Genomic DNA, 57671 nt, shown 5'->3' with positions numbered 1-57671 from the left:
TCTGTTCAGTACACTGCTGAAAATCTGTTAATTGGCGAAAAGTCTCAGTCACTTCACCAATTTTAAGGTCGGTTTTATTAACTCCGCTGAGCGTCAGCTTTATAAATCCGACGTTCAGCTCAGGTTTAACCAATCACCAATGTAGTTATGCTGTGAATAAGGATACGTGATTAGCATTTAATCAAACCGGTAATAGTGCTGTCACAGACTTATATCGACATTCCCATGATCTTAATAGAGATGATTAATCTCGAATCTAGCAGCAATTATTGAATGGCCGTCTGTCGCTCCTAAGCGCTATATCCGTCCAGCGATACTCGCAGAAAAACTAGCCATATTCCCTAGCGTATTTGGTGAAAATCTAAGCCGACGCTATCCGAAGTAAAAGTATAGCCCCAGAGATAATGAACACACAAAGCGGTGTTGCACATAACCAAGTAAGCCATTTCACGCGCAATGCAGCGCCAATTAGGGCCCCTACAACACAGATGGCAGTAATAGGCCAATAATACGCCGAGCAAGCAAGTATAAAGATTAGCCAGGATACTGGGTCACTAAGTGAGAGTTCAAACATTTATACTACTGGCATTAAATCAGGTTTTCTATATATATGCCTGATATTGTTTGATTTTTTAAGATCCCAGCAATTAACATACAGCAATATCCGTTACCCTCACTGCTGCAGGTTACAGCCAGACAGCTACAGGTCATTTTGTGATGCTGCCCGGTTGGTACAGTACGTCACAGCTTCATCTGCTTTCTCTGGTCTGGGTAGTATCTGGTAATCCGGCAATGTTGTGATACGGTAAACACTGTAGTCCTCCCAGAAAACAGGCTGTTCTTTCATCATGGCAAGCATTTTTTCCTCAAGGGAGCGTGCATACGGTAATGAAAGCTCTATTGTCTGGGGATCTACGGCTATTTTCTGGCGCGTTTTTTCCAGCGTTGTCGTCAGGCGGTATCTTTCCGTACTAAAAGGGTCCTGTTCCCCGACTCTCTTCCGAGTGTAGGTTACATCAAACACCATGCGGTCACCTTCGTTCTCCAGTACTATCCCCGTCTGTAGGTCTTCAATGCGAATAGGTTCTGCCTGACCTATATGAATTTCAGTTAAACCTTTGCAGACAACCACTGTTCCAGGCTTCTGGCTGGCGTAGAGTTCCTGCATTTCACCGAGTGTTGCTGCGTATGAGTGCCCTGTGTTCATGCCGACCAGAATAGTTATCAAAATACCCTTTGTTATCCTGGTAACGTTAAATATCCCTGCATAGCCCCAACTCATACCCCAATTCCTTTAGTGATAAACCCCGTTATAAGAGTCACTATTCCAGATGTATATACTGCGCGCAATTAATAAACGGAATCATGAGCACCCTCATTCCCCTGTAATTACACCGTTTGTAACTCGATGAGCCCAGTTGTAAAAGACCGAATACAGAAATTCGTGGGGATTTCGTATGTCGATGGCTTTTATCTTTGCAAATCAATAGAATAAAAAAAGACCGAATACGAATCCTATATTCGGTCTAGGGAAAGGCTCTTGTGAAAGAGCCGTGCGCTAAAAGTTGGCATTATGCACGACTTGTTCAGCCATGCACTGTAAGAGTAGCCCAGCCCCTCTGTTTTGCCAGCCAAATGCACGGTCATTGTTAATAACGGATAGAAATTAATGACATACAATGTGAGCAAATTGTAAACATTTATGACATTATTTAGCCAGCCGATTGATTAGTCCTCACACAACTGTTGAGCTCTTTGGCGGAAGGGCTCCACATTCATCTTTTGGCCCGGGTGATCACTGTCATCCAGCAGGATCGCCGCCAGTGGTTGAGCCCTTTGTTGGCCGGTTTTTACCTGCTCCTGAGCAATTTCATTAAGAGGATATTGCATTAGCGTGCTGTTATTGAGCACAAATAGCGCCCCACCCTTGCGGCATTGCAGCGTCACTTCTTCTTTGATAAACGCCCACTGTTTGCCGTACTCCAGTTTGCTGATATTCACCAGTTTATCTGCTGCCACTGCGCCCGTCGCGGTGATCAGCAGGGCAATACCCATAACTATAGATTTCATATCATGGCCTTAAATTGCAATATGATTCGATTTTCCCGCAAGCGGTGCAAAGCTGCAAGTGATGTAGCGGGTTATACCGGAGAATAAGTCCCCAATAAACTCACCAACCATAGCACCGAGGCCCCTAATATCAATTGCAACCAACAGCCTGTTACCAAGCCACTTTGTGCTAGTTTAGGTCTTGCGCGCATGGCGGGGACGATTGCATAACGGTTTGCCAATGCCACCAGGACCATTAATGCCACCAAGGCGATTTTTAATAACAGCAGGCCCTGATAGGCAGAATTCATCTCCCGCGGCCAATGGCCCAAGATAATCAGGCTATTGCTCGCTCCGGTAATGATGACCAAAATCACTGCACCATGGCCCCAACGGGAAAATCGTATCAATGCGGCCACAACATCCTTATGCCACTGCGGTTGGGGAAGGTAACGCAAACAGATCAAAAAGGGGACTAGGCTGCCAAACCAATAGCCTACGGCAAGCAAATGCACGGCATGGTTAATACGGTGCAAAATACCCAACGCACCGCTATGCATCACGGCATGCCCAACAAACGCCAGATTGAGCAGCAGCAATAGTGCGCATAGCATCAATGCCGGGCCACGTTTTGCTGCCTGTAGCAACAACGCCAATAGCGCCAAGAATGAAAACAGTAGCTGCCAGCACCAGGCTTTACCAAACGTAGTGCCTAATACTGCCCACCAAATAGTCGGGCGCCAAGTATCACCCCAACCGTCTCCCATCAAGCCTGCTTGCACTGCTAGCATCAATACTGCCGTAAAAGCGGAAACCCAGACAGCAATGCGCTGCAGTGGGTAGAAATGGCGGTTAACTAGGGGGGATGTGCGCTGTGGCGACAAAAACAGGGTGAACAGGCTGCAACCGAATATCAACATCACCGCTGCAAAGTGCAGAAAGCGACATAATACCAACAAAGTTGCCAGGGTCATTGATCAGTTTACTGTAAAGCTGTATTGGCCTTTGGTTTTATGACCATCAACAGAAACAATCTGCCAGTCAACGTGGTATTTCCCTGCCGTCAGTTCAGTTTCAAACGGTAGCTGTATCTGCTGGTTGTTATCTGGGGCCAGCACCAACTTGCCCGTTTTGACTAGCTGATTATCGGGGCCGCTTACTTTGACCTTACTAAAATTAAGCTCGATACCTTCAGAAAAGTTCAGCGTCAGCACTTTCGGTGCCGGGCTTACGGTGCTGCCGGTCGCCGGGACCACCGTTTTCAAATGCGCATGAGCCAACAGAGGTTGAGAAAACAATCCGAGAGACAGCACAGCAATCGTGCCAAGCAGGCGAATTTTAGTGAACATTCCACACCCTTTTATTATTAGTTGCAGCATGTCGCATGCTGCAACATAAGTTCATTTAGCTATTACTCGTCGGTGCAAAGGCAGCCATTTTCTGCAGGTCTTTATCGATAAAGAACAATGAATTGCCACTGTTCCCCACCAAAGCCAACTTATCCAGTATGGATTTAAACAGTTTCTCTTCTTCATGCTGTTCTGCAACATACCATTGCAGGAAATTGAAGGTGGAGTAGTCATGGCTGGTTATTGCCGCGTGAGCTAACTCATTAATTTTGCCAGTGATCAGTTGCTCATGTTGATAGGTTTTCTGGAAAACATCAGCCAGTGAATCAAATTCTACCGGTGGGGCCTCAATACTTCCCAGCAAGGGTAAAGCACCGGTGTCATTCACGTAATCGAACAGACGCTGCATATGTTGCATCTCTTCTTTTGCGTGCTTTTTCAGGAAACCGGCAGACCCTTCATAGCCATTGTTGCTACACCAGGCACTCATTTGTAGGTAAAGGTTTGCTGAGTAAAACTCCAGGTTGAGTTGCTCATTTAACTTGCTGACCATATCTTTGGTTAACATAATGATTCCTTTTGATATTATTGGGGTGATAAGGATAGTTATCATGTTGAATCGTAGATAATACAACATACCTGATTATGAAAATGATTGCTATTTACAACGACTACCCTAGGTCAAATCTGTGAAGTCGCTGGTAACAATGCAAACTCAGTTATGGCTGAGGGTAAAACTGCGCTTTGTGACTTGCCAAGTGCACTTGGGTAGATTACCTTCTGCCTGTTTTGATATTGCCAAATGAAGGAATACCATGAGTTACAATCTGGCTGAACTTTCCAAAGATGAGATGGATAAGGTCAACGTTGATCTGGCTGCATCCGGGGTCGCCTTCAAAGAGCGCTACAATATGCCGGTGATCCCAGAGATGATGGAGCGTGAGCAACCAGAACATCTGCGCGATTATTTCCGTCAACGTGTAGCGCACTATCGCGCCGAATCACATAAATTCTCTCGTCTGCCTTACGAACCCAAAGTGAAATAACCGCGCTAACCATAATGATGGCTTGCTGGCGGTTATTTGCCAGCAAAATGGTCAGTCGCCAGGATCACATGGTGCTGGATACCCGGTTCATTGGTGGAATGCCCTGCCCCTTCAACAATTTGCAGTTGCGCTTCCGGCCAAGCCTGCGCCAGATCCCAAGCGTTTTGTAACCGGCAGACCATATCGTAGCGCCCATGAATAATCACCGCAGGAATATGGCGGATCAGTGGGACATTTTTCAGTAACTGGTCATCACTGGTGAGAAATCCCTGATGGGTAAAGTAATGGTTTTCAATGCGGGCAAACGCCAAGGCAAACTCATCTTCACCAAAAGTAGCCGCCGTACTGCTGGGTAACAGTGTCACGGTTTCCCCCTCCCACAGGCTCCACAATTTGGCTGCTTCGAGCTGTATCTGGCGGTCCGATGAGGTCAAGCGCTGTCGGTAAGCCGCAATCACATTTTTACGCTCTTCTGCTGACAAGATGGACAATACCTGCGCCCATTTATCCGGGAAGATATGTGACGCACCATCCTGATAATACCAATTCAGTTCCTGTTGACGCAGGGTGAAAACACCGCGTAATACCATTTCACTGACCTGTTGCGGGTATGTTTGCGCATAAGCCAAGGCCAAGGTGGCACCCCAAGAGCCCCCCAACACCAGCCATTGGTCGATACCCACCATTTGGCGCAATCTTTCTATATCGTCCACCAGGTGCCAAGTGGTGTTATTTTCCAGGCTGGCATGGGGCTTAGAACGGCCACAACCGCGCTGATCAAATAGCAACACGTTATAGCGTTGTGGATCAAATAGTTGCCGATGGCTGGGTGAAATGCCGCCACCGGGCCCACCATGAAGAAACAGTGCCGGTTTACCCTGTGGATTACCACTCAATTCCCAATAGATTCGGTGCCCATCACCTGTATCTAACCAACCGCTGTCATACGCTGCTAATGGTGGATATAAACCGCGCAATTGTTCCATGCTATTTCCATCTTGTGATATGTCTGCTTTTATCAAAACCGAAGTGGCGCAAAATATAACCACCACTTTGTTTTGAACATTTTGATAAAGTATAACCAGTGGATTAACAACACGTTGTATTTTTTATTTTTTTATTGCTTGCTTCTACTGGTGGTAAGGGGGTTAATGGCATAGCAACCCACCCAATCATAAGGTATTAGAGAGGCCATCATGAGTAAGGGATTGGATAGCAAGAAAAATGCGAAGAAAAAACCGGTGAAAACACCTGCCGAAAAACGTGCTGATAAACGTGCCAAAAAAGGGAGCCCATCGGGTGATCAATTCCTGATTCACCAGTAATCCCCCATCGAGTATTAACGCTTTATTAAGCTGAAGAGAAAATGTAGCCGTCGCCATTAAACAGCAGCCATTATTACTGCGACATCAATGGCAACGGCTATCAGTATATCTATTCTGCTAACGAAATAATAAAGGCGTACTCCAACGCAATATCCTCGTAGGCTTTAAAGCGCCCAGACTTGCCGCCATGGCCAGCATCCATATCGGTGTACAGTAACAGTTGATGATCGTCGGTTTTTAATTCACGCAGTTTCGCCACCCATTTCGCCGGTTCCCAATACTGCACTTGGGAATCATGCAACCCGGTGGTGATCAACATAGCGGGATAATCCTGGGCTTTAACCTGGTCATAAGGGCTATATTGCAACATTGTGTCGTAATAGGCCTTATCGTTGGGGTTACCCCATTCATCGTATTCGCCGGTGGTTAATGGGATGGTGTCATCCAGCATGGTGGTCACCACATCCACAAACGGCACTTGGGCAACGACCCCGTTAAACAGTTGCGGTTCCTGGTTGACCACCGCCCCCATCAACAATCCCCCTGCACTGCCCCCCATGGCAAACACTTGCTTAGCATCGCCATATCCCCGTTCTACCAGGTTTTTGGTGACATCAATAAAATCGTTGAAGGTGTTTTTCTTGTTAAACAGTTTGCCATCTTCATACCAGCACTGGCCTAACTCCGCACCACCACGGATATGTGCCAACGCAAAGACAAAACCACGATCCAGCAAGCTTAAACGGCTGGCACTGAATGTCGGGTCGATACTGTAACCGTAAGAGCCGTAGCCATACACCAGCAACGGGTTTGCCCCATGGGTAAAACGATCAGCACGGTAAACCAATGATACCGGTACGGCTACCCCATCACGCACCGTCACCCACAGTCGCTCACTGCGGTAATCTTGCGCGGTGAAATTTTTCACTTCCTGCTGTTTTAACTGCTGCCGCTGACCACTATCCAAGTCCAACTGATAAATGGTGGTGGGTGTGGTCATAGAGGAATAACCATAACGTAGCAGCGCTGTTTCAGGATCGGGGTTGTACTCTAACCAGGTCATGTAAGCGGGATCGTCAAAGGTGATGGGTTTATCTTCACCACTGTGCCAATGGATTTGCCGCAACTGCGTTAACCCCGCCGTACGTTCCTCCACCACCAGCCAGTCGCGGAATAGACTGAACCCTTCAAGCATCACTTCAACACGCGGGGCAATCAGCGTTTGCCAGGCCTGTTCTGCAGTGACATCGCTCTGGTAAAGGCCAAAATTTTTGCCCTGTTTATTGGAGCGAATATAAAAATGGTGGTGGTAATGATCAACGGCATATTCATGATCTTTACGGCGAGCGACAAACATCTGCGGCGGCGCGTCGGCGCAATCGGCATCCAGCAACAAAACTTCTGAGGTGGTGGTGCTGTTGATGTAGATCAGGATATAACGTTCAGAGGTGGTTTTCCCTAGGCTGACGTCGAAGGTATCGTCCAACTCTTCATAGACCAGAACATCTTGCTGCGGATCCGTGCCGATAATATGGCGATAGACCTGATAAGAGCGCAGTGTTTGCCCATGGTTACGCACATAAAACACGCTGGTTGAATCATTGGCCCACTCAAAATTGCCTGCGGTATTCGCTAACACCTCTTCTGCCCAGCTAGCGTTACTCAGCAGTTTAAAGCGGATGTCGTATTGTCGCCGTGATAAAAAATCCTCCGCCACCGCCAGGCGTTGATTGTCCGGGCTGACTTCCAAGCCACCCAGGGTATAAAACTCGTGGCCTACCGCCCGCTGGTTGCCGTCTAACAAGGTCTCCCAGTGCTCGCTAGTGGCCTCTGGCTGACGCAGATAAACCGCATATTCATTGCCAGGCTCATAGCGGGTCTGGTAGCGGAAACCGCGTTTTACGTAGGGTACGGAGTGTTCCTGCTGCGGAATTCGCGCCACCATTTCTTGGTACAGCGTTTCACGCAGGGCTTGCTGCGGTTTTAGCTGTGCGGCGGTATAGGCGTTTTCAGCCTGCAGATAGTCCAAAACCTCAGCATCTTCCCGTTGGTCGTCACGTAACCAGTAATAATTATCCACGCGGGTGTCGCCATGGACCGTAATGGGGTAAGGCCGTTTTTGTGCTTTTGGTGGTGTTATCATGGTTTAATCATCCCGCATACTCTTCGCCAATCAAGCTACAGCGTTGTTGGCTGCTCTCATTCACCCTAGTCACATAGTTATCTATGCTCCTAGGGATTCATTCGATTGCCGCCTACCTGTAACTTGATTGTACTTGTGTATATAGCGCTTATCATGCCAACCCGGCGCCTATTTCAACAACCGCACTTTTATTTCAACAACCGTACTTTGCAGCTTTTACCTTTGATTTTCCCCTGCTGCAGTTGTTGTAACGCTTTGCGGGCACTGGCCTTGCGGATGGCCACATAAGCGTGCACCGGGAACAGGTCAATCTTGCCCACTTCTGCGGCAGTTAAACCGGCATCCCCAGTTAACGCGCCAAGAATATCACCCGGGCGGATCTTCGCTTTGCGCCCACCATCAATACACAAGGTGACCATTTCCGCTTCAAGGGCAGCGTCAGCGGCACCCTTTAACTCTGACACCTGGCCCCAGGTGACCGCCATGGACAAAAACTCCTCAAGGGCATGCACTCGCACCATTTCCTGCGGGGTACACAGGCTAATCGCCTGGCCACTTAAGCCTGCCCGGCCAGTACGGCCAATACGGTGAACATGCACCTCGGGGTCAAATGACAGTTCGTAGTTAACCACCAGTTCCAGTTCTTTTATATCCAGACCACGGGCAGCCACATCCGTCGCTACCAATACCCGGCAACTGCGGTTGGCAAAACGCACCAACACTTGGTCTCTGTCGCGCTGCTCCAAGTCACCATGCAGTGCCAATGCATTGATATTATAGGCATCAAGCGCCTCGTAGACGCTCTGGCAATCCCGTTTGGTATTGCAGAACACCACGCAAGAGGCGGGTTGATAGTGGCGGATTACCGCAACCAAGTGTGCCAGCCGTTGGTCACGGGTGGTTTCGTAAAAACGTTGCTCAATGCTGGTGAGTTCCTCGCTCTCGTCCACCACTACGTCGAATGGCGTGCGTTGCACCCGGGCACTGATTCGCTCAATGCCTAACGGGTAAGTGGCAGAAAACAGCAGTGTTTGCCGTGACGCTGGGGTGTAGCTGATCACTTGATCAATTTCGTCGGCAAACCCCATATCCAGCATGCGGTCCGCTTCATCCAACACCAGTACCTGCATGGCATCCAGTATCAGGGTTTTCTTGCGCAAATGCTCCTGCACCCGCCCCGGTGTACCCACCACAATATGCGGCGCATGAACCAACGAATCCAACTGAGGCCCCAGCGGTTGGCCGCCGCACAAGGTCAATATTTTGATGTTCTGTGCAAAACGGGCCAGGCGGCGTAACTCTTTACTGACCTGGTCGGCCAACTCACGCGTCGGGCATAAGATCAGCGCTTGCGTCGCCACCAGCGGAATATTGATTTTATCCAGCACCCCAATACCAAATGCAGCCGTTTTACCGCTGCCCGTTTTGGCTTGGGCGCGCACATCCTGCCCTTGCAGGATGGCGGGCAAGGCGGCGGCCTGTACCGGCGTCATTTCGGCATACCCCAGTTCATTTAGGTTGGCTAACTGTTCGGCGGGTAATGGCAAGGAAGAAAAGGAAGCTGTGCTCACGGCAATAACTCTTATAGTCAGTGAAAAAGTGGCGCTGTGATGGTCAGCAGCGGTTCGAGTATTAATGATAACAGATTTAAGGTCATTTCCAGATTGATACCCTGGGTTATCTCTCCGTGACAGTGCAAAATCGCCAGTTATGTGCTCAGACCAGGTTTGCAATCGTTTTCGTATATACTGACGGCGCTCCAACTCCCATTAATCCCAACAGAAAACCAGGTACCAAACTATGTTAACAATTGGAACTGCCCTGCGCCCTGCGGCCACCCGTGTAATGTTGCTCGGTTCTGGCGAGTTAGGCAAAGAGGTGGCCATTGAATGCCAACGTTTAGGATTGGAAGTAATCGCGGTTGATCGTTACCCCAACGCACCCGCAATGCATGTGGCACACCGCAGTCATGTTATTAATATGCTGGATGGAGAAGCATTGAAAGCGGTGATCGAGCAGGAGCGCCCCGATTATATCGTGCCTGAAATTGAAGCTATCGCCACCAATATGCTGGTTGAACTGGAACAGCTTGGCCATCGCGTGGTGCCCTGTGCCGAGGCCACTCGCCTCACCATGAACCGTGAAGGTATCCGTCGCCTGGCGGCCGAAACCCTTAACCTGCCAACCTCCAGCTACCGTTTTGCCAGTAATGAAGAGGAATTCCAGCAGGCGGTGTCGGAAATAGGTTACCCCTGCATCGTCAAACCCGTGATGAGCTCATCCGGCAAAGGGCAAACGCTGATTCGTGATCAACAACAATTGAGTGCAGCCTGGGAGTATGCGCAACAAGGCGGCCGCGCTGGTGGTGGGCGGGTGATTGTTGAAGGGCTGGTCACCTTTGATTTCGAAATCACCTTGTTGACCATTAATGCCATTGATGGCATCTACTTCTGCGCCCCCATTGGCCACCGTCAGGAAGAGGGGGACTACCGGGAATCTTGGCAACCTCAGCAAATGTCTCCACTGGCCTTGAGTCGTGCCCAAGCCATCGCCGAGAATATCGTGCGGGCCTTAGGTGGCTTTGGTCTGTTTGGCGTTGAGCTGTTTGTTTGTGGTGATGAGGTGATTTTTAGTGAGGTTTCCCCTCGCCCACATGATACCGGCATGGTCACGCTTATTTCGCAGGATCTTTCAGAGTTTGCACTGCACGTCCGTGCTTTCCTTGGCTTGCCGATTAACACCATCCGGCAGTTCGGGCCTTCAGCTTCGGCCGTAATTCTACCGGAGCTTAATAGCAATAATGTCCGTTTCACGGGTTTGAATCGCGCACTCAGCGGTTACAACCAGGTGCGATTATTCGGTAAGCCGGAAATCAGCGGCACACGTCGCCTGGGGGTGGCACTGGCCACGGCACCTGAGATTGAACAAGCAATAGCCCTAGCGAAACAGGCAGCGGCGGAAATCAAAGTATTACCGTAAGTGGTGATCACTATCCTCTGTGCTTTGGTTTGAATAATGCGGGGATATTTGGGGGCGGGATGCCGCCCCCAATGCCATTAAATCACGACCATTTAATCGTCGTCATGCTCCTCGCCAGTATCATCATCTTCTTCAAGATAGTCACTGACTGTTGGCTGATCCGGTTCATCATCAAACATATGGGTAACCCGGTCATCTTTATGGGCTTCGCGGATTTCTTGCGCCACGATGGCAATGGCTTCGCCACTGCTCATACCTTGCTCCATTAGGTCATGGATTCGTTCAGCCGCTTCTTGCTGCTGTTGGTGACTTAAAGATGGCATTCCTGCGAACATCTGCTGCTCCCCAGTAAAATATAGGTATGGATTATATACCCAAGTTGAGACAAGATGCAGTCCAACAGCCATTTGCCTGAATTTAGTTCTCAACCTTAACCCATAACACCGTTTCCACTAGCCAGATAAAGTGAATACCATGAGTGTCAGCACCCCTAATCTTAAATCGTTGCCCTATCACCGCGAAACGTTGCTAGCGCTGTTTGCACCATTAGCACAACAGCCATGGGCAATGTTGCTTCACTCCGGGTTTGCCGAACACTCACATAACCGTTTTGATATTTTGGTGGCCGACCCGCAGGTGACATTAACCACGCAGGGTGCAGTGACCCAGATCCAGCAGCCAAACGGCACTATTTGCTCACCAGAAGACCCGTTTAAACTGCTGCAACAGCAGCTCGATGCTCTGGGCATAACTGTCTCGGCGAATAGCGAGCTACCGTTTCAAGGTGGAGCCTTAGGGCTATTCGGTTACGATTTGGGGCGACGTATCGAAACACTGCCACAACGGGCACAGGCGGATATCACCTTGCCAGATATGGCGGTAGGTATTTATGACTGGGCCTTAATCGCCGATCATCATCAGCAAAAATTGACCCTGCTCAGCTATGGTGATGTGGAACAGCGTTGGCAGTGGCTCAGTCAGCAGCCCGGTTACGCTACCGAGCCGTTCTCCTTGACCGGGCATTGGCAAGCCAATATGACGCGTCAGCAATATGGTGAAAAGTTTCGCCGCATCCAGGCTTATCTGCTGAGTGGTGATTGTTATCAGATCAATCTAACGCAACGTTTTTCCGCCCCTTATCAAGGGGATGAGTGGCAAGCTTTCTGCCAGTTAAGTGCTAGCAACCGCGCGCCCTTCTCGGCTTTTCTGCGTTTGCCGCAAAATGCAGTGCTCAGCGTGTCACCGGAACGCTTTCTGTGGTTGGCCAACCAGCAAATCCAGACCCGCCCTATCAAAGGCACCCTGCCACGCCTGGCAGATGCCGCACAGGACGCGGAGCAGAGACAAATGTTGGCTAACTCCGCCAAAGATCGGGCAGAAAACCTGATGATCGTTGATCTGCTGCGTAATGATATCGGCCGCGTAGCTCAACCCGGTACGGTACGGGTCCCTGAACTGTTCGTGGTAGAACCCTTCCCAGCGGTGCACCATCTGGTCAGTACCATCACCGCCACCTTACCGGAGACCACTTCCGCCAGCGAGTTACTGCGCGCCTGCTTCCCAGGGGGGTCTATCACCGGTGCGCCAAAAGTGCGCGCCATGGAGATCATTGAAGAGCTGGAACCACAACGCCGCAATGCCTATTGTGGCAGTATTGGCTATATTAGTTTCTGTGGCACCATGGACAGTAATATTACCATTCGCACACTGTTCACTGAACATGGCCGCCTATTCTGCTCTGCGGGTGGCGGTATTGTTGCTGATAGCCAGGAGCAGGCGGAATATCAGGAAACCTTTGATAAAGTAGGCCGTATCTTGCCACTGCTGGGGGAGTTTACCGTTTCATGAGCTATCAAGATAATCCGCTGCCACTGGCTGATTTTATTCGCCGCTTTCAGTTACAACTGCCGGAGGAACCGGCGTCATCACGGTATCAACAGGTACGCCCCGCCGCCGTACTGATCCCGATTATTCGCCGGCCAGAACCCACGTTGTTGCTCACTCGTCGGGCTGATACTTTGCGTAAACATGCAGGCCAGGTCGCCTTCCCTGGGGGCAAAACCGATATTGACGACCATTCACCGATTATCACCGCATTACGTGAAGCGGAAGAAGAAGTGGCTATTCCCCCCCACAAAGTACAAATACTCGGTCAGTTGGCACCGCTCGATAGCAGTACCGGTTTTCAAGTCACCCCGGTTATCGGCCTGCTACCGCCGGATATCGAATTTCATGCCAATCAAGATGAAGTCGCCACAGTGTTTGAAATGCCACTCCAACAGGCGCTGATGCTGTCGCGTTACTATCCATTGGATATTCAGCGCGGAGGCCACCCGCACCGAGTTTATCTCTCTTGGTATCACAGCCAATTTATCTGGGGGCTTACCGCCGCCATTATTCGCCGTCTGGCCCAACAGGTCCGCATGTAAAAGCACTGCGATCAACTTATGCGATCAACTTAGCCGATCGTTTTTGACCAAAATAACCATAACAATAGGCCTCTATAGGAGTTTTAACATGATTAGCATTTTCGACATGTTCAAGATCGGCATCGGTCCATCCAGTTCTCACACCGTCGGGCCAATGAAAGCCGGCAAACAGTTTGTTGACGAGCTGGTTAAGCATGGCTTGATGGCCACGGTGACACGTATCGCCGTTGATATTTATGGCTCACTTTCGTTAACGGGCAAAGGTCACCATACCGATATTGCCATTCTGCTTGGCCTGGCGGGTAACCAACCGGACACTGTCGATATTGATAGCATCCCCGGTTTTGTCCAGGACGTTAAGCAGCGCCAACGCCTGATGCTGGCCAACGGTTTGCATGAAGTGGACTTCCCGCAGGACAGTGGCATGGTGTTCCGCAGTGACAACCTGCCACTGCATGAAAACGGTCTACAGTTCAACGCCTTTGCTGGCGATCAACTGATGTATAGCAAAATTTACTACTCCATTGGTGGTGGCTTTATTGTTGATGAAGAACACTTCGGCAAAACCGAAACTGATGAAGTTGCGGTGCCTTTCCCGTTCCATTCAGCCAGTGAGATGCTGGCCCACTGCCATGCCAGCGGCCTCTCGCTGTCCGGGATGGTGCTGCAGAACGAGTTGGCGCTACGCAGCAAGCAGGATATCGATACCTATTTCAAAACTATCTGGCAAACCATGCTCGCCTGTATTGATCGCGGGTTGAACACCGAAGGTCTGCTACCCGGCCCACTGCGCGTTCCTCGTCGCGCTTCGGCCTTGCGCCGCCTGCTGGTCTCTTCCGACAAGCTCTCTAATGACCCGATGAATGTGATCGACTGGGTCAATATGTTTGCCCTGGCGGTCAATGAAGAGAACGCCGCCGGTGGGCGGGTAGTCACCGCCCCCACCAATGGGGCCTGCGGCATAGTGCCGGCAGTGCTGGCGTATTACGATCACTTTATCGAGTCCGTCAGCCCAGATATCGCGCTGCGTTACTTTATGGCGTCAGGGGCCATCGGCACCTTGTATAAAATGAATGCCTCTATTTCGGGTGCCGAAGTGGGTTGTCAGGGTGAGGTGGGCGTCGCTTGCTCAATGGCGGCAGCCGGTTTGGCTGAACTGCTGGGGGGCAGCCCAGAGCAAGTTTGCATCGCTGCAGAAATTGGTATGGAACATAATCTGGGTTTGACCTGTGATCCCGTCGCCGGTCAGGTGCAAGTCCCGTGTATTGAGCGCAATGCAATCGCTGCTGTGAAAGCCATTAACTCTGCCCGTATGGCGCTGCGACGCACCAGTGAACCCCGTGTGTCGCTGGATAAAGTGATCGAGACTATGTATGAAACCGGCAAAGATATGAACGCCAAATACCGTGAAACCTCACGTGGGGGTTTGGCAATCAAAGTACAATGTGACTAGCCCCTCTGGATGGTAGGCGGTAGGTATATAATCCTAAAGGCTTAATCCTTCTATCAATAGCTGAGCAATGTCACATAATTTATTTTTTTCATGCCATAAAATAAATCACGTTAACGAGAGCGGGCTCTGATAGGTTTTTGAAACTACACGAAACGAGTTTTTCTACCATAATGTATCTGTAGCACAGTCGTAACGACTAGCATGATAATGTGAAAAGCGTAATTCATGCTTTAAGTTCATCAAGGAGGTAGCGAGTGGCAATAGCTATTATCATCGGCACACACGGGACTGCAGCAGAACAACTGCTAAAAACAGCAGAAATGCTATTGGGTGAGCAGCATAATACCGCCTATATAGATTTCGTTCCCGGTGAGAATGCTGAAACGTTAATTGAGAAATATAATTGGAAAATCAGCGAGCTCGATACCAGTAATGGCGTCCTGTTTCTAGTCGATACCTGGGGCGGGAGTCCGTTTAATGCCGCCAGCCGTATCGCCGTTGATAAAGAGCACTATGAAGTGATCACCGGGGTCAATATTCCGATGCTGGTGGAAACTTTTATGGCTCGCGATGATAACCTTAGCTTTGACGAGCTGGTCGCCCTGGCATTGGAAACCGGGCGTGGCGGCGTTAGAGCACTGAAAAAACCCATCGAAGAACCCAGTACCCCTGCCCCTGTACAGAAAAAAGCCCCACAACCACAGCGCCCTCTCGGCCCTGAAGACCATATGGTCATCGGTTTGGCTCGTATTGACGATCGCCTGATTCACGGGCAGGTCGCCACTCGCTGGACCAAAGAAACCAATGTTAGGCGTATCATCGTCGTCAGTGATGAAGTGGCCGCTGACCATGTGCGTAAAACGCTCTTGACTCAGGTTGCCCCTCCTGGAGTGACGGCGCATGTGGTGGATGTGGAAAAAGCGATTCGCGTTTGGAACAACCCTAAATATGCCGGTGAGCGGGTGATGCTTTTATTCACCAACCCTACCGACGTGTGTCGTTTAGTGGAAGGTGGCGTCGATATCAAGTCAGTCAATATCGGTGGCATGGCATTCCGTCAAGGGAAAACTCAAGTGAATAACGCGGTTTCCATTGATGAGAAAGACATCGAGGCGTTTAAGAAATTAAACGATCGCGGTATCGAACTGGAAGTCCGTAAAGTGTCCTCGGACAGCCAGTTGAAAATGATGGACCTGATTAACAAACTCAATTAATGGCGCTTGTCGTTAATTATTTACTCAGAGCTCTTTGGTTATAGGAGAAGTGCAATGGAGATTACTACTCTTCAGATTGTGCTGGTGTTTCTTGTGGCATGTATTGCCGGGATGGAGTCTATCCTGGATGAGTTTCAGTTCCACCGTCCATTGGTGGCCTGTACGCTGATCGGTCTGGTTCTTGGTGATATGAAAACCGGGATCATCATTGGTGGTACGCTGGAGATGATCGCCCTGGGCTGGATGAATATCGGTGCTGCAGTGGCACCCGATGCTGCCTTGGCTTCGATTATTTCGACTATTCTGGTTATTGCCGGTGGTCAAAATATCGGTGCCGGTATCGCTTTGGCCATCCCATTGGCAGCAGCAGGCCAGGTGTTGACCATCATCGTTCGTACCATCACCGTGGCTTTCCAACACGCCGCCGATGGTGCAGCAGAACGTGGTAGCCTGCGGGCCATCACTTGGCTGCATATCTCTGCCCTGTTTATGCAAGCCATGCGTATTGCGATTCCGGCAGTGATTGTTGCACTCACTGTTGGCACTGACGTTGTTCAAGCCCTGCTTGACTCTATCCCTGAAGTGGTTACCGGCGGCCTGAATATTGCCGGTGGTATGATCGTGGTAGTCGGTTACGCGATGGTCATCAACATGATGCGTGCCGGTTATCTGATGCCATTCTTCTACTTGGGCTTCGTTACCGCTGCCTTTACTGACTTTAACCTGGTCGCACTGGGTGTGATTGGCGTGGTGATGGCCGTACTCTATATCCAGCTCAGCCCGAAATACAACAAGTCTCAGGCTGTCCAAGCGGGTCCCGCCAATAACGACCTCGATAACGAACTGGACTAGGAATAGGTGAAAGAAATGGTTGATTCAACAGCTCAAAAGAAACTGACGCCTGCTGATATTCGTGGCGTATTTATCCGCTCGAACCTATTCCAGGGTTCATGGAACTTCGAGCGTATGCAAGCCTTGGGATTCTGCTTCTCTATGGTGCCGGTGATCCGCCGGCTATACCCAGAAAACAACGATGAGCGTAAGCAAGCCATCAAACGCCATCTGGAGTTTTTCAACACCCAACCGTTCGTTGCCGCGCCAGTTCTCGGTGTGACGATGGCAATGGAAGAAGAGCGTGCTAACGGTGCTCCTATTGATGATGCCGCCATTAACGGTATCAAAGTAGGCTTGATGGGCCCACTGGCCGGTGTGGGTGACCCTATTTTCTGGGGTACGGCACGGCCGGTTTTTGCCGCTCTCGGTGCGGGTATTGCCATGAGTGGCAGCCTGCTCGGCCCGTTACTGTTCTTCGTTTTGTTTAACCTGGTTCGCCTGATGGTGCGTTATTACGGTGTGGCTTATGGCTACCGTAAAGGTATCGATATCGTTAGTGATATGGGTGGTGGTTTCCTGCAGAAATTGACGGAAGGGGCGTCCATCCTCGGCCTGTTTGTTATGGGAGCACTGGTTAATAAGTGGACGCATGTGAATATCCCGTTGGTGGTGTCAAAAATCACCGACCAAACCGGGCAGACTAACATCACCACGGTACAAACCATCCTTGATCAACTGATGCCTGGCCTGGTACCGCTACTGTTAACCTTTGGCTGTATGTGGCTACTACGCAAGAAGGTCAATGCGTTGTGGATCATTATGGGCTTCTTCGCAATCGGTATCTTCGGTTACTGGATTGGTTTGTTAGGTCTTTAATCACCATGATTGACAACCGGGGTTAACCCCCGGTTTTTTTATTTATGGAGTCTGAGATGTCACTGACTGATGGCGTACTACTGTTGTTCATTATTCTGATGTTGTTGTATGCCCTGTATGACGAATTCGGTATGAATCTGCTGAAAGGCAAAACATTGCTAAAAATAGCGTTAAAACGCCGTAACCGTCTGGACTGTGTGATATTTGTCGGTTTGCTGGCGATTCTGCTCTACCGCAACATTGTCACCGAGGGGACGCAGGTGACCACCTATCTGTTAATCTCCCTGGCATTGATTGCCATCTATATCTCTTTTATTCGCTGGCCGAAGCTGCTGTTTAAACCGCAAGGGTTCTTCTATGCCAACGCATTTATCGATTATCAGCGTATCAAAGCGATGAACCTGTCTGAGGATGGTGTTTTAGTCATCGATCTCGAACAACGACGGTTACTGATACAGGTCATCCAATTAGATGACTTGGAAAAGATATACCATTTCTTTATTGATAATCAGTTAGAAAGTTAAAACAGCACGGTTATTGATGGTTGATTAACCAAAGTATCGTTATGGTTACTGTTCGAACATTTCGTGGTTAATATCAGCTGATTACCGGCAATTACTGCGGCTGAATCAAGTTGGCGGTGGTAAAAAGAGTATGGTAAAGTAGCGCGCTTATTGGGGAGTAGCCGGTTTCTGGCTGTTTTTAGCGAGAAACGCCCGTATCAACATGCTCGTTTCGTTTGAAACGTGGTGCGGGCAGCCGAAAGGTTGGCAAGACCATAAACACGTAACACCATCGGTAGGTTGGGGGATGGCTTACGTGTCTATGGCGCTACCCAACCGAGACTTTTCCGCATGAACCTTTCTGCAACGCTTATTTTGGCTTTTGGCATGTCTATGGACGCATTTGCGGCGTCGATCGGCAAAGGTGCCGCACTACATCAACCTCGTTTCCGTGAAGCCCTCCGTACCGGTCTGATCTTTGGCGTTATTGAAGCCATTACCCCCCTTATTGGTTGGGGTTTCGGTCTATTTGCCAGCCAATATATTATGGAATGGGACCACTGGGTCGCTTTTGGTCTGCTGTTAATCCTGGGTATTCGCATGATCGTGGAAGGGTCAAAAAGCCAGCTAGAACAGGAGCACAAGGTCAAGCGCCACGGCTTCTGGTTGTTGGTTGTCACCGCTATCGCCACCAGTCTGGATGCGATGGCGGTGGGCGTCGGGCTGGCATTCCTGCAAGTCAACATTATCCATACCGCCATGGCAATCGGTTGTGCCACCCTGATTATGGCCACCCTGGGGATGATGATTGGCCGTTATATTGGCCCACTGCTAGGTAAACGGGCAGAAATCCTTGGCGGGATTGTGCTGATTGGTATCGGAACCCATATACTGCTGGATCACATGGGCTTTCTCTCTTAATCCACCGTTTCTGGCTGCGGATTGCTCTCAGTTCGGCGGTGCAGGCAAATAGCAAAATCCGTCTCACAATGGAATGCCGCCGAATCCGCCAGGCTACGCTGTACATCGGGGGCGGCACGCCAGGCAAAGGGGGTCATCTGTAGTAAATTAGCGGCCTGAGCCCCCGGCAATACCATCGGAAAGCGTAATGCTTCAGCCAATTCACAGCTAAAACCCGGCAGTTGCTCCCGATGTTCGGCGTGTAACTTGATATCTTGATAGACCATCCCTTTCAACTGATAGAGATGCCGCGGCCCAGGTGATACCGTTACCACTACGCCACCCGGCTTGACGACACGCGCCAGTTCTGAGGCTTTACACGGGGCATAGATACGTAATACTGCATCAAGAGAGTGATCAGCAAACGGCAAGCGATGGCTGGAGGCTACACAAAACGCGACGGCAGGATAGCGTTTTGCCGCCGAGCGAATAGCCACTTTGGCTACATCCAGCCCATACACCTTCACCCTACCCTGTTGAGTTAGCCGCTCCGCTACTGCGGAGGTGTAATAACCTTCACCACAGCCAATATCCAGCAACGCCTGTGCCTCGTTAGGCAGGGCTGTCGCTAATAGTTCTGCCACACGTTGCTGCAAGGGCTGATAATAGCCAGCATCAAGAAATGCGCGGCGTGCCTGCATCATCTCGGCACTGTCACCAGGTTGTTTAGAACGCTTGTGCTGTACCGGCATTAAATTGACATAGCCCTCTTTGGCACAATCGAATTGATGATTCTGTTCACAGCGCCACTGTTGATTGGCATAAGCAAGCGGTTGATGGCAGAGAGGACACTGATAAGACATGGTTTTATCTCAGATTGATACAGCGTGGCTGGCATGACAATGATGCCCTGCGCAATGACGCGCCTAGTCTAAAGAAGGCGATTGCGCTATGCAAGGCAGGATGCCGACAACAGCTAGCCAAAGCGCGTAAAAGATGGCTACACTAGCGGTTATTCTCCGCTCAGATAATAGATTTTATGACCGATTACTCACCGCTTATTATGGCTATTCCTGGCGTCACTCATGGTTTCGGCAGTAAAAGTGCCCAACTGCCAATACCTTTACAACCTTATTGCAGCACTAGGCCCGCAACCAAGCAGGTACATGGTACGCGTATTGTCGATGTTCACCACCCTTTGCAAGCCTGTGGTGAAGCCGATGGCTTTTTTACCCGAGAACCGGGGATCTTGCTCAGCGTATTAACCGCTGATTGCCTGCCGGTGATCTTCTGCCGTAAAGATGGCCAAGCCATTGCAGTGGTACATGCGGGTTGGCGCGGTCTGCTGGAGGGTATTTTGGAACAGATGGCTCAGCGTATTAGCCTGGAGGACAGTACCAGTAACTGGGTAGCGGCTATCGGCCCGGCGGCAGGTGTTTGCTGTTATGAGGTGAACGAAGATCTTATCAATAATTTTCAACAACTCTTGCCCTTCCCCACTACCATGATCAGCCCGAGCTATCGCCACCTGGATTTGGCCGCTATTGCTGAAGCTAAACTCACCGCGTTGGGATTTGCGGCCGTCGACCGGGTGGGCAGTTGCACTATCTGTACCCCCAATGACGACCCGGCCCTTGCCAGGCGCTTTAAATACACCAGTTATCGGCGCAATAGTCATCGGCGTGAACAAGACCCAACACACCCGGGGATCAAAGGTCGTAATCAGTATTCTGGTATTATTATCAATCAGTAAGATGATGAGAGAGTCTGCTTTGGCTAAGTTCATCATCCAGCAGCCTGGCAATAAACTTAGGCGGCAGATACGAAAAAACCCGCACGTTATGCGGGTTTTTTGTACAGCTTGCGCTGATTAGATAGCAGTAACGTTTACTGCAGATGGGCCTTTCTGGCCATCTTGGATTTCGAATTCAACGTTTTGGCCTTCTGCCAGGGTTTTGAAGCCATTACCCTGAATTGCAGAGAAGTGTACGAACACGTCTTTGCTGCCGTCAGCCGGGGTGATGAAACCGAAGCCTTTAGACTCGTTGAACCACTTCACTTGACCTTTGATCTTTGCCATCTTGAGTATTTCCTTTAGATTATTTAAACCGCCCAGGGGCGTTACACAGACAAACTAGAGTCGTTACTGCTGAGGCACTAAGATCAGGATCGGCAGAGAAGCGATATTCAACGCTAACATCTTTACTCTGAACTTCTTTACTGAAAATGCCACACATATACAGAACTGTACCTCTTTTTACCCAAGTGCGTTATTACATACTCTGTAAACGATGGCAAGCCATTTTTAATCACTGATGGACATGTCGCACATATTTAAAACGGTTAAGGTCAATAATAGATTAAATAGGTTAAAAGAGGTTGAAGCCTTTGCTATTTTCTGCTTTGTAAAGAAAACATGCCAGACTTCACTTCTACTCGCGTTGTTAACCCTCCACACCCCATGTCAATATCGATTCTTTTTAACCATCGAGCAATACTCTGACAGAGAAAATACGTAAAAAAATTTGAATGATTATCACGTGTTAATGACAACATTTGAATTTGGATGATCGGGCAGATGAATGCTGTACTGATCGGAGCTTTTCATATCAACCCTAGCGATAACAAGCTAGTACCTGCGTAATCTGCTGGAGATTGCAGTCAGCTATCACTCTGCTGATCAGCCTACTAACGCATAACCATACAAATGTTCTAAATTCAACGATGACCAAGGTGCAGTTGTGCTAAATATTCCTTTGCATGGCCACGGATACCCGCCTGCTTATCCCTCTGATATCATTTGAACCGTGGTTATTGCGCCCACCTGCAGATAAATGATTTTAAATATCGAGTTGATAATAGTCATCGCCACTAGCCGGAAATAACCCTTTTGACTAGCGGAAAATATTGCTATTTCTGAGTTTTAATTATGCTGTTCACTATTACGCGCTATATATACTCTAAATAATTCGAATTGTTTGACAGAACGCTGACCGTTTCAAACAACACAGACCATTTAGAACAAGTAACACAGTAAGCGAGTAGCCAATTTCGCTCGCCTTACGTTTACCATCTTATGAACTCATTGCGCTAGCGACCAAATCAGCCGGCCTCCGGCAATTACTCAGCCTCGGCCTCACCCCTTCGGGGCTGCTGCAAGCGGTTCCTGCCTGCGTTGTCCTCACTACGCAACTCAGCATCACGGCCGGCTACTACAGGCATCCTTGTCTGTCTCGCCTAAAAACGCAGTCCCTCGCGTTTTTGCCTATGCTTCGTGACTTCGTTCTGCGCCTTTAATGGCGCCAACCACCGTACTTTCATCAACACTCATGTCATCTGCTAATTTTTAGTCATAAGTCGTCTTAACGTCGAGCCGCTGACCAATTTTCATTAGATGAAAGTTATGCTGTTCCAGCCCTGCATCACTTAACGCCTGCATTAATTGCTGCGGAGGTTCATCCAACGATTCATCCGCTAATTCAAAAACGCCCCAATGCATTGGAATAACCCGGGGCTGATTTAATTGTTGATATAACCGCACCGAGTGTTGGGGATCCATATGCTTCTCTTGCATAAACCACCTCGGTGCATAGGCTCCAATGGGCAAGGCAGCAATATCGAACGGCCCAAGACGGGTGCCTATTTCTACCAATCGCTCACTGTAGCCAGTATCTCCGGTGAAATAAAAACGTAATTCAGGGTGGTGTATCACCCAACCACACCATAGCGAATGGTTATGATCCCAAGGGGTACGCATACTCCAATGGCGTGCTGGTGTCGCATAAAACGTGGTTGTATCCAGCGTGAAGCTATCCCACCAGTCCAATTCAACCACCCGCTTGGCGGGATAATGACTAAACCACTGCTTAAGCCCCAAAGGAACAACAAAGGTAATACCGCGAAAACGTTTGGTCAGTTCACTGATGGTCAATCGATCCAGGTGGTCATAATGGTTATGTGAAATAAGCACCACATCTATCGTTGGTAATTGTTGCACTGTTAACGGCGGGGGTGTTTTACGCTTTGGGCCATAAAAATTCACCGGTGATGCCCGTGATGACAGCACCGGATCAATTAACACATAACGGCCCCCCAAGCGCAGCAGTATAGAGGCATGCCCCAGCCACCAAATGCTATCATGATCACCACTGAGATCGGCGGCTTGCCACCACTGTTGGATAAATTGTTCATACCCCGCTTGTGGCGGTTTGGGTAGCCCCTGCTTTTTACGTTGATCCTGCCAACGTTTGAGATCCCCAGCTTTACGCAGTGATGGTTCAGGATTGGTAAACCCCCAAGGGGTATGATGTTCCTTGCTGGCATCGTAGTATTTATTATTCTTCTTCATTCATACCTCTTCCGACCATCGGCTACGTTACTCGGCCTTACCACTTGGTATAGCCATCACATTGAACATCCAGCCATTTATGGCTATTACCAATTAATAATTTTATCTATGCCAATTTTTTAGCATTTAACTCGGTTAGCAGCAAGAATTTGTCGCTAATGTTTACCATTGGCTCTCGCTTGACTCACGTTACAGTGACCTATCATCACAGTACATGATAGTGCGTTTAAAAAAAGTATTTTGCCAACGCCATGACCCAAGTTATGTTTTATCCCGCTCTGTGCTTAATTATCTCTGTTGACGGGATCCCCATCATGTTACTCGGCCTTAACCATTTGACACTCGCAGTGAGCGATGTGGAACGTAGCTTCAATTTTTACGTCGATATCTTGGGTTTTACCCCCAAAGCGCGTTGGCAGCAAGGGGCCTATCTTGTGCTGGGGGAACTGTGGCTCTGCTTGTCACTGGATCATACCCGGCAGGCGTGCGTCAATCGCGACTATACACATTATGCGTTTAGCATCTCGGCGGAAAATTTTGCCACTATGGCTGCCCGCTTGCGCAAAAGTGGCATCAATGAGTGGAAATATAATCGCAGCGAGGGGGAGTCGCTCTATTTTACCGATCCGGACCACCATGGGTTAGAAATTCATTGCGGTGATTTAGCCAGCCGTTTAGCAGCCTGCCGGGAAAAGCCCTACCCGGGGATGGTATTTTACTAAGTGAGAAACGGGATAAGAAGGTAACGCACTTAATATTGAGGTCATCCAAGTTGCTATTTGAGGGTAACCCTGATGGTTCCAGACAACTTGAATGAACTTAGATAAAAGCTAACAATAAGATAAGTCGCTATCTTAACGCTCTGGGATAACGTCTTTATAGCTTAATGCGGGGTTGAGCTCATCATCATCATGGTGCCTATCTTCGCCCTGATTACCCTGCAACTGCATTTTCAATAGCGCAGTTTGTTGACGCTGTTGTTCAACAATCTGTTGCAACAAAACAATCTGCTCATTGGCACGCACGCTCGCACGGTTAACCAAAAACCAGACCCACAAGCCCAATAATGCGGCTACTCCCCCCATCACGATGGACATCAGACCGGATGGGCTAAAAGCAAAATCAAACATAAACAACCTTATCGCTAACCAAATTTATTCAAACTACGCTGTTGCCAACACCGGTGCCGTTCCCAACGTCATTTGAATCACTACCTATCATATTTACCCACGGCAACAGCAACCCGGGTGATTAAATACCCGGGTGTACTTTGCTGATTACTGAGCAATAAAACGTTCAAGACGATTACGTAACTGATTGTTATGTTTGCGCAATCTATCAATTTCACCCAAGAGTTCCAGCGCTACCGCAATGCCTGGCCAATCCAGGTCAAGTTCTCGTTGTAACCGCTGAGCTCGATTGAATGCCACCAAAGCTCGGTCATCAAATAACCAGTTATCACTATTCAGGTCACAGGGCTCAATCACCCCTAACCCAACGACCTCCTGCAGTTCAGGCTCCGTCACGCCCGTATGCAGGCAAAACTCAGTAATGGTAAGTGTTATCTGTATGCTAGCCATTATGCTTTACTCCATACGGTGCGCGGATCAAAAGCCGGATTTGCCTCAGCCAGTTGCTGCCAGAGCGCAGCACTCTTGTCGTCTGGTTTTGCTGGCATAACAATCTTGATTACCGCATATAAATTGCCGGTCTCTTTTTTGCTGACCAGGCCCTTCCCTTTAACGCGTAAACGTTGCCCGGCCTGACTACCTGCGGGAATTGTCAGCAAGATATTGTCCGACAGGGTGGGCAAGGATACTTTGGTTCCTAAGGCTGCTTCCCAAGGTGCCAACGGCAGGATAATCTCCAGATCATGCCCCATCACCTCAAACAACGGGTGTGGCGCGAGTTTGATAATCAGATACAGATCACCGTTGGCCCCACCATTAACCCCAGGAACGCCCTGACCTTTCACCCGGATACGTTCGCCATCCATCACCCCTGCCGGGATCTTGACATTGAGCGTCTTGGCTTTCTCTTCCTCGACCAAGCCAAAGGCGTTGTATACCGGGACGTTATAACTCAACGTTCTGGTCTGTTCTTTGAGTGTTTCTTCCAGGAACATAGCCACAGCAATTTCAACGTCCTGACCACGAGCGGCACGTTGATGGTGGTGTTGCTGGTTGGTCCGCGAACGCTGACCAAACATAGAGGCAAAAATATCGGAGAAGTCTTCAGCGTTACCACTGTCTCCATGATGAGCCTCACGATACGCCCTGCGACCAAAGTCAGGATCATTACGGTGTTTTAGCAACTCATCATATTCTGCTCGGCGCTCACTATCTTTCAGTACTTCATAGGCTTCCGCGACCTCTTTAAACCGTGCTTCGGCATCCGCTTCAGTACTGACATCTGGGTGATACTTACGCGCCAACCGTCGATAAGCCGTTTTGATGGCTTTGATATCATCTGAGGGTTTAACCCCTAAAATGGCATAATAATCCTTCATTTCCATAATATTATTATCTCGTTAGCCAAAGCGAAGAAAAGTAAAGCCAAGGTTGGTATACCCGGTTATCCAACAACCTACAGCATAACGCATCCGATGATTAAAATGCTGAGCCTAGTCAACACCTTCGCAACTCGGAATACAACGAGTATATACCCAAGTGGATGCGCGTTGCGGACTGACATCAAGGACACCGCGATTATATCAGCGGTCTGGTGAAGTGATAATGACGTACCCTACCCAAGCACGCCATTATTCAATTAATTTATCTGGGTAGGTTGTTCTCTGGTTTCATCGCTCTTTACCTCCGATGCCTACCTTATGATTAACCTCCATCACTGGCATTGCCATAAAAGCAACGACTCCGACGATGACAAAAAGAGTAACAATCATAGTTATTAGCATGTGATTACCTCTTCAACATAACGTTGTTACGGGGCACTCTGTGGTGCTGACTGATCTTTCAGACCAAGACTGTAGGTAGGCCACGATCACTTTCACTCTTTCAGATTAGCTGTTTTTTCACTTTTACCCAAATAGTGTTGCGTGATCTTGTGTGGTTCAAACAACTGGTCAATGTGCCGTTTTGCTGCCCCAAGGTGACAACCCGAGCTCGGTCAGGTAGGCTAAGTAACAACCTATAACAGCAGGTTGCATAACGACTGATTTTAATCACGACATCGGCAACTGGGTAAATCTATTGATACAGGCACATCATCTCTCATTAGTCTGCGCGCTCAGTAAATGGGTTGAAACCCATCTCGGGCGAGTGATCCATCTTGAAGAGTTGGCCGCTTACTCCGGCTACTCGCTCTGGCATATGCAGAAACTGTTCAAAGAGGCGACCGGGATTTCACTGGGCAAATATATCCGCGAACGTCGTCTCGCTGGGGCGGTGTATCAACTACGTAGCAGTGATGCGCCAATTTTCGATATTGCGTTGGACTTTGGCTTCGGCTCACAGTCGCACTTTACCTATATGTTCAGAAAACGCTTCAATATCACGCCCTATGATTTCCGCCAGGATCCAAGCCTTGATCTCCCTATCGCACCACCGCTCCATGTTATTTATCAATAAATGGCCTGAACTACATGATTCAAATAGTAAAAAAGAGTTCATCCTATTGCGTCACTCGGCATCTAGCTACTCACAGCAATGGCCATCATTGAAAGAAGGAAAGAGCCTGTCACGTGGCACTTCCGTCACTATCATGCCCGCCCGTAAGCCCAGCGCGACATTGGGGTTGGGGAATAATATCCGGGCATTGGCATAGGGAACCTGGTAGCTCTCTCCCGGTTGTTCATACAGTAAGCTACCTTGCGCGAGCGGGGTAAAGTTGGCGGTATCATCGCTTAAATAGAGGCTAAAGGCTTCACTGCGCTTGATAATGGACTGTTCAACACGAAAAACACTTATCGGTGCCTGGCGGCCTATTGGTAAAGGCTGCCCACTGATCAACGCCTGTAGTGCCCCATTGATAGCACTAAACTGCCGCAGATCGTTATCACCAAATGGCCGGGCTTTGCCTAACTCAAGGGTACAACTGGCTGCCTGCAGATGTTCACAGGTAAAATGGCTAAATGTCCCCCCCGCTGCTTGATGGATCACCAACGCATCCAATTCTGCGGCCTCCAGCCAGGCGAGCATAGTCGGGTTATAAGCGGTTTGCTGGTAAGGCAGCAGAGCAAAACGCGGGAACAGAGAGGTGCGGATGGCAGTATGAAGATCGTAATGAACCCGTCTCGCCCCTTCGCCGTTAAAAAAAACGCTGACCACTTGCTCCAACTGTTGCACCCGTGCACTCTCTTCAGTGGGAGAACATTGGCGATAACGGCCACCAAACAGCCGATTAATATCCTGTGTCAGGTAGCGTTTATTGGCACGCATCGCCATTGGGTTGCCCAGTACCACCAGCAGACGCACCGCCAACGGCCTGATGCCCTGGAGTAGCTCCTCCACCAATTGATTGAGCAACTCGATGGGGGCGGTTTCATTACCATGGATGCCGGCTGAAATCACCACCGCTTGCTGATAACCCTGTACTGGGCAGAGCTCCAGCAGCCCTTCCCCGAGCCACTGCCAACGTAATGTGGTGGTTTCCCCCCTGGTATGACCGGGGGGCTTAGCTGCCAATGTCAGGGCTAATAGGTCCATCGGCTTTCCTCCGTTATTGCTGAAAGGCGTAAATCGAACCGAGCCCAAGAATCGATGTCAATGTGTCCAGTGCCTCTCGTCCCTCACGCAATAACTGAGGATCAGCCAGATCGTTGGCGGTCAGACGGTCGCGATAGTAGTGATCGACCCACTCATTCAGCCTGCTAAACAAGCGATCATCCATCAGCACACCGGGGTTCACGGCCTGGAGTTCAGCCTCATTCATCGCCACCCGTAAACGCAGACAAGCCGGGCCGCCACCATTGCGCATACTCTCTCGCAGAGTGAACACCTTGATTTCATCAATTGGGCCGCCGCTGGTGACTATCTCATTCAGGTAGTGCCACACCGCAGCGTGCTGACGCGACTCTTCCGGCACGATAATCATCATTTTGCCATTCTGTTTAGTGAGGATCTGGCTGTTGAACAGGTAAGTGCCCACGGCATCGGCCACACTGACACGCGAGGTGGGGACTTCAATCGCCACTAATTCCGCATCGACCAAGGCCATTTTGCGGCGCAGTTGTTCTAGCCCCTGTTGCGCATGGAGGAATGCTTGTTGATGGTAAAAAAGCACCTGCTGGTTGCTCACCGCAATGACGTCGTTATGGAATACCCCTTGGTCGATTACGGCTGGGTTTTGTTGCAAAAACAGCGTTTGTGGTTCATTCAACTGATGCAAGCGAGCAATCGCCTCGCTGGCCTCCCGGGTCTGACGGGCCGGATAGCGCACTGGGCCAGTTTCCCCGCCAAACTCCTGCTTACCATAAACAAAGAGTTGCACCCCAGGCTTGGCATAGTCCTTCCCCAGGCGGTTATGATTGGCGGCTCCCTCATCGCCAAAGAGCGCTACCGAGGGCAAAGCGTCATGGTGGGCAAAATAGCGGTCATCGTTAAAAATGGCACGTAACACCGCTGAGGTGGTTTCAGCCTCGATGGCCCGGTGAAATTTATTGTTCAAATTCGCTGCGGTAAAATGCACCTTGCCATCCCGACTATCTGCCGAGGGCGAAACGGTAGCGGCGTTAGCTGTCCACATTGAAGAGGCGGAACTGAGGGCAGAAAGCAAGCGCGGAGCGGTACGCATCGCCTGCACCAAGATCTGTTCATCGCTGCCACTAAAGCCCAGTTTACGCAGTGTAGGGAGATGGGGCCGCTCTTGTGGCGGCAAAACGCCTTGTTGAAAGCCCAAATCTGCCAAGGCTTTCATTTTCAGCAGCCCTTGTTTGGCGGCTAACTTGGGGTTGGAGACACTGTTACTGTGCAGGGTTGATGCCTCGTTACCGAACGACAACCCCGCATAGTGATGGGTCAACCCCACCAGCCCATCAAAATTGACTTCATATCCCAACATTTTTCTCTCCCATCTTGGGGCGATCAATCAAACAGTAGGCCCGGGGACACACTTGCCGGCATCACCAGTTCAGCACTTTCCAGCGAAGCCATCGGCCATGCACAATAATCTGCTGCATAAAAGGCGCTTGGCCGGTGATTACCGGAAGCGCCGACACCACCAAATGGGGCAGCGCTGGAGGCCCCGGTCAACGGTTTATTCCAGTTCACAATACCCGCCCGTGCCTCCAGTAACAGTTGTTCAAACTGCTGCCGTTGCGGGGAAACCAACCCCATCGCCAAGCCATAACGGGTATTATTGGCAATGTGCAATGCTTCACTAAAATCGTCGTAACGGATAATGGTGGTCAGTGGACCGAAGTACTCTTCATCCGGTACCTCCGCCACATCGGTAACATCAAGAATCGCCGGAGTTAACAGCGTACTGTTATCCACCAAGCGTTTCATGGTCAATAAAGGACGCGCCCCCAGAGCCAAGAGCTGCTGCTGTGCCTGCAACATTCTGTCTGCCGCCGCCAAGGAGATTACCCCCCCGATAAATGGCGCCGGTTCAGCATCCCAACGCCCAATACGCAGCGCCGCCGTTACCTTGACCAGGCGTTCAATAAAGGCATCCCCTTCTGGGCCACGTTTGACCAAAATACGACGCGCGCAGGTACAGCGCTGGCCAGCGGAAATAAATGCAGACTGAATGGCCAGATTCACCGTGGCATCACAGTCTACTATCTGTTCGATAATCAGGGCATTGTTGCCCCCCATCTCCAACGCCAGGATTTTTTCTGGTTGCCCTGCCAGTTGGCGATGCAGGTGATAACCAGTATTGGCACTGCCGGTAAACAGCAAGCCGTCAATATCTCGGCTGGCTGCCAGTAATTCGCCGGTTTCACGCCCCCCTTGCAACAAGTTGATCACGCCAGGGGGTAAGCCTGCCTCCAACCACAGTTTAAGCGTCACTTCCGCCGTCAACGGGGTGAGCTCACTGGGCTTGAATACCACCGTGTTCCCAGCTAATAGTGCCGGAACGATATGACCATTGGGTAAATGCCCCGGGAAATTATAGGGCCCAAAGACCGCCAGTACGCCATGGGGGCGGTGGCGGATCACCGACGTTGCATCCGCCATGGCTGCGGTGGTGACCCCGGTACGTGTTTGGTAAGCCTGCAATGAAATGCTCACTTTACCGATCATCGCCTGCACTTCGGTCAAGGTTTCCCAGCGCGGTTTGCTGGTTTCACGGCTGATGGTTTCAGCCACTAACTGTTTGTGCTGTTCTAGTAGCGCCGCAAAACGTTTTAATAATTGTTCACGCTGTTCAAATGGCGTGCGCGCCCAAGCTGGAAAGGCGCTACGCGCTGCGGCACAAGCCGCTGCCACATCCGCACTATCCGCCCCATTGGCGTGCCACAAGGGTTGGTTATCCATAGGATCACTTTTATGGAGCAGTGCTCCCTGGCCTGTCTGCCAGCAACCATTAATCAGTAGTGCAGGATGTGACATTATACTTTCTCCTGAATAAGCTTGATGGCCCACACAGCGCCCCCTTGTTCAACCCCCAGCAACGCTGCTGTCTCGGCGTTGATGCGCAGGTGTTCATTGTCCAGTTCGCCATGCACCAACAGTGCGCGATAATGGTCATAGCTATCATTCGCCACCAGGTACGTTGACCCGGAGGGAGAATAACCGCCATCATCCACCATCACTTTCACCAATTTACTTAATTTCACGCTGCGGATTTCGTCAATCTCCGCTTCGAGCGTCGGACCACCATCAAAAATATCGACATACCCCTGATAGCGCAGCCCCTCAGCTTCCAGCAGTTTACGTGCTGGCGCGGTATGAGGATGTACCTCGCCAATCACTTTTTGCGCATCCTCAGCCAAAAATTCCACATAGATCGGATGTTTTGGCATCAATTCCGCAATGAATGCTTTCTGACCAGTACCACTCAAATAGTCTGCCTTGGCGAACTCAATAGAAAAAAAATGACGCCCTACGCTTTCCCAGAAGGGTGAACGGCCCTGCTCATCGGAAAAACCACGCATCTCGGCGATCACTTTATGTGAAAAATGGTGACGAAAAGCCGCCATAAACAGGAAGCGTACCTTTGACAACAATTTGCCATTCTCGCCATTACGGTAATCGGGGTCGAGAAACAGGGTACATAACTCCGAATGGCCGGTATGGTCATTGCTCAAAAACAGCGTGGGTATCGATTTATAGACATTAAGCTGTTTTGACGCATGTACCTGTGTCCCGACACGAAAACTGTACCAGGGTTCACTGAGTCCCACCGCCACTTCGATGGCGCTGACCCCAACCACCTGCTGGCGCTCAGTATCTTCCATCACAAACAGATAGCACTGTTCGCCTTTCGGCAGTTCGCCCTGCCAGGTTTTTAATGCCCGTTCAATACGAGCCGATAAGGTATCTTCGTTCTGTGGCAACGAGGTGAGACCAACCCCCGATTTACCCGCCAGGGTCAGTAAATCAGCTAGGTCACGGCGCTCTATAGGGCGAATAATCATCATAATACTCACCTCAATGGTTATCGGCGGTGCCTACTCGGCACCGCCCCCTGATTAGCAGCAAATTCGCGCCACCGCGCGCTCAAACCGCACTAGCCCTTCCTGCACATCTTGCTCCGGGATAATCAGTGACGGGGTAAAGCGCACCACATCTGGACCGGCGATTAACGCTATCACCCCTTCTTCATTAGCCAATTGCGTAAGTTGTTTGGCTTTGCCCGCATAATTCTGATTCAACACACAACCAATTAATAATCCTGCCCCGCGAATTTCGGCAAACAGAGGATATTGCTGGTTGATGTTATTCAACCTTTCAACAAACCACTGGTGGCGTAGTTTCACCCCATCAAGTAGTTGCGGGGTATTGATCAGTTTGAATACCGCCCCTGCCACCGCTGTCGCCAATGGATTGCCACCATAGGTGGTGCCATGGCTCCCCACATTCAGGGTTTTCGCCAATCTGTCGGTAGTTAGCATCGCCCCAATCGGAAAACCGCCCCCCAACGCCTTGGCAGTGGTCAACACGTCAGGCACCACGCCATACTTCATATAAGCGTACAGGTATCCGGTGCGTCCCATACCGGTTTGCACCTCGTCAAAAATCAATAACGCCCCGTGGCGATCACACAATTCGCGTAACCCTTGCAGGAACTGCAGGTCAGCCGGTAAGACACCCCCTTCTCCCTGGATAGGCTCAACAATAACCGCACAGGTATGTTGATTAATCACTTCAGCGGCAGCCGCCAAATCGTTAAACGGCGTATGAATAATGCCCGCTGGCAGCGGAGCAAAATCTTGTGAATACTTTGGCTGACCACCAGCAGAAACCGTAAATAATGTGCGGCCATGGAAGGCATTGTTAAACGCCACTATCTGGTTTTTCCCACTAGCGCCATTATCCAAGGCATATTTGCGCGCCAGTTTCAGCGCTGCTTCATTGGCCTCTGCACCGGAGTTACAAAAAAACACCTTGTCAGCAAAGGTCGCGTCAATCAACTGCTTTGCCAGGCGCAACACCGGTTCGTTGGTGTAGCCATTGCCCAGATGCCACAACTTGTCAGCCTGTTCCAACAAGGCGGCTTTCACTTGTGGGTGTGCATGCCCCAAGGCATTCACTGCAATACCTCCGGCAAAGTCGATATAACTTCGCCCTTGTTGATCCCAAACTTGAGAGCCTTCGCCCCGCACCAGAATAAAATCAGCTGGGGCATAAACCGGGACCATCCAGTCATCGAAAGCTTGGCGAGTTACTGCAATGGGTTGTTCCATAATAGGTGCCTCATCTTCACCCCCTCGTTCTGAAGTCGCGTTTGCTTCAATTTACCTCGGCCTCAGGCTATCGATAACTCAGTTCCATGGCCGGTAGAGCAACGCTGGCATACATTCAGAACGGAAAGGAAATGTTAATTAATGGTTAAAATCACCATGCTATAGAGGTAAGTGTAGAGTAGCGCAAGAAGCCAGCTTTAGTTTTTAGCCAATTTTTTTTAATTTTTGCTGTAAAAACAAAGAGTTATAGTGCATAATTATGCAATAGTTATGCATTGGTAATTAATAATGGCAAAAACAAGGGCTGAAATCGTCATTAATGGCGATATTCTATGCAAGTGAAAATTATTTTTTTATTGATACTCACAAGCCGCTGATCCTGAGCTTTCAGCGGCTTGGTTACCGGAGGGGAGTTAATTGCTTACTTACGCCGTGGCTTCACTACCCAGCATACCGGTGCTATTTTGCTGTAGCCACTGGCGCACCGTGTTCACCAACTCACCAATACAGTCATCTTTCATTCCATGCTGTTTCAGTTCATTGTCCAAAGCAAACAGGTATTGCGCGTTGCTGCCCAGTGGACCGCTGGCGGAGGCGATTAAAGGAGCGATGACTTGATGACAGGTATCAGCCTCAAACAGAGGATGCTGTGAATTCATGACAAAGACCAAGGCATTGGCCACCTGACCATGCTCCGGCAACGTCAATTCACACCAGATTGGCAGATAACAATCGGTGAGCATTTCACGCTTCCACAATAACTCTAGCTCTTCCTGTACGTTATGTTCCGGCAAGCGGAAAGCTAACCCCGTGGTTTGCCCGCCCTCTTGCAGCGCCAACATACGCCCAGGCTGATGCGGAGTGCCGCGCCCGGCAGTTAAACGCAGGCAAAACTCCCGGTGCCACCCCTTTAAAATGGCAGGACGGACTTCTTCTGCTTCAAATATCGGATTCCACATCAGCGAACCATAGCCGAAAACCCATACCGGGCTGTTAGCTGGCCGCTGGGCAAGGGTTTGCGCCAATGAGGCTGAACGCTGTTCTGCTGTCAGCAACAACGACTCATCAATAGCACCAAATGCTGTTTTACAATCCGCCTTCTGCAGAAAATCTCTGGTTAACACCGCTTACGACCTCCTGGAAATAGTTTTGTTCTACTCCCTTACTACTGTGAAATGGCAATTTATTGTTGAATCCAGAAAATATTAATTCAACGTATTTACTCTATCGATAACCCTATTCTTTTCTAACCACCTAATCAAGTTAAGCAAGCGCGTTAATATAAAAATTTATGCAATAAAATATTTCGTCTCGTTGATAAATCACGTCTGATAAAAATAAGTAAACAATTGAAATAGCCGCAACGTTTCCGTTGCGGCCATGCAGTTAAAGCTGATTAACTGTAAGCATTGAGTGTACGTTGGCACAAAATGGAACGTACACAGTCCTGTTTATCAAACTGGATAATACCGATCAACTCATCCTCAGCAAAGCGCGCCAGCGCATCACTCAGACCCGATTTGACTCCTCGCGGCAAATCGCATTGGGTAATATCGCCATTAACAATGACTGTCACATTCTCACCCAAACGTGTCAGGAACATCTTCATCTGGCTGGCTGTGACGTTCTGAGCCTCATCCAGGATCACCACGGCATTTTCGAAGGTACGCCCACGCATATAGGCAAAAGGCGCAATCTCCACTTTACCAATTTCCGGTCGCAAGCAATATTGCATAAACGACGACCCCAAACGACGTAGCAGAATGTCATACACCGGCCGGAAATAAGGGGCGAACTTCTCAGAGATATCGCCAGGCAAAAAACCAAGGTCTTCATCTGCTTGTAGAACCGGCCGAGTAACAATAATTCGTTCGACCTCTTTGTGTATCAGTGCATCAGCTGCTTTAGCGGCACTAATGTAAGTTTTGCCACAACCCGCCTCACCGACGGCAAAGATTAACTGTTTATTTTCTATGGCTGATAAGTAATGAGCTTGAGCTTCCGTTCTCGCCTCAATGGTAGAATTATCACGACAGTCACGGGCCATTCCGATAGATTCAACGCCCCCCATTTGTACTAGCGAAGTGACGCTCTCTTCTTCACGCTGGCGATGGCTACGTGCGTCACGGCGAATAACGCGTTTAGCTTCACGGCGTGCTTTGATTACTGCTTTCTGTCTTCCCATAGTGGCACCTTACAGTTTGTTTCACCTACCGCAGCAATATCAGATACTGCGCGATTATGTTTCACACACGGATGAGGTTTTGCTCTCCTTTAGAGCCAGTATGTGCCGATAAAATAACGTGAATAGTTACGGGCCAGAGCGAACCGTATTTCTTCATCGAACCCTGTAGATGATGTGAAATATAAAACAGCAAGTGAGTCGAGTCAGAGGGTAATAGAGACCGGGAGTAGGTCAAAAATTGAGGGTCGAAGTGTGAGCCCTCGTTACAACGAGAAATCAGGGAAGGTTTATTTTTTGTTTTTTGTCGCCCAACCAAGGACTTGACCATAGTGATCCTCGTCATGATTATGCAGCGTTATGCTGTGTATCATATGAAAACTACCGCCCGTTGATTACAGTATAATGACATTCAAATAGTTTGCGTTAATCAAATGTAAAAAAACATTGTTTGATGATAATTTATACACGCTGTGTTTTCGACCTATTTTCCTGTGGTCAACATGAACAATGCCACTAAAGTGCGCAGATTAAAATCGGGCAAATAGATCCAAGTAACGCCCCTTCCGCCACGATGGATTATTATTCAAGTTGCCACCGGGTTAGCAGCAACTTGAATAAACAGGCATCTGGCGCGGCCAAGCCGCGCACCATTCACACCGTTTTAAAATGCGCTTCGGCTTGTTCAAAACGCTGGGTTATGCTGGCTGAAGGTTTACGCCCCATCAAGCTCACCAACACAATCGCGATACTGCCAAACAGAAAACCTGGAATAATTTCATAGAGATTCAACCAGGCATACTGTTTCCAGACAATCACTGTAATCGCCCCCACCAGCATCCCCGCCAAGGCCCCATTGCGGGTCATACGTGGCCACATTACTGAAATCAACACCACCGGACCAAATGCCGCGCCAAAACCTGCCCAGGCATAACTCACCAGGCCCAGCACGCGGTTCTCTGGATTAGAGGCCAGGGCGATAGCCACCAGCGCCACGACCAACACCATCACACGGCCCACCCATACCAGCTCACGCTGGCTGGCACCATTACGAAAGAAGGCTTTATACAAATCCTCGGTGATAGCGCTGGAACAAACCAGCAGTTGGCAACTCAAAGTACTCATTACCGCTGCCAGGATCGCAGACAGCAGAATACCGGCAATCCATGGATTGAACAGCAACATCGCCAACTCAATAAATACCCGTTCGCCATTTTGTGACACATTACCCGCCTGCGCCGGGTTATTGGCAAAATAGGCAATACCGAAGAAACCCACAGCAATGGTCCCCGCCAGGCATAGCACCATCCAGGTCATACTGATACGACGAGCATTACGGATGGTATGATGAGAATCTGCCGCCATAAAACGCGCCAGAATATGTGGCTGACCAAAATATCCCAGCCCCCAACCCAACAATGACAAGATGGCCACTAAATTCAGCCCTTTCATCATATCCAGATTGGCAGGGTTTTTATCACCAATGACCAAGATGGAACTGTCGATGCCACCGACGGCGAAGATAACCATCACCGGTGTGAGGATCAGTGCAAAAATCATCAGGCTGGCTTGCACCGTATCTGTCCAGCTTACTGCCAGAAACCCACCAATAAAGGTATACAATATTGTCGCGGCCGCACCGGCCCACAGAGCAGTTTGGTAACTCATACCAAAGGTACTTTCAAACAAGCGAGCACCAGCAACAATCCCCGATGCACAATAGATAGTGAAAAACACCAGAATGACGATCGCGGAAATCACACGCAGTAGCTTACTTTTATCTTCAAAACGACTGGTGAAATAGTCCGGTAAGGTCAGCGCGTTATTATTGGCTTCCGTATGCACACGCAAGCGCCCCGCCACTAACTTCCAGTTGAAGTAAGCGCCAATGGTCAACCCGATAGCTATCCAGCTCTCTGAAATACCAGAAAGAAAAATGGCGCCCGGCAACCCCATCAGCAACCAACCGCTCATATCTGATGCCCCAGCGGACAATGCGGTCACCACACTCCCCAACCGGCGACCACCCAAGATGTAATCATCGAAATTCTTGGTGGCACGATAGGCAAGCAAACCAATCAATATCATCCCGAAAATGTAAACCAAAAAGGTCACTAACATAGGTGTGTTCATTATCATGCAACTCTCCATTCTTTTTCCCCGCTACTTGCCGTTGCCTCGCTTAGCGGGCAACAGAAACTCGGGTTTTTTATGTTATCTATTTCATCGCCCCATGCCTCGGAAGGTAAAGCATGGCGATAAGCAGTGGATGAATCGTGTTTCTTTTGTTATGACCTCAACGCTGGCTATCCTAGTTGAATGAATTCATAACCAACAAGACATTTAACAAAAAATAAACACAAAATTTACGCTACATCACATTTACTCGCTTCCCGGGTTGCACTGATTAATGACCCAATAAGTTGCACTTATTTATCCCCATGATTAACAAATAGAAATATTCTTTAACCAATATCTGTAGTCACCATGCCACTATCACCTCTTGCGGCGAATATACGATTTAACTCACATTTCAATAAATCATTTTTTAACAAGGTTGCACAAGGTTGCAACATGCTGGATATTTGACAGCATCTACTCTCTAGCCACAGTCAGGAGCTGAATTGGCATGGCCACGACCACAATGGGTGTAAAACTTGATGAAGCAACACGAGATCGCATCAAGAGTGCGGCACAACGAATTGACCGCACCCCGCACTGGCTAATCAAACAAGCCATCTTCAATTATCTCGAACGGCTAGAGAGCGGTGCTGAACTTACCGAAATCGCCGCACTCGCGACCGCCGCTCAAGCCGAAGCGGACGACATTATGCCGCAACTTTCCGCAGAGTCCCACCAACCATTCTTTGAATTTGCCGCACAAATTCTGCCACAGTCCGTTCTCCGTGCCGCCATCACCGCTGCCTACCGCCGCCCAGAGCGTGAAGCGGTGCCGATGCTGCTTGAGCAGGCCCGTTTGCCAGCTGAACTGGCCTCTGCCACCCATAAATTGGCCTATGACATCGCCGAGAAGCTGCGCAATCAAAAAAGTGCCCATGGCCGTGCGGGTATGGTGCAAGGGTTGCTGCAAGAGTTTTCACTCTCTTCGCAAGAAGGGGTGGCTCTCATGTGCTTGGCTGAAGCCTTGCTCCGCATTCCAGACAAACCCACTCGGGATGCGTTAATCCGCGATAAAATCAGTAACGGTAATTGGCATGCGCACCTTGGCCGTAGTCCTTCACTGTTTGTTAACGCCGCCACCTGGGGGCTGCTGTTTACCGGCAAACTGGTGGCTACCCATAATGAAGCCAACTTGTCACACTCATTGAACCGGATTATTGGTAAACGTGGCGAACCCCTGATCCGTAAAGGTGTGGATATGGCCATGCGCTTGATGGGGGAGCAGTTTGTCACCGGTGAAACCATTGCCGAAGCCCTGGCTAACGCCCGTAAACTGGAAAACCGAGGGTTTAGTTACTCTTACGATATGCTGGGTGAAGCGGCGTTCACTGAAGCCGATGCGCTCGCCTATTTGGCCTCTTACCAGCAAGCAATTCATGCCATTGGCAAAGCCTCAAATGGCCGTGGGATCTATGAAGGCCCAGGGATCTCCATCAAGCTTTCGGCATTACATCCGCGCTACAGTCGGGCACAGTATGATCGTGTCATGGAAGAGCTCTATCCCCGTTTGCTTTCACTGACTCTGCAAGCCCGTCAGTATGACATTGGCATTAATATTGATGCTGAAGAGGCAGACCGCCTGGAAATCTCCCTCGATTTGCTGGAAAAACTCTGTTTTGAGCCCCAACTGACGGGTTGGAATGGGATTGGTTTTGTTATTCAGGCCTACCAGAAACGCTGCCCGTTAGTCATTGATGCGGTGATCGATCTGGCTAGCCGCAGCCGTCGTCGTCTCATGGTGCGCCTGGTAAAAGGCGCCTATTGGGATAGCGAAATCAAACGCGCCCAAATTGATGGTTTAGAAGGTTATCCGGTCTATACCCGCAAAGTGTATACCGATATCTCTTATCTGGCCTGTGCGCGTAAATTGCTGGCGGTGCCTAACCTGATCTACCCACAATTTGCTACCCATAATGCTCACACCCTCAGTGCCATCTATCATCTGGCGGGGAATAACTACTATCCTGGGCAGTATGAATTCCAGTGTTTACACGGTATGGGGGAACCCCTGTATGAACAGGTAGTGGGTAAAGTCGCCGACGGCAAATTAAATCGCCCCTGCCGTATTTACGCCCCGGTGGGAACACATGAAACCCTGTTGGCTTATCTGGTACGTCGCCTGTTGGAAAACGGCGCCAATACCTCATTCGTTAACCGTATCGCCGATCACTCTTTGCCGCTGGATGAATTGGTTGCCGACCCGGTGACGACCGTTGAACAGCTCGCCGCTCTCGAAGGGGCAATAGGCTTGCCCCATCCGCGCATTCCCTTACCACGGCAACTGTATGGTGAAAAACGGGCTAACGCCAATGGGCTGGACCTTACCAATGAACAGCGCTTGGCCTCACTTTCCAGCGCCCTGCTCTCCAGTGCCGCACAACTCTGGCAGGCTGAACCGATGATCGATGCCCCGCTAGACCAAGGCGATCGGCTCCCGGTGGTCAACCCTGCTGAACCGAGCGATATTGTCGGTTATGTTCGTGAAGCCACAGCAGATGAAGTCAGCCGCGCACTCGATGCCGCAACACACGCCGGCGGGATCTGGTTTGCCACACCGCCTGTTGAGCGGGCGGCTATTCTGCAACGCGCCGCAGAATTGATGGAAAACCAACTGCCGAGCCTGTTGGGGCTGTTGGTTCGTGAAGCCGGTAAAACCTTCAATAATGCCATCGCCGAAGTCCGTGAAGCGGTTGATTTCCTCCGTTACTATGCCAACCAGGTCGCCGATGATTTCGCGAATGACAGCCATCGCCCCCTCGGCCCCGTGGTCTGCATCAGTCCGTGGAACTTCCCATTAGCCATATTCACTGGCCAGATTGCCGCCGCACTGGCTGCGGGCAATAGTGTGTTGGCTAAACCGGCAGAACAGACACCGCTGATTGCGGCACAAGCCGTCCATATTCTGCTGGAAGCCGGTATTCCCCAAGGCGTGTTGCAACTGTTACCAGGCCAAGGGGAAACGGTAGGGTCGCAGTTAGTTAATGATGCTCGAGTACGTGGGGTGATGTTCACCGGCTCTACAGCGGTTGCTACCCTGCTGCAGCGCAGCATCGCTGGGCGCCTGGATCCACAAGGTCACCCGATACCTTTAATTGCCGAAACCGGCGGATTAAACGCCATGATCGTCGATTCCTCTGCCCTGACCGAACAAGTGGTTACCGATGTTATGGCCTCGGCTTTTGATAGTGCTGGGCAGCGCTGCTCGGCTTTACGTATCCTGTGTCTGCAAGAGGAGGTTGCTGAACACACGTTACAGATGTTGCGGGGGGCCATGGCGGAATATCGCATGGGCAACCCAGAGCGCCTCTCTACGGATATGGGGCCGCTGATCGATAACGATGCCAAAACCCTTATTGAGCGCCATATTCAAGCCATGAGGACCAAAGGTCGTCGGGTTTATCAGGCGGCGAAAAGCTTTGGCGATGATAACCAGCAAGAGTGGGCCCGTGGCACCTTTATTAAACCGACGCTGATCGAACTGGAGAGCTTTGACGAATTGCAAAAAGAGGTCTTCGGCCCTGTGTTACATGTGGTTCGTTTTCAGCGTGCTCATCTTGGGGCGTTGGTGGATCAGATCAATGCGGCAGGTTATGGCCTAACGCTGGGTGTTCATACCCGTATCGATGAAACCATCACTCACGTCACCGAGCAGGCCAAAGTCGGCAATCTGTATGTTAACCGCAATATGGTTGGTGCCGTTGTTGGTGTCCAACCCTTCGGCGGAGAGGGCTTATCGGGGACCGGGCCGAAAGCAGGTGGCCCACTCTATCTCTATCGTTTACTGGCAGAACGCCCAATAGATGCCGTACAACGCACCTTTAATCATCTGGACAGTCAACATCCTCTGGAAGCCACCCTGCGCTCGACGTTACTCGCCCCATGCCAGGCTTTAGAGCAATGGTTTAATACGCAAAAGCTATCGGAGCTGGCAGCGCTAGTCCAGCAATATGCGGCACTTGGCCAAAGTGGCATCGCACGCCAACTGCCTGGCCCCACAGGGGAGCGCAATAGTTATGCGCTGCTACCACGGGAACGGGTTCTTTGCCTGGCAAACAACCAGTCTGATGTGTTAATTCAATTAGCTGCGGTATTAGCTGTAGGTAGCCAGGTGCTCTGGCCTGAAGCCGAGTTACAACGCGCGCTATTCCGCCGTTTACCCGCAGCGGTACAGGCAACAGTCTGTTTCAGCGACAACTGGGCAGAAGATAAAGTGACATTTGATGCCGCTATCTACCATGGTGATGCTGACCAGTTACGCACCTTGAGTGAGCAAATTGCTCAACGTGATGGTGCGATAGTGTCACTACAAGGGTTTAGCCAAGGTGAAACCAACCTGTTGCTGGAACGGCTATTAATCGAGCGTTCATTAAGTATTAACACTGCCGCTGCTGGGGGGAATGCCAGCCTGATGACCATTGGCTAATGCTAAAGTCTGGTGTGATGTCAGGCGCAATAGCGCCTGACATCGCTACATTTAATAAGAAACATTGCTGAAATCAACACTGCATATTATTATTCTAATAGTCCGTATGTTTTACTTGGTTTACCTTGGCTCTGCGCGATTTTTTAATTTTATCCTTTTATTGGAAGGTGCATCTTGATTTATGGCTAGTGTCGCCAATCCGTGATGTTTTTCTTCTTGTTAGAATTATTAATAGGCTACCCCTTAATCATGACCACAGCTATCGACTATCTGCAGACATTCCGTAAATGCTCCAGCTTAGACAGCCTGGAAAAACTCTATGACAAGCTTAATTACTCGCTGACTGATACCAACGATGTCATTAATATGTATCGTGCTGCTGATCATCGGCGTGCCGAATTGGTATCTGGTAAACTGTTTGATCTAGGGAAAATACCAAAATCGATGTGGGCACAAGTGTTCTAAACTCTGCTGACCATAGCTTCGCAAGAGCCGGTTTGATGGGACAACTGAGTCAATGATCTCAGGCAATATCCCTTGATACAGCCGGTATAGCGGCTTTTTGTCTTATATTAATATCCCCTTTCTGCTGATCGCAGCAACACGTTAAGTGTCAATCAAAGCCACCTATCTCATATTTCCTGCTTTGCGTGACATAAAACACATTTATTGTAGTTTCAAAGCTCTACTCTTTAGTAAATAAACCCGCAATAGGAGTTAAAGGGATGGCATATCGCAACGTGCTGGTTGCTGTCGCTGTGGCAGCAGATAGCCACTTATTGGTAGAACGAGCAGTTTCACTTGTGCGCCCCAATGATGGACAGATCACGCTGGTTAGCACCATTGCCACCCCCGAAATCTACGCTGGCCCTATGCTGGGTGACCTCCGTGCTTTGATGGAAGAGGAAGCGTTATTGTTTATGGAGGAGCTGTGTTTACACGCCAATTACCCTGCTATTGCCACTCAGATTATTCATGGTGAATTAGGTGACAGCCTCAGCTATGCCAACCAAAAGCATCCCTTTGATTTGGTTATCTGTGGTAACCACAGCGACAGCATAATCAATAAAGTGAGCTGTTCCGCCGCGCGTTTTATTAATACCAGCAAGGTTGATGTGCTGATTGTGCCGCTGTGATCTGATTGTTAACGCATCATGCAAACCGCCGACTTTCGCCGGCGGAAATCATTTAAAACCATGTGCCGAAACGGCGGATGTAGATACGCTTTATCAATTGTGCCACGACACAGTAGCTAACTAGCGTGGCAACCAACCAAGGGAAGTACTCCCACGGTAGCGGTTGCAAGCCCACCCACGCCCCCAACGGGGAGAACGGGATATAGATACCCAGAGCCATAATCACTCCGGTAGTCAACAACACAGGCAAAGCTGCCGTGCTCTGAATAAAGGGGATCTTTTGAGTACGCAACATGTGCACGACTAATGTTTGTGACAACAACCCTTCAATAAACCAGCCAGATTGGAACAAAGCCTGATGTTCCACGCTATTGGCAGCAAACACAAACCACATCAGCGCATAAGTGGTGATATCGAAGATCGATGAAGTGGGCCCGATCCACAGCATAAAGCGGCCTATATTCTTCGCATCCCATTTACGTGGTTTACGCAGAAACTCTTTATCCATCTTGTCCCATGGCAATGACAGTTGCGAGATATCGTACATCAGGTTTTGTAATAATAAGTGGATGGCCAACATCGGCAAAAATGGGATAAATGCACTGGCCACCAGCACTGAGAAAACGTTACCAAAGTTGGAGCTGGCGGTCATATTGAGATATTTGATGATATTACCGAAGGTTTCACGCCCTTTGAGGACCCCTTCTTCCAACACCATCAGGTTTTTTTCCAGCAGGATAATATCTGCGGACTCCTTGGCAATATCGGTCCCGGTATCCACCGAGATCCCCACATCCGCATCACGTAGTGCTGGGGCATCATTAATACCATCCCCGAGAAAGCCTACCGTATGGCCATTCCCCTGCAACATTTTTAGCACGCGCGATTTTTGCAACGGCGTTAACTTGGTGAATACCGTGCGCTGTTCCACTTCACACGCCAGTTGAGCATCATCCATCTGCTCAATCTCCAGGCCAGAGAGTGGCTGCCCTGGCTCCAAACCCACATCTCGGCAAATTTTGCAGGTAATCACCGGATTATCGCCGGTCAGTACTTTCACCGCTACGCCATTTTCCTGTAGTGCGGCAATGGCCTCTTGGGCACTCTCTTTCGGTGGATCAAGAAAGGTCAAGACCCCTTCAATCACCAGGTCACGCTCATCCGCGATGCCAAGTGGCAAGGTGCAACCCTGTAGCCCCAGTTCGCGTGTTGCCAGTAACAATACCCGAAAACCATCCTCATTGTACTGGCTAGCCAATGCCTGCAACGCTGCACGGCGCGCATCATCCAGTAACAGTGTCTGCTGCCCTTCACGCACGTGAGTGGCAATCTCCAGCATCTCTTCTACAGCGCCTTTGCAAATCAATAACTGCTGCTGTACTTCATCTTGCACCACTATCGATAACCGGCGGCGTATAAAGTCAAACGGCAGCTCATCAACCTTGCTGTAACGCCCCAATGCCTCGACCCCGGGTTTACCCCGGCCAAAACGGATCACTGCCTGATCCATCAAGTTTTTCATGCCACTTTGGTGAAAGCTGTTCAGCCAAGCCAAATGCAACACATGATTATCTTTGCAACCATTTACATCCAGATGGTGTTCAAGAATGATGCGATCCTGGGTTAACGTCCCGGTTTTATCGGTACAAAGCACATCCATGGCACCAAAGTTCTGGATAGCATTCAGGCGCTTCACCACCACTTTGCGGCGTGCCATGGCAATCGCCCCTTTTGCCAGGTTCGAACTAACAATCATTGGCAACATTTCTGGCGTCAGCCCCACGGCCACGGCCAACGCGAACAGCGCCGCTTCACTCCAGTCCCCCTTGGTGAACCCATTGATCAGCAACACAATCGGTACCATCACCAACATAAAGCGGATCAACAGCCAACTAACGCTGTTCACCCCGCGGTCAAAAGCAGTTTGCGATCGAGTGCCAACAATCGACTTGGCCAACGAGCCAAAATAAGTTCTCCCTCCGGTAGCCACCACCACCGCCGTGGCCGTCCCACTGGCCACGTTAGTCCCCATCAAGCAAATATTCGACAGTTCAAGTAACTCACTTTCACTGGAGGGATCTATTTCGAGGGATTTCTGACTGACGTTACCCATCACATCATATTTCTCGATGGGAATCGCTTCGCCGGTCAAAATTGCCTGGCTGATAAACAGGTCACGTGAATTGAGCAAGCGAACATCAGCGGGCACCATGTCACCAGCAGAAAGCCGAATAATATCGCCGGGCACCAGCTCACGAAGCGGGATCTCCAACGCCTGCGGTTGGCTGTTAAAAGTGTGACGACGTAATACCGTCGCGGTGGTACGCACCATCGACTTGAGTGATTCGGCAGCCTTATTGGTGCGATACTCCTGCCAGAAACGCAGCAAACCACTCAGTGTTACCATCACCGAAATAATAATGACGCCAGTAAGATCGGTTTCTTCACCGTGCCGGGCGGGTAGCCAATAATCGGTAAAGAAACTGATCGCCGCCAACACCATCAGTACAAAGATAAATGGATTATTAAATGCGCTGATTAATTGAATCAAAGCATGAGGGGCTTTCTCATGTGCAATCTGGTTAATACCAAACTGTTGTAAACGTTCTTGAGCATCTTCCTGGGTTAGCCCAATGCGGTTACAGTTCAAATTTGCCAATGTTTGATCAAGGCTGTTCTTTGCCTCTAAAGCAATGGCATAAGGTTCGTGGCCTTTATCGCGGCGACGAGTGTTTTCTTTTAGATAAGTCATAACGCTATTCTCTTATTTTACTCTGCACGCAGGGATACCCCGCCCGTAATAACGGATGAACATATGCAGACTATTATTTATTTAAATGGCGTTGTTAGCGTGATTGTTATTACATTAACAACGCATAATAATAAAACCTCTGGGGTGATCGTCCATAACACATCCTTATCACCTATTAGGTGAAGATAAATGATAATTAACTGGGTAACTCTGAAGCGATACGCCAATGAACTGCACTGACACTACGTTCTAAACTTACCCGACAAACAATGCCTTCAATCTCTTTTTGTGCTCCTGGATTAGCCAAGATCTCGGCACAAACTTCCAACTGACCCGGGCTGGCAATATCAGCACTACGCAGCGACTGTAAACGTAATGCGACGCCATTCAATGCCTGCAATATCAATGTGCGAACCATAATTTCATCCTGCTCACCACAGGTCACCTGAATGCGGTAACGCAACTCGAGATCTACCGCTTGTTGCTGCGGTTGCAGATTGATACGTTGAGCTGCTTCACGCAGCAGGATATTGGCACAGAGAATCACCATGGTTGCCGAGGCCGCTTCCCAATGCTGCCCTAGGCCACAGAGTACCCCAATAGCGGCCGAGCACCATAATGTCGCTGCCGTATTAAGGCCGCGGATATTGAACCCTTCGCGCATAATTACCCCTGCGCCAAGGAAGCCAATACCAGAAACAATCTGTGCCGCGATACGCCCAGCACTAGAGGGTTCAGCCGTCGCTGAACTCAGGATAAATAGCGCAGCCCCAGTGGCCACCAACGCATTGGTTCGCAAACCTGCCATGCGTTGACGCCATTGGCGCTCGGCACCAATCACTGCACCCAGGCTCATCGCCAGTAATAAATTCAAAACAAAAGGAGTCATCGCCATGATAGTTCCCTTAATTAATAACAGGAGGTCAAATCATGTGCTGCTATATTCGAGATACCTGAATATTATTGCATCAAGTAATAAAGCTTTAAGCACACGCGAATTTGCGCCGATTAATAATCAGCGAGTTAGCGTGTCATTGCCTGGAGGGAAAAGGCTGTGGCTAGTCAATACCATAATAACATCCGAATTCATTCACCCGAGATAATTAGCTATCGGGTATACATAAATTTATTTCCGGGTTTGCACAGCTTGAAGTAATCAGAGGGGTGCTGCCCGCCGTTTTCGGCAAGCAACAAATCAGAAGAGATAGGTTAACTTGCCTTGCTTATTTCGCTACTACTGCAACTGTCCAATATATTTTCTCCACTAAAATTTGGTTTGAATTATAGTTATCTGGTTTTACAAAGTAAAGAATAAATCCATGCAATAGGAATATTTTTATGGATATCTTATTCATCCCTAAGCGCATTGAATTTTCAGAACAAAGTGCAATGTATTTTGAACCTTGCTTATGCCGGTTTCGGAACAGAGGAGTTTATGGATGAACTAAGTCATGGTGGCAAGCCAATATGGCGGAGATGGATTAACGGCGGATATAAAAAACAAAACCCTGTCAGCATGATGCTCACAGGGTTAGAATAATCATTTTGGCCAACCGCCAAAGCGGTTCTTTAATCAGCCAAAAACTGATTAGATAGCGGTAACGTTAGCCGCTGATGGACCTTTAGCACCGTTCTCAATAGAGAACTGTACTGTCTGGCCTTCTGCCAGGGTCTTGAAGCCTTGGTTCTGAATAGCAGAGAAGTGTACAAACACATCTTTGCTACCGTCTGCAGGAGTGATAAAACCAAAACCTTTAGACTCGTTGAACCACTTCACTTGACCTTTGATCATGTTAGACATGTCGATTTCCTTCAAAAAAAATTTAAGCCGCCATGGGCATGTAATAGCCGGTTATCAGTTACTTATGGAGGCACTAGAAAGGAAATTCGTCAGTGAAGAGCTATCAAGGATAACGCTTTAAATTTGAACTACTTTACTCAAAATGTCGTGCATAAATAGGTCTGTACCACAGGCCAGGGCTATTAACGCATAGCCAGCATTTAATAGCAACTGTTTTCGTCCCTCAGGGCTCAGAAACCGCTCCCACTGAACACTATCCAGCCACTTAAGATATCCCTCATAAGACAGCAACCCCCGGGTGTTGCTGTCTCCGGCTACGCTTGGACAACCTAAGATTCATCAGTGGGTTTTGTTGATAGCTCGGGCAACTCTGAAGCGCAAAACCTACAGAATAGCGCGTCATTTTCATGTCCACCACGTAAACACCCCTCACAATGACGCATTTGACGATCACGATGGCGTTGCAATTCCTGTGTCATATAGGAGGTAAAAATACCTGTTGGTACCGCAATAATCGAATAACCCACCAAGATCAACAACGAAGCCAACAATCTCCCGAACGCCGTGTGTGGCACGATATCACCATAGCCTACCGTCGTTAAGGTCACTACCGCCCAATACATCGAAGCGGCCAGGCTGGTAAACTCGCCGCTACCACCCTCAACCGCATACATCAGCCCACCAAAAATACATAACACCACCGCAACAAAGGCAAAAAATACAGCCAGCCTATGCCGGGCTAACTTCAGACTGCGCCAGACGATGTTCATCCCATTCATGTAGCGCAGCAATTTCAGTACACGTAATACACGTAATATCCGCAACACACGCAACAACAGGACAGACTCCATCCCCAGCTGCGGAAAAAGCCAGATGATGTACATCGGCAACATGGATAACAAGTCCACAATACCGAAAAAACTGTAGGCATAACGCTCTTTACTTGGCGTCGCCCACAACCTCAGTAGATACTCCACAGTAAACACCGCAGTGAAAAATAATTCCGCACAAAATAGCAGATGGACCAGTTGCGCATTGGGGATATATACCGTGTTACCACCGGGTTCAAGAAACAGCACCACGACGCTCAGTAAGGTGATGGTGATCCAAAATGCTTCCATTCGCCTCCCTGAACGGGATTGGTTATCAAACAACTGTTGATAACAGCGCTGACGCAAGGTTGTAATCTTTTCTTTATTTTGCATATTCAATAGGTTATATAAATTACTTTGTAATATTTCAGTTGCACACATAGCTCTGAAAAACGCCAACGGCAAGTGCACTGACGCCCTCGGCGTAACCCTGCCACTTGAATAGCAGCTGTTCCATACGCAAACTAGTTCCATACGCCAAATAGTCCTATCCGTTCTAGCTTACACTGACTTAATGATTCGAGTAAGTCTCTGTTATCCTCCCTCGCTTGCAGGGTGACAGGTCTATAGGATAGATAGAGTCAACCGCCTCCCTATCACACCGTTTAAGGATAAGAACATGCCCAGCCATCTACGACTTCCTGACACCATGAAAGTCATCGAAATCAGTCAGCCCGGTGAACCCAATGTTCTGGTGCTTGCTCAACGGCCCTTGCCCACATTGGCAGCTGGCGAAATTCTGGTAAAAGTCGCTGCCGCTGGCGTTAACCGCCCAGATGTGATGCAAAGACGTGGTCACTATCCTCCCCCGCCTGGGGCTTCAGATATTCCTGGCTTGGAAGTGGCTGGTGTTGTTGCCGCCGTGGGGAGCAACGTACAAAAATATCAACCAGGGGATCAGGTTTGTGCGCTGGTCGCCGGTGGGGGTTATGCTGAATACTGCCAGGTTGATGAACGCAATGCCTTACCGGTCCCCCACGGATTAAGCCTGGTGGAAGCGGCCGCCATTCCAGAAACCTTTTTCACTGTTTGGGTCAATGTTTTTCAGCGTGCGCACTTGCAGGCGGGGGAAACCGTGCTGATCCATGGTGGTACTTCTGGCATTGGCACGGTGGCCACTATGCTGGCTAAGGCTTTCCATGCTTACGTTATCACCACCGTAGGATCAGAAGAAAAACGGCAGGCCAGCCTGGCCCTGGGGGCTGATGTGGCGATCAACTACCACACTGAAGATTTTGTCGAGCAGGCCAAACTCGCCACCAACGGTAAAGGAGCTGATGTTATTGTCGATCTAATTGCTGGCGAGTATGTTGAGAAGAACTATAAAGCGGCGGCGATGGACGGGCGAATTGTACAAATTGGCACCCAAAACGGCGTGGTTAAAGAACTCAACCTGATGCCATTATTGCTCAAGCGCCTCACTCATAGCGGTTCGACGTTAAGGGCACGCAGTGTGGAAGATAAAGCACAAATCGCAGACGATCTAGCCATGAAAGTATGGCCATTGTTAGAACGTGGTGTGCTAAAGCCGCAGATTTTTAAAACCTTCCCGCTGGAACAAGCCTCACAAGCCCATGCACTGATGGAATCCAGTGCTCATATTGGCAAGATTGTTCTCACAATTTAAGCTGTCACGCCATAAGGAAGGGGGCCAACCTTGCCCCCTTGAGAACCACTATAGCGGCCTTATTTGATGTCACTTCAATCAGCTTTTGAGTTTTCTGTAAACAAAAAGCACTATCAAAGCACCAACAACAGCAACCGCGAAACTACCTATATTAAAACCGTCAACCCCACCCATCTGGAAAAACCGGGTACTGATAAACCCACCGACTACCGCCCCAACAACCCCCAGAATGATAGTCATGATCAAACCACCTTCATCCTTGCCTGGCATAATCCACTTAGCCAAAAAACCGGCGATTAAGCCAAAGATAATCCAGGAAATGATGCCCATGTTGACTCTCCCCATGCACTTTTTGCCTAACAGCAATCAAATAACCATTCCGGCTCAGCCGTTACAGTTATTATCCTCCCCCGAGAGCACACTCGGATAAGCGATACCTTAACCCTTCATTATTCAAGCTACAGGCTTATTAACTGTAATTTGAATCAAATCTGGAACAGACACTATTACTATAGGCAAAGAATCAGCATCTGACATCCTCCCCAAGCAGCACACTTTAACTGAGCAAAATTTATGCTATATTAATAAAGCTGTCATATTTAGATGCTTTAATAAGCTATACTCTATAGGAATCAATCGGGCTTGGACTGGAGGTAGCGCTATGAGTAACCCTTCTTTCATGCTATTTCTGGCTTTGATCTATACCCTTGCTGCCGTGTGGGATGGGTCTGTGGCAATGCTGACCAAGTATGGCCAGTTGTTGTCAATGATGATCCAGGGCTAGGTCAATATCCTTTCACTTGCCTAACCGTACTCCTGGTGATGCTTTAAGCGCCAGATTACAGGTTCGAAAGTGGATAGCCAAATTACCGATAGGGCTCAAAGGGCATAACTTTGAGCCTATTGATGGCTTTTCACACCGAATATACTGCCTCTTTCCCATACCGACACACAGAACCCTCTGCTATCCCCGATAGAACTGCAAAGGGGAGCAGAAGCTCGATCACCCATCATTCCATATTCTGTACTGATACATTGTCACTACCCGCTGTCAGGGTCTGACGACGATAGTAATAAATCAGCACCAGCAACAACGTAAATGGAATACCAAACAACAGCGTCATTTTAAAAAAGTCGGTAAACAGTGTTGTCACCATTAACGCGAACATCAATGTCCCCCCCAATAACGTAAAATAGGGGTAGCCCCACATGCAGAACTTAAGCTGCGTCTGAGTATGCTGGCGGCGGAAAAACAGATGAGTAACAAAAATCATCAACCAGGTAAAACAAGCCCCATATACCGAGATAGACATCATCACGGCAAAGGATTGTTGTGGATAAACAAAACTCAATATGATGGAAACCACAATGCCAATACAGGATATTGCCAAGGCATTGACCGGGATCCCGCGTTTGCTGATGCGCCCCAGAACAGCAGGTGCTTGCCCGGCGCGAGAAAGTGAGAACATCATACGTGTAGTGATATATAACTGGCTATTCATCGCCGACAGCGCGGCAACCAACACCACAAAGTTAAAGATCCCCGCAGCAGCAGGCAATTGGATCACATTCATCGCCACCAGAAATGGGCTTTCACCAGTACCGGATTGCCGCCAGGGCACAATGGCCAGCATCAGGGCAATCGACATCATATAAAAAATAAACAGCCGTAGAATGGTCCCTTTAAATGCGGTTTTCACTGCAGTGACCGGGTTTTTTGCCTCGCCGGCCGCCACCGCGATCATCTCAATACTTAAGTAACTAAAGATCGATACAATAACGGCAAACCACATTCCTTTTACCCCGAAAGGGAAAAACCCACCGTTATCCGTAAAGTTACGAATGCCAAAAGTAGGATTAGAAGAAACCATCAAGATACCGATGCCAATCACAATAAATGCCGATATCGCCACCACCTTGATGGTTGAAAGGGCATATTCCACCTGACCAAATGATTTAACCCCGATAATGTTGATAAGGATCACCGCTGCCGAGAACAACAGCACCCAAGGCCAGGTCGGCGTATCTGGAAACCAAAATTGCATATACACGCCGATCGCCGTCACTTCGGTGCCCACCGCCAGCACCACGCAAGACCAATATGAATAACGCACCAAAAAACCAAACAGTGGGCTCAGATAATACTCAGCATAATCACCAAACGAACCGGAGGTAGGATGTTCAGCCGTCATCTCCGCCAAACATCCCATTAACAGAAGTGCAATGACGCCACCAATAAAATAACTGAGCAGCACGCTTGGCCCCGCCATCTGGATAGCATAAGCACTACCGAGAAACAGGCCAGTACCGATCGCCCCGCCAATCGCCAACATCGTCATTTGCCCGGCAGTTAAATGCTTCTGCAAGCCGCCTTGCCGTTGAGCTATCTGATTAAAACCGGCTTTCTCTTTCATGATTACTCCCCTTTCACTTGGGACAGGTCACATCAAGGATGGCTTGGGCCACATAATCAACATTCTGCAGATTGAGACCGGGCAGGCACATTCGGCCAGGTGAGACTAAATAGATAGAATATTGCTGCCGTAACTGATTCACTTGTTGCTCATTCAGCCCGGTATAGCTGAACATCCCTTTTTGATGGCTGATACGTGAATAATCCAGGGTTGAGCCCCCTTGTTCCAACCCAGCGGCCAGGGTGATACGCATCTGTTTGATCCGTTGGCGCATGCTGGTCAACTCGCTTTCCCATAACTGGTGCAATTGGGGATCACTTAACAGCGTCTCCACCACCTGGCTACCATGGGTCGGCGGGCAAGAGTAACTACGGCGCACTAATGTTTTTAACGCGCCTTTTACCCGGCCTGCGCTTTCCACGCTGTCACAACAGACTGATAATCCCCCTACCCGCTGCCCATACAGCGCCATGTTTTTGGAAAAAGAATTGCTGACCAAAAAATCCAGATCAGTTTTCAATATTTCGCGCAAGGCAAAACAGTCCTCTTCCAATCCATCACCAAACCCTTGATAGGCAATATCAAAGAAAGGTAACAAACGACGCTGTTGCAACCGATGAATCAGTGTTCGCCACTGCGATGGGTCAAGGTCAGTTCCCGTAGGATTATGACAACAGGGGTGGAGCAACACCACCGACCCTTCTGGCAATGAAGACAAGGTATCAAGCATCGCCTCAAACCGCAGTTTACCGGAAAGATCATCAAAGTAAGGGTAGCTATTCACCTGCAGCCCTGCGCCTTCAAATATCGCCTGATGATTGGCCCAGGTGGGGTCAGGTAACCAAATTTCACGACGCGATAAATAGTGATAAATAAAATCAGCCCCCAGCTTTAACGCGCCGGATCCCCCGATACTTTGTATCGTGGCAATGCGTGGGATTGGCTCACCAAAGAGTAAGGTCTGAATCTGGTTGGCAAATAACGCGCTGCCCTCAATGGGGGGGTAGGCATGTGGGCGCTGTTGTTCCAGCAAACGCTGCTCAGCAATATGTACCGCCTGCATCAAAGGAATATTCCCTTGATGATCATAATAAAGGCCAATTCCCAAGTTGACTTTATTGGGATGAGCATCCTGCTGATAGGCTTCCATCAGCGACATAATAGGGTCAGGCATTGAGGGTTTAATATTTTTCAGCATGGTATTTCCTTCCTTCATTTTTCAATGAATTTGCGGGAGAGTAGATGTTTTTTAATAAAACAATTAAGCAATAGCACTCACTGTAATTTCTATTATCATCCCTGGAACGACTAATTTATCCACGATAACCGTTGATCGATTGGGATAAGGAGCATCAAAATAATTTTTATATATTGAATCAAGTAATTTTACGTATTTGATATCCGTCAGATAAACAATAACCTGCAGGACATTATCACTATGGCTTTTAGCTGCCTTTAGCGTAGTGGCAAGATTATCAAACGTCAGCCGGATCTGTTTTTCTGGATCCCCGGTGTCAATCGAGCCATCCATTTTTACCGGACCATGAGCGGTAAATAGCATCCCGCCGCCAGATGTTGCCCAGGAAAATGGTTGCCCAATATCCGGCAAGCCTGTTTCAATGATATTTCTCATCCGTGGTCTCTCCATAAGCAAGCCATTGGCGGTATAACGCACTCTCTGCAGAAAATAATATTTCCAACACACTGAAATGGTTGGCACCTGGAACTGAACACAGACTCACTGGCCCTCCCTTATTCTGCAGCATAGAATAATAATAACGTGACTGACCGATTAACTCTGGCAGTTCCTCTGCCCCATAAAACAAACAGATTGGCTTAGCGGTTAACGGAATATGACGGGCTGGGCTCAACTCTTCTATCTGCTGACGAGTCAATTGTAAGTTCCGGTTTACCTCACTGGCTATTAATGGTTGTAATTCAAAAATACCACTGATGGGAAAAACAGCCTGAACACAGGAGTGATGCTGCCATAATGCCGCTAAATGGCCACCCGCAGAGTGTCCAACCAGGTAAACCGGTTTCTCGTCACGCTGTTTTATCCGTTGTTCAATGGCATCCAATGCCATTCCAATTTGTTGGCTAATGCCCATTAATGTGGTCGCTGGTGCTAAACCATACTCGACCAATGCCACATCGAAACCTGATGCCAACGGATTTTTGGCAATAAAAGCAAAATCCTCTTTATCACACCATTGCCAATAGCCACCATGAATAAATATCAATGTGCCTTGATACTCATTTGGTGAATAAAACCAGTCAAAAACTTCCCGCGCGCTATCCCCATAAGCAATATTTCTCTCATGACGTTCCTGTTGGTAAATAGCCCGACTTTGCGACTGGAATGATAATAAAATCGCTTTTTCGTCACTTACCGTAGAACCATTATCATAACTGCCCATTAAAAGTTTCATATGTTAAACTTTGTTTATTATTTAAAATGTAATACAACTATTAACGGTTGGTTAAATAATTGTCAACAAACAAAGCTGGGTAATACGTGACCGAGGATATAGTTTTGATCATTGCCAGGAGATGTTTCACTAGTAAAACTATTTAGCGTTTCATCAATGAAACATACAATGATTTCTACCCCGTTTATGCCAATTACCCTCTAAAGGTACTAACTGGTACAGCGTAACAATTATCACCAGCCTTATTTATTTACCGAGGATAGTGATATGCACCTCACTATTGCTCTACATAACGGTTATTTTTTTGGTCTATTTATTAGACATAAGTTAAAAAACTACGATATAATATCGTTTATTATATATTTAACAGCATAATATTCCGTTACTGAAAGAGGGCATTTTCAAAGTAGCCACGGTGAGTTAATGTAGAAGTGAGTAAACTTCCAACCTACCGTTGACTCAAAGGAGCCTGAGTATGTTTCCAGAATACCGTGACTTAATATCGCAGCTCAAATCAAACCATCCTCGCTTTCAGTCATTATTTGAAAAACACAATCAGCTGGATCATGAAATTTCCAGATTAGAAGGGCCATCGGGTTCCGGATACTCTGAAGAAGTCGTGCGTTTAAAAAAGGAAAAACTGCATATCAAGGATGAACTTCACAAAATTCTCAAAACGGCGGATGCCCTCAGCAAATAAACCCGCTGAGCCTCACCTTGGTAAGGGGCACCATCGATACCCAGGTTGATTCAAATGATCACCGACATTTAAGAAATTTGAATCGGCTTGGGTAGTTACTCACGTGAAATCAAGTTGTAAGCATCATCGTTACCTGCAGTATGAGGTAAAAGGCCCTAAAGGCCGAAGTCGACGTCGGTTAGAAGTAGGCTTGTTGGTCTACTTCTATCGATTTAACATTTAGGTTTAACATTTAGGTTTTACACTTCGCGCTTACAGGTAGCATCAGGGCTTCCAACGCCAAGAGCGGTACGGTAAGTCCCCCCTACTCCCCGGTACCATATGCTTTATCCTACAACTTGAATGAAGCTGGGTAGCGAATTTTTGCCGTATCTTCACCACCTAAGTCACTGCCTGATACTCAAGTGACCTTGATGAGCAGCATAATGATTAAATGGCCGTGGAAAGCAAATTCAATACAGGCAGAAACCTTTGCCCAATGGCAGGAGGCCCTGGATATCCCCCTACTTGCTCCTTTAAATGAGCAAGAGCAACGGCGTTTGGTCGCTGTCGCCAGCCAACTACTGCAAAACAAGCGCATCCTCCCGTTACAAGGGTTGGAATTGACGCCATTAATGCAGGCTCGGATTGCTCTGCTATTTGCCTTGCCAGTGATGGAACTGGGTACAGATTACCTGGATGGTTTCAATGAAATCCTGCTTTATCCTTTCCCATTTGTGGTCGAGGATGAGTGGCAAGATGATATTGGATTAGTCCACTCTGGGCCCATCGTTCAAGCGGGCCAAAGCTGGGAACAAGGCCCGATCGTGTTAAATTGGCAAGATGTGCAAGACTCTTTTGACCTTTCCGGTTTCAACCTGGTTATTCATGAAGCCGCACATAAATTAGACATGCGTAATGGCGGCAACGCGACAGGTATCCCCTTCATTCCTTTACGTGATGTTGCCGCCTGGGAACATGACCTGCACACTGCGATGGAAAACCTGCAAGACGAAATCGATATGGTAGGTGAAGAAGCTGCCAGTATGGACCCTTATGCGGCCAGTGATCCCGCAGAATGCTTTGCTGTGCTTTCTGAATACTTCTTTAGTGCTCCGGAACTGCTGGTAAACCGTTTCCCTGCATTATATGGCCATTTCAAGCGCTTCTATCAGCAAGACCCTTTGAGCCGTTTGCAGCATTGGGGCGCTAACGACGAACCCTAGATCGCTGAGTTTGTTCAGATGATGAGCAGTCAGATCATCAAGAACAATTTAGCATTGACACAATGATGGCCGCTGGATATGATGCGCCCCGTTCACACGATTCCTCTGTAGTTCAGTCGGTAGAACGGCGGACTGTTAATCCGTATGTCACTGGTTCAAGTCCAGTCAGAGGAGCCAAATTTAGAAAATCCCGCTTAGGCAACTAAGCGGGGTTTTTGCATTTAGCTCTGGTGACCATCGACACTTCAAATACCGCCATGATGGAAAAGCGGAAACTCGCCTTGGGAGCCTACCCTGCCGTCTCTGTAGTGCTGATGATAAAACAAGGGCGAGTCACCTCGCCCCTGATTTTCTAGATCACATTCTCTCAATAGTATTATCTCAATAAAAACAGTCCGTTAGAACGTGTATTTCACCCCGACCATCACCGCTTTATTGTCATAACCATGTTCACCAATTTGATTGGTCAAGTTACCCCAAACGGTGAAGTCTTTATTTAACTTGCCTTCAGCCCCCACTTGCACTTCGACCAGATGGCGGTTACCCGTCTGTTGCAGGGTGGTGCCATTCATGGAAACACCGGACATCTGGCTATTGCCAATGTAATTAACCGCTGCATAGGTGGTGAATACCGTCTTGCCCGTTTTATCCCCCGCCATCTGCATATCATTGGCGAACTTCACACCG

55 protein-coding genes, 1 tRNA gene and 1 riboswitch are annotated in these 57671 nt (G+C 49.0%); of the genes, 22 read left to right on the top strand and 34 right to left on the bottom strand.

The annotated features are described in order from the left end of the window. Positions 1–700 precede the first annotated feature (700 nt). The 5 genes from AC2A06_RS03330 to ftnA all read right to left on the bottom strand — a co-directional run bounded on the left by AC2A06_RS03330 (position 701) and on the right by ftnA (position 3966). Positions 701–1282, bottom strand: coding sequence for a hypothetical protein (locus AC2A06_RS03330; protein ID WP_484379344.1), 582 nt, complete (start codon positions 1280–1282; stop codon positions 701–703). 446 nt (positions 1283–1728) lie between these two features. Continuing rightward, a complete protein-coding gene (locus AC2A06_RS03325; protein WP_023491807.1) occupies positions 1729–2070 on the bottom strand; it encodes a YebY family protein in 342 nt (113 codons plus the stop codon). A gap of 71 nt (positions 2071–2141) precedes the next feature. Then, entirely contained in the window at positions 2142–3023 is an 882-nt protein-coding gene (gene copD / locus AC2A06_RS03320) for a copper homeostasis membrane protein CopD (protein ID WP_484379343.1), read from the bottom strand. A gap of 3 nt (positions 3024–3026) precedes the next feature. Then, complete coding sequence (gene copC, locus AC2A06_RS03315; protein WP_473197909.1) at positions 3027–3398, bottom strand: copper homeostasis periplasmic binding protein CopC; 372 nt, start codon at positions 3396–3398, stop codon at positions 3027–3029. Between the two features lie 55 nt (positions 3399–3453). Further along, positions 3454–3966 (bottom strand): non-heme ferritin, encoded by a 513-nt coding sequence (gene ftnA / locus AC2A06_RS03310; protein ID WP_484379342.1) that lies wholly within the window; start codon positions 3964–3966, stop codon positions 3454–3456. 247 nt (positions 3967–4213) lie between these two features. On the opposite strand from ftnA, the gene AC2A06_RS03305 reads away from it, so the two are divergent. Further along, a complete protein-coding gene (locus AC2A06_RS03305) occupies positions 4214–4444 on the top strand; it encodes a DNA polymerase III subunit theta (protein ID WP_023491812.1) in 231 nt (76 codons plus the stop codon). 32 nt (positions 4445–4476) lie between these two features. On the opposite strand, the gene pip is transcribed toward AC2A06_RS03305, so the two are convergent. Continuing rightward, positions 4477–5430, bottom strand: coding sequence for a prolyl aminopeptidase (gene pip, locus AC2A06_RS03300; RefSeq protein WP_484379341.1), 954 nt, complete (start codon positions 5428–5430; stop codon positions 4477–4479). A 210-nt stretch (positions 5431–5640) separates the two neighbouring features. Between pip and AC2A06_RS03295 the strand changes: the two genes are divergently transcribed. Beyond that, positions 5641–5769 carry a hypothetical protein gene (locus tag AC2A06_RS03295; protein ID WP_473197912.1) on the top strand — a complete coding sequence of 43 codons (129 nt, stop codon included), beginning with the start codon at positions 5641–5643 and terminating at the stop codon, positions 5767–5769. Positions 5770–5878: 109 nt separating this feature from the next. Here AC2A06_RS03295 and AC2A06_RS03290 read toward each other — a convergent pair whose 3' ends face one another. Together AC2A06_RS03290 and dbpA are read right to left on the bottom strand one after the other, a co-directional pair. Then, positions 5879–7912 carry a S9 family peptidase gene (locus AC2A06_RS03290; RefSeq protein ID WP_484379340.1) on the bottom strand — a complete coding sequence of 678 codons (2034 nt, stop codon included), beginning with the start codon at positions 7910–7912 and terminating at the stop codon, positions 5879–5881. A 188-nt stretch (positions 7913–8100) separates the two neighbouring features. Further along, a complete protein-coding gene (gene dbpA, locus AC2A06_RS03285; RefSeq protein WP_473197914.1) occupies positions 8101–9483 on the bottom strand; it encodes an ATP-dependent RNA helicase DbpA in 1383 nt (460 codons plus the stop codon). 229 nt (positions 9484–9712) lie between these two features. On the opposite strand from dbpA, the gene purT reads away from it, so the two are divergent. Beyond that, positions 9713–10891: a formate-dependent phosphoribosylglycinamide formyltransferase gene (gene purT, locus AC2A06_RS03280; RefSeq protein WP_484379339.1), complete on the top strand. Its 1179-nt coding sequence runs from the start codon at positions 9713–9715 to the stop codon at positions 10889–10891. A 92-nt stretch (positions 10892–10983) separates the two neighbouring features. Here the strand turns inward: purT and AC2A06_RS03275 are convergent, their stop codons facing one another. After that, a complete protein-coding gene (locus tag AC2A06_RS03275) occupies positions 10984–11226 on the bottom strand; it encodes a YoaH family protein (RefSeq protein WP_473197915.1) in 243 nt (80 codons plus the stop codon). 139 nt (positions 11227–11365) lie between these two features. On the opposite strand from AC2A06_RS03275, the gene pabB reads away from it, so the two are divergent. From pabB to mntP, 8 genes are all read left to right on the top strand, one after another. Beyond that, entirely contained in the window at positions 11366–12739 is a 1374-nt protein-coding gene (gene pabB / locus AC2A06_RS03270) for an aminodeoxychorismate synthase component 1 (RefSeq protein WP_473197916.1), read from the top strand. Continuing rightward, a complete protein-coding gene (locus tag AC2A06_RS03265) occupies positions 12736–13320 on the top strand; it encodes a CoA pyrophosphatase (protein ID WP_484379338.1) in 585 nt (194 codons plus the stop codon). The genes pabB and AC2A06_RS03265 overlap by 4 nt, the downstream gene beginning before the upstream one ends. 88 nt (positions 13321–13408) lie before the next feature. Further along, on the top strand, positions 13409–14773 hold the full coding sequence (locus tag AC2A06_RS03260; RefSeq protein WP_484379337.1) for an L-serine ammonia-lyase: 1365 nt from the start codon (positions 13409–13411) through the stop codon (positions 14771–14773). 254 nt (positions 14774–15027) lie between these two features. After that, on the top strand, positions 15028–15987 hold the full coding sequence (gene manX / locus AC2A06_RS03255) for a PTS mannose transporter subunit IIAB (RefSeq protein WP_484379336.1): 960 nt from the start codon (positions 15028–15030) through the stop codon (positions 15985–15987). Positions 15988–16041: 54 nt separating this feature from the next. Beyond that, complete coding sequence (locus AC2A06_RS03250) at positions 16042–16839, top strand: PTS mannose/fructose/sorbose transporter subunit IIC (RefSeq protein ID WP_023491825.1); 798 nt, start codon at positions 16042–16044, stop codon at positions 16837–16839. Positions 16840–16854: 15 nt separating this feature from the next. Continuing rightward, a complete protein-coding gene (locus tag AC2A06_RS03245; protein WP_023491826.1) occupies positions 16855–17697 on the top strand; it encodes a PTS mannose transporter subunit IID in 843 nt (280 codons plus the stop codon). 56 nt (positions 17698–17753) lie between these two features. Beyond that, a complete protein-coding gene (locus tag AC2A06_RS03240; protein WP_023491827.1) occupies positions 17754–18221 on the top strand; it encodes a DUF986 family protein in 468 nt (155 codons plus the stop codon). Positions 18222–18361: 140 nt separating this feature from the next. Continuing rightward, positions 18362–18539, top strand: a riboswitch (yybP-ykoY riboswitch). 12 nt (positions 18540–18551) lie between these two features. Then, positions 18552–19121 (top strand): manganese efflux pump MntP, encoded by a 570-nt coding sequence (gene mntP, locus AC2A06_RS03235; protein ID WP_473197923.1) that lies wholly within the window; start codon positions 18552–18554, stop codon positions 19119–19121. On the opposite strand, the gene rlmA is transcribed toward mntP, so the two are convergent. Further along, entirely contained in the window at positions 19118–19963 is an 846-nt protein-coding gene (gene rlmA, locus AC2A06_RS03230) for a 23S rRNA (guanine(745)-N(1))-methyltransferase (protein WP_484379335.1), read from the bottom strand. The genes mntP and rlmA overlap by 4 nt on opposite strands. Before the next feature lie 176 nt (positions 19964–20139). Between rlmA and pgeF the strand changes: the two genes are divergently transcribed. Further along, positions 20140–20853, top strand: coding sequence for a peptidoglycan editing factor PgeF (gene pgeF / locus AC2A06_RS03225; RefSeq protein WP_484379334.1), 714 nt, complete (start codon positions 20140–20142; stop codon positions 20851–20853). Between the two features lie 117 nt (positions 20854–20970). Here the strand turns inward: pgeF and cspE (AC2A06_RS03220) are convergent, their stop codons facing one another. The 3 genes from cspE (AC2A06_RS03220) to AC2A06_RS03210 all read right to left on the bottom strand — a co-directional run bounded on the left by cspE (AC2A06_RS03220) (position 20971) and on the right by AC2A06_RS03210 (position 23448). After that, positions 20971–21180, bottom strand: coding sequence for a transcription antiterminator/RNA stability regulator CspE (gene cspE, locus AC2A06_RS03220; RefSeq protein WP_002221949.1), 210 nt, complete (start codon positions 21178–21180; stop codon positions 20971–20973). A 19-nt stretch (positions 21181–21199) separates the two neighbouring features. Beyond that, positions 21200–21337: a DUF2627 domain-containing protein gene (locus tag AC2A06_RS03215; RefSeq protein WP_152554949.1), complete on the bottom strand. Its 138-nt coding sequence runs from the start codon at positions 21335–21337 to the stop codon at positions 21200–21202. A 1109-nt stretch (positions 21338–22446) separates the two neighbouring features. Further along, entirely contained in the window at positions 22447–23448 is a 1002-nt protein-coding gene (locus AC2A06_RS03210; RefSeq protein WP_484379333.1) for an MBL fold metallo-hydrolase, read from the bottom strand. 314 nt (positions 23449–23762) lie between these two features. On the opposite strand from AC2A06_RS03210, the gene fos reads away from it, so the two are divergent. Next, positions 23763–24170 (top strand): fosfomycin resistance glutathione transferase, encoded by a 408-nt coding sequence (gene fos, locus AC2A06_RS03205; RefSeq protein WP_484379485.1) that lies wholly within the window; start codon positions 23763–23765, stop codon positions 24168–24170. 132 nt (positions 24171–24302) lie between these two features. Here the strand turns inward: fos and AC2A06_RS03200 are convergent, their stop codons facing one another. The 3 genes from AC2A06_RS03200 to cbpA all read right to left on the bottom strand — a co-directional run bounded on the left by AC2A06_RS03200 (position 24303) and on the right by cbpA (position 25963). Beyond that, positions 24303–24578, bottom strand: coding sequence for a YebO family protein (locus AC2A06_RS03200; RefSeq protein WP_484379332.1), 276 nt, complete (start codon positions 24576–24578; stop codon positions 24303–24305). Positions 24579–24725: 147 nt separating this feature from the next. Then, positions 24726–25028 carry a chaperone modulator CbpM gene (gene cbpM / locus AC2A06_RS03195; protein ID WP_023491514.1) on the bottom strand — a complete coding sequence of 101 codons (303 nt, stop codon included), beginning with the start codon at positions 25026–25028 and terminating at the stop codon, positions 24726–24728. Continuing rightward, positions 25028–25963 (bottom strand): curved DNA-binding protein, encoded by a 936-nt coding sequence (cbpA, locus tag AC2A06_RS03190; protein WP_484379331.1) that lies wholly within the window; start codon positions 25961–25963, stop codon positions 25028–25030. Before cbpA ends, cbpM begins: the two co-directional genes overlap by 1 nt. A 694-nt stretch (positions 25964–26657) precedes the next feature. On the opposite strand from cbpA, the gene AC2A06_RS03185 reads away from it, so the two are divergent. Continuing rightward, a complete protein-coding gene (locus AC2A06_RS03185; RefSeq protein WP_473197929.1) occupies positions 26658–27035 on the top strand; it encodes a helix-turn-helix domain-containing protein in 378 nt (125 codons plus the stop codon). A 66-nt stretch (positions 27036–27101) separates the two neighbouring features. Here the strand turns inward: AC2A06_RS03185 and astE are convergent, their stop codons facing one another. The 8 genes from astE to putP form a co-directional block, all read right to left on the bottom strand. Next, positions 27102–28112 (bottom strand): succinylglutamate desuccinylase, encoded by a 1011-nt coding sequence (gene astE / locus AC2A06_RS03180; RefSeq protein ID WP_484379330.1) that lies wholly within the window; start codon positions 28110–28112, stop codon positions 27102–27104. A 13-nt stretch (positions 28113–28125) separates the two neighbouring features. Next, positions 28126–29466 carry an N-succinylarginine dihydrolase gene (gene astB, locus AC2A06_RS03175; protein WP_484379329.1) on the bottom strand — a complete coding sequence of 447 codons (1341 nt, stop codon included), beginning with the start codon at positions 29464–29466 and terminating at the stop codon, positions 28126–28128. Between the two features lie 23 nt (positions 29467–29489). Further along, on the bottom strand, positions 29490–30962 hold the full coding sequence (gene astD / locus AC2A06_RS03170) for a succinylglutamate-semialdehyde dehydrogenase (protein WP_484379328.1): 1473 nt from the start codon (positions 30960–30962) through the stop codon (positions 29490–29492). After that, complete coding sequence (gene astA / locus AC2A06_RS03165; RefSeq protein WP_484379327.1) at positions 30962–31993, bottom strand: arginine N-succinyltransferase; 1032 nt, start codon at positions 31991–31993, stop codon at positions 30962–30964. Before astA ends, astD begins: the two co-directional genes overlap by 1 nt. A 51-nt stretch (positions 31994–32044) precedes the next feature. Continuing rightward, positions 32045–33259 carry a bifunctional succinylornithine transaminase/acetylornithine transaminase gene (locus tag AC2A06_RS03160; protein ID WP_484379326.1) on the bottom strand — a complete coding sequence of 405 codons (1215 nt, stop codon included), beginning with the start codon at positions 33257–33259 and terminating at the stop codon, positions 32045–32047. 425 nt (positions 33260–33684) lie between these two features. After that, positions 33685–34383: a gamma-glutamylcyclotransferase gene (locus AC2A06_RS03155; protein ID WP_484379325.1), complete on the bottom strand. Its 699-nt coding sequence runs from the start codon at positions 34381–34383 to the stop codon at positions 33685–33687. A 272-nt stretch (positions 34384–34655) separates the two neighbouring features. After that, positions 34656–35444 carry a phosphate starvation-inducible protein PhoH gene (gene phoH / locus AC2A06_RS03150; protein ID WP_473195388.1) on the bottom strand — a complete coding sequence of 263 codons (789 nt, stop codon included), beginning with the start codon at positions 35442–35444 and terminating at the stop codon, positions 34656–34658. A gap of 651 nt (positions 35445–36095) precedes the next feature. Continuing rightward, positions 36096–37580, bottom strand: a complete 1485-nt coding sequence (putP, locus tag AC2A06_RS03145; protein WP_484379324.1) for a sodium/proline symporter PutP — start codon at positions 37578–37580, stop codon at positions 36096–36098. A gap of 490 nt (positions 37581–38070) precedes the next feature. On the opposite strand from putP, the gene putA reads away from it, so the two are divergent. The 3 genes from putA to uspC all read left to right on the top strand — a co-directional run bounded on the left by putA (position 38071) and on the right by uspC (position 43181). Continuing rightward, positions 38071–42045, top strand: a complete 3975-nt coding sequence (putA, locus tag AC2A06_RS03140; RefSeq protein WP_484379323.1) for a trifunctional transcriptional regulator/proline dehydrogenase/L-glutamate gamma-semialdehyde dehydrogenase — start codon at positions 38071–38073, stop codon at positions 42043–42045. 249 nt (positions 42046–42294) lie between these two features. After that, positions 42295–42510: a transcription modulator YdgT gene (gene ydgT / locus AC2A06_RS03135; RefSeq protein WP_037386000.1), complete on the top strand. Its 216-nt coding sequence runs from the start codon at positions 42295–42297 to the stop codon at positions 42508–42510. A 260-nt stretch (positions 42511–42770) separates the two neighbouring features. Then, complete coding sequence (gene uspC, locus AC2A06_RS03130) at positions 42771–43181, top strand: universal stress protein UspC (protein ID WP_484379322.1); 411 nt, start codon at positions 42771–42773, stop codon at positions 43179–43181. Between the two features lie 52 nt (positions 43182–43233). Here uspC and mgtA read toward each other — a convergent pair whose 3' ends face one another. The 4 genes from mgtA to AC2A06_RS03110 form a co-directional block, all read right to left on the bottom strand. After that, complete coding sequence (gene mgtA, locus AC2A06_RS03125) at positions 43234–45933, bottom strand: magnesium-translocating P-type ATPase (protein ID WP_484379321.1); 2700 nt, start codon at positions 45931–45933, stop codon at positions 43234–43236. 196 nt (positions 45934–46129) lie between these two features. Then, complete coding sequence (locus AC2A06_RS03120) at positions 46130–46828, bottom strand: MgtC family protein (RefSeq protein ID WP_037385986.1); 699 nt, start codon at positions 46826–46828, stop codon at positions 46130–46132. Between the two features lie 693 nt (positions 46829–47521). Next, positions 47522–47734 (bottom strand): transcription antiterminator/RNA stability regulator CspE, encoded by a 213-nt coding sequence (gene cspE / locus AC2A06_RS03115; RefSeq protein WP_023491494.1) that lies wholly within the window; start codon positions 47732–47734, stop codon positions 47522–47524. 329 nt (positions 47735–48063) lie between these two features. Next, on the bottom strand, positions 48064–48855 hold the full coding sequence (locus AC2A06_RS03110) for an ion transporter (RefSeq protein ID WP_235186778.1): 792 nt from the start codon (positions 48853–48855) through the stop codon (positions 48064–48066). A gap of 370 nt (positions 48856–49225) precedes the next feature. Between AC2A06_RS03110 and AC2A06_RS03105 the strand changes: the two genes are divergently transcribed. Beyond that, positions 49226–50233: an NAD(P)H-quinone oxidoreductase gene (locus AC2A06_RS03105; protein ID WP_484379320.1), complete on the top strand. Its 1008-nt coding sequence runs from the start codon at positions 49226–49228 to the stop codon at positions 50231–50233. Positions 50234–50311: 78 nt separating this feature from the next. Here the strand turns inward: AC2A06_RS03105 and AC2A06_RS03100 are convergent, their stop codons facing one another. Beyond that, the gene (locus AC2A06_RS03100) at positions 50312–50563 is read right to left on the bottom strand and encodes a GlsB/YeaQ/YmgE family stress response membrane protein (RefSeq protein WP_023491490.1); all 252 of its coding nucleotides are present in this window, start codon (positions 50561–50563) and stop codon (positions 50312–50314) included. A gap of 331 nt (positions 50564–50894) precedes the next feature. On the opposite strand from AC2A06_RS03100, the gene AC2A06_RS03095 reads away from it, so the two are divergent. Further along, positions 50895–51017, top strand: a complete 123-nt coding sequence (locus AC2A06_RS03095) for a hypothetical protein (RefSeq protein WP_023491489.1) — start codon at positions 50895–50897, stop codon at positions 51015–51017. A 226-nt stretch (positions 51018–51243) separates the two neighbouring features. Here AC2A06_RS03095 and AC2A06_RS03090 read toward each other — a convergent pair whose 3' ends face one another. The 4 genes from AC2A06_RS03090 to AC2A06_RS03075 form a co-directional block, all read right to left on the bottom strand. Beyond that, entirely contained in the window at positions 51244–52647 is a 1404-nt protein-coding gene (locus AC2A06_RS03090) for an amino acid permease (protein ID WP_484379319.1), read from the bottom strand. Positions 52648–52660: 13 nt separating this feature from the next. Beyond that, the gene (locus AC2A06_RS03085) at positions 52661–53845 is read right to left on the bottom strand and encodes an amino acid aminotransferase (RefSeq protein WP_484379318.1); all 1185 of its coding nucleotides are present in this window, start codon (positions 53843–53845) and stop codon (positions 52661–52663) included. Positions 53846–53908: 63 nt separating this feature from the next. Further along, positions 53909–54280 carry a RidA family protein gene (locus AC2A06_RS03080; protein WP_023492821.1) on the bottom strand — a complete coding sequence of 124 codons (372 nt, stop codon included), beginning with the start codon at positions 54278–54280 and terminating at the stop codon, positions 53909–53911. Further along, a complete protein-coding gene (locus AC2A06_RS03075) occupies positions 54264–55079 on the bottom strand; it encodes an alpha/beta hydrolase (protein ID WP_484379317.1) in 816 nt (271 codons plus the stop codon). Before AC2A06_RS03075 ends, AC2A06_RS03080 begins: the two co-directional genes overlap by 17 nt. 475 nt (positions 55080–55554) lie before the next feature. On the opposite strand from AC2A06_RS03075, the gene AC2A06_RS03070 reads away from it, so the two are divergent. From AC2A06_RS03070 to AC2A06_RS03060, 3 genes are all read left to right on the top strand, one after another. Continuing rightward, positions 55555–55779 (top strand): HP1242/YdcH family protein, encoded by a 225-nt coding sequence (locus tag AC2A06_RS03070; protein ID WP_023492823.1) that lies wholly within the window; start codon positions 55555–55557, stop codon positions 55777–55779. Between the two features lie 425 nt (positions 55780–56204). After that, on the top strand, positions 56205–56984 hold the full coding sequence (mtfA, locus tag AC2A06_RS03065) for a DgsA anti-repressor MtfA (protein WP_484379316.1): 780 nt from the start codon (positions 56205–56207) through the stop codon (positions 56982–56984). Between the two features lie 101 nt (positions 56985–57085). Continuing rightward, positions 57086–57161, top strand: a tRNA-Asn gene (locus tag AC2A06_RS03060). Between the two features lie 221 nt (positions 57162–57382). Here the strand turns inward: AC2A06_RS03060 and AC2A06_RS03055 are convergent. After that, positions 57383–57671: autotransporter outer membrane beta-barrel domain-containing protein (locus AC2A06_RS03055; protein ID WP_484379315.1), on the bottom strand; the 289-nt coding region annotated here is incomplete at its 5' end.

The sequence above is a fragment of the Serratia sp. HNCC26DJ244 genome (assembly GCF_057180565.1).
Note: the sequence above shows the minus strand (reverse complement) of the source record. Positions and strands in the feature narration are given on the sequence as shown.

What these genes read in the sequence shown, in the direction of transcription:
- AC2A06_RS03330 (WP_484379344.1), bottom strand. Translation starts at nt 1,282, where the DNA reads ATGAGTTGGGGCTATGCAGGGATATTTAACGTTACCAGGATAACAAAG.
- AC2A06_RS03325 (WP_023491807.1), bottom strand. Translation starts at nt 2,070, where the DNA reads ATGAAATCTATAGTTATGGGTATTGCCCTGCTGATCACCGCGACGGGC.
- copD (WP_484379343.1), bottom strand. Translation starts at nt 3,023, where the DNA reads ATGACCCTGGCAACTTTGTTGGTATTATGTCGCTTTCTGCACTTTGCA.
- copC (WP_473197909.1), bottom strand. Translation starts at nt 3,398, where the DNA reads ATGTTCACTAAAATTCGCCTGCTTGGCACGATTGCTGTGCTGTCTCTC.
- ftnA (WP_484379342.1), bottom strand. Translation starts at nt 3,966, where the DNA reads ATGTTAACCAAAGATATGGTCAGCAAGTTAAATGAGCAACTCAACCTG.
- AC2A06_RS03305 (WP_023491812.1), top strand. Translation starts at nt 4,214, where the DNA reads ATGAGTTACAATCTGGCTGAACTTTCCAAAGATGAGATGGATAAGGTC.
- pip (WP_484379341.1), bottom strand. Translation starts at nt 5,430, where the DNA reads ATGGAACAATTGCGCGGTTTATATCCACCATTAGCAGCGTATGACAGC.
- AC2A06_RS03295 (WP_473197912.1), top strand. Translation starts at nt 5,641, where the DNA reads ATGAGTAAGGGATTGGATAGCAAGAAAAATGCGAAGAAAAAACCGGTG.
- AC2A06_RS03290 (WP_484379340.1), bottom strand. Translation starts at nt 7,912, where the DNA reads ATGATAACACCACCAAAAGCACAAAAACGGCCTTACCCCATTACGGTC.
- purT (WP_484379339.1), top strand. Translation starts at nt 9,713, where the DNA reads ATGTTAACAATTGGAACTGCCCTGCGCCCTGCGGCCACCCGTGTAATG.
- AC2A06_RS03275 (WP_473197915.1), bottom strand. Translation starts at nt 11,226, where the DNA reads ATGTTCGCAGGAATGCCATCTTTAAGTCACCAACAGCAGCAAGAAGCG.
- pabB (WP_473197916.1), top strand. Translation starts at nt 11,366, where the DNA reads ATGAGTGTCAGCACCCCTAATCTTAAATCGTTGCCCTATCACCGCGAA.
- AC2A06_RS03265 (WP_484379338.1), top strand. Translation starts at nt 12,736, where the DNA reads ATGAGCTATCAAGATAATCCGCTGCCACTGGCTGATTTTATTCGCCGC.
- AC2A06_RS03260 (WP_484379337.1), top strand. Translation starts at nt 13,409, where the DNA reads ATGATTAGCATTTTCGACATGTTCAAGATCGGCATCGGTCCATCCAGT.
- AC2A06_RS03250 (WP_023491825.1), top strand. Translation starts at nt 16,042, where the DNA reads ATGGAGATTACTACTCTTCAGATTGTGCTGGTGTTTCTTGTGGCATGT.
- AC2A06_RS03245 (WP_023491826.1), top strand. Translation starts at nt 16,855, where the DNA reads ATGGTTGATTCAACAGCTCAAAAGAAACTGACGCCTGCTGATATTCGT.
- AC2A06_RS03240 (WP_023491827.1), top strand. Translation starts at nt 17,754, where the DNA reads ATGTCACTGACTGATGGCGTACTACTGTTGTTCATTATTCTGATGTTG.
- mntP (WP_473197923.1), top strand. Translation starts at nt 18,552, where the DNA reads ATGAACCTTTCTGCAACGCTTATTTTGGCTTTTGGCATGTCTATGGAC.
- rlmA (WP_484379335.1), bottom strand. Translation starts at nt 19,963, where the DNA reads ATGTCTTATCAGTGTCCTCTCTGCCATCAACCGCTTGCTTATGCCAAT.
- pgeF (WP_484379334.1), top strand. Translation starts at nt 20,140, where the DNA reads ATGACCGATTACTCACCGCTTATTATGGCTATTCCTGGCGTCACTCAT.
- cspE (WP_002221949.1), bottom strand. Translation starts at nt 21,180, where the DNA reads ATGGCAAAGATCAAAGGTCAAGTGAAGTGGTTCAACGAGTCTAAAGGC.
- AC2A06_RS03215 (WP_152554949.1), bottom strand. Translation starts at nt 21,337, where the DNA reads ATGTGTGGCATTTTCAGTAAAGAAGTTCAGAGTAAAGATGTTAGCGTT.
- AC2A06_RS03210 (WP_484379333.1), bottom strand. Translation starts at nt 23,448, where the DNA reads ATGAAGAAGAATAATAAATACTACGATGCCAGCAAGGAACATCATACC.
- fos (WP_484379485.1), top strand. Translation starts at nt 23,763, where the DNA reads ATGTTACTCGGCCTTAACCATTTGACACTCGCAGTGAGCGATGTGGAA.
- AC2A06_RS03200 (WP_484379332.1), bottom strand. Translation starts at nt 24,578, where the DNA reads ATGTTTGATTTTGCTTTTAGCCCATCCGGTCTGATGTCCATCGTGATG.
- cbpM (WP_023491514.1), bottom strand. Translation starts at nt 25,028, where the DNA reads ATGGCTAGCATACAGATAACACTTACCATTACTGAGTTTTGCCTGCAT.
- cbpA (WP_484379331.1), bottom strand. Translation starts at nt 25,963, where the DNA reads ATGGAAATGAAGGATTATTATGCCATTTTAGGGGTTAAACCCTCAGAT.
- astE (WP_484379330.1), bottom strand. Translation starts at nt 28,112, where the DNA reads ATGGACCTATTAGCCCTGACATTGGCAGCTAAGCCCCCCGGTCATACC.
- astB (WP_484379329.1), bottom strand. Translation starts at nt 29,466, where the DNA reads ATGTTGGGATATGAAGTCAATTTTGATGGGCTGGTGGGGTTGACCCAT.
- astD (WP_484379328.1), bottom strand. Translation starts at nt 30,962, where the DNA reads ATGTCACATCCTGCACTACTGATTAATGGTTGCTGGCAGACAGGCCAG.
- astA (WP_484379327.1), bottom strand. Translation starts at nt 31,993, where the DNA reads ATGATGATTATTCGCCCTATAGAGCGCCGTGACCTAGCTGATTTACTG.
- AC2A06_RS03160 (WP_484379326.1), bottom strand. Translation starts at nt 33,259, where the DNA reads ATGGAACAACCCATTGCAGTAACTCGCCAAGCTTTCGATGACTGGATG.
- phoH (WP_473195388.1), bottom strand. Translation starts at nt 35,444, where the DNA reads ATGGGAAGACAGAAAGCAGTAATCAAAGCACGCCGTGAAGCTAAACGC.
- putP (WP_484379324.1), bottom strand. Translation starts at nt 37,580, where the DNA reads ATGATAATGAACACACCTATGTTAGTGACCTTTTTGGTTTACATTTTC.
- putA (WP_484379323.1), top strand. Translation starts at nt 38,071, where the DNA reads ATGGCCACGACCACAATGGGTGTAAAACTTGATGAAGCAACACGAGAT.
- ydgT (WP_037386000.1), top strand. Translation starts at nt 42,295, where the DNA reads ATGACCACAGCTATCGACTATCTGCAGACATTCCGTAAATGCTCCAGC.
- uspC (WP_484379322.1), top strand. Translation starts at nt 42,771, where the DNA reads ATGGCATATCGCAACGTGCTGGTTGCTGTCGCTGTGGCAGCAGATAGC.
- mgtA (WP_484379321.1), bottom strand. Translation starts at nt 45,933, where the DNA reads ATGACTTATCTAAAAGAAAACACTCGTCGCCGCGATAAAGGCCACGAA.
- AC2A06_RS03120 (WP_037385986.1), bottom strand. Translation starts at nt 46,828, where the DNA reads ATGGCGATGACTCCTTTTGTTTTGAATTTATTACTGGCGATGAGCCTG.
- cspE (WP_023491494.1), bottom strand. Translation starts at nt 47,734, where the DNA reads ATGTCTAACATGATCAAAGGTCAAGTGAAGTGGTTCAACGAGTCTAAA.
- AC2A06_RS03110 (WP_235186778.1), bottom strand. Translation starts at nt 48,855, where the DNA reads ATGGAAGCATTTTGGATCACCATCACCTTACTGAGCGTCGTGGTGCTG.
- AC2A06_RS03105 (WP_484379320.1), top strand. Translation starts at nt 49,226, where the DNA reads ATGCCCAGCCATCTACGACTTCCTGACACCATGAAAGTCATCGAAATC.
- AC2A06_RS03100 (WP_023491490.1), bottom strand. Translation starts at nt 50,563, where the DNA reads ATGGGCATCATTTCCTGGATTATCTTTGGCTTAATCGCCGGTTTTTTG.
- AC2A06_RS03095 (WP_023491489.1), top strand. Translation starts at nt 50,895, where the DNA reads ATGAGTAACCCTTCTTTCATGCTATTTCTGGCTTTGATCTATACCCTT.
- AC2A06_RS03090 (WP_484379319.1), bottom strand. Translation starts at nt 52,647, where the DNA reads ATGAAAGAGAAAGCCGGTTTTAATCAGATAGCTCAACGGCAAGGCGGC.
- AC2A06_RS03085 (WP_484379318.1), bottom strand. Translation starts at nt 53,845, where the DNA reads ATGCTGAAAAATATTAAACCCTCAATGCCTGACCCTATTATGTCGCTG.
- AC2A06_RS03080 (WP_023492821.1), bottom strand. Translation starts at nt 54,280, where the DNA reads ATGAGAAATATCATTGAAACAGGCTTGCCGGATATTGGGCAACCATTT.
- AC2A06_RS03075 (WP_484379317.1), bottom strand. Translation starts at nt 55,079, where the DNA reads ATGAAACTTTTAATGGGCAGTTATGATAATGGTTCTACGGTAAGTGAC.
- AC2A06_RS03070 (WP_023492823.1), top strand. Translation starts at nt 55,555, where the DNA reads ATGTTTCCAGAATACCGTGACTTAATATCGCAGCTCAAATCAAACCAT.
- mtfA (WP_484379316.1), top strand. Translation starts at nt 56,205, where the DNA reads ATGATTAAATGGCCGTGGAAAGCAAATTCAATACAGGCAGAAACCTTT.